This is a genomic window from Bacteroidales bacterium (assembly GCA_035299085.1).
Classification (GTDB): Bacteria; Bacteroidota; Bacteroidia; order Bacteroidales; family UBA10428; genus UBA5072.
Map to the genome: position 1 here is coordinate 57,672 of DATGXG010000027.1, position 57,671 is coordinate 115,342.

Below are 57,671 nucleotides of genomic sequence, written 5' to 3' on the forward strand. Positions count from 1 at the left end.
TGCGTGTCATTGGCGATACTGTCTTTGCACTCGGCGTGGTGGCTCTTGTATATTTTGTATTCGGCCTGGCAACCGGATGGAGCTATAAGGATCACCGGGGGGTTTCTTCAAAGCTCAGGCAATAAAACCGGCTGTGTATCTCTGAACAGATAGCACTACCTTTGTTCCCTGAACCAACTCATCAGTATATGGCATTTTTATTTTCCCCGCTCAAAATCAGGGATATTACATTAAAAAACAGGATTGTTGTTTCACCGATGTGCCAGTATTCATCAACTGACGGATTCGCTAATGACTGGCATCTTGTCCACCTGGGAAGCAGGGCCATGGGCGGAGCAGGCCTTGTAATAGCAGAAGCCACTTCGGTAAGTCCTGAAGGCCGAATTACACCCGGTGACCTGGGCATTTGGGATGACAGGCATATAGAAAACCTGGCAAGAATTACAAAGTTTATTCATGAACATGACTCTGTTTCAGGAATCCAGATTGCCCATGCAGGGCGGAAAGCTTCATGTGCGGTCCCCTGGAAAGGAGGTAAACAGCTTGCATTGGACGACGGTGGATGGGAAACACTGGCTCCGTCAAATATACCGTTCCGGCCGGAGGAAAGGACACCGTATGCCATGCAGCTGAATGATTTAAATAAACTAACAAAATCATTCGAATCGGCAGCAAAGCGGGCATTGGATGCCGGTTTCAGGGTAATTGAAATTCACAGCGCTCATGGATATCTCCTGCATGAATTTCTTTCACCATACAGCAATGTAAGAAAAGATGAATATGGAGGCGGATTTGTAAATAGGATAAGGCTGCTTTGCCAGGTTGTTTCTGCTGTAAGAAATGTATGGCCTGAAAGGTTCCCGCTTTTTGTGAGAATCTCAACAACGGAATGGAATGATGAATTGCAGTTTTCACCCGAAGAATCCGTAGAACTAGCGAAAGTGCTTAAAGATATAGGGGTGGATCTGATTGATTGCTCATCGGGCGGAAATATACCCCACGCCAAAATACCCTCTTTCCCTGGTTACCAGGTACATTTTGCTGAAATGATTAAGAAAACAGGAATCATGACCGGAGCAGTCGGACAGATTTATACAGCTCAGCTTGCCGAAGAAATAGTAAGTGAAAATAAAGCCGATCTTGTATTGATGGCAAGGGAATTATTAAGGAACCCGTATTTCGCATTAAAAACCGCACATGACACAGGAGTTGATGTAGAGTGGCCCTTGCAGTATCTGCGGGCAAAAAACTATTAAAATGAAAAAGAGACGTTGATTTGCAACGTCTCTTTGAATTGGTTAAAACAATGTTTTGGTTATCAGATAAGCTTGACATTTACGGCATTTAAACCTTTTTTTCCTTCTTCAAGGTCAAAGGTGACTTCGTCATTTTCTCTGATATTGTCTCTGAGTCCCGATACATGAACAAAATATTCACGGGATGATTTTGAATCTCTAATAAAACCAAATCCTTTTGATTCATTAAAAAACTTTACTACTCCGTTATTCATTTAATTTAATTATTTGAAATTATTATTATTTGCTGAAAACACTGTTCATCACACGTTGTCCGAAAATCCGGTGAAGATCCGGATTCTTTATAAGCGCCCTGGCAGTGCCATACATCACCACGCTCTTTAAAATCCGTTTAAAACGGTTTCCACTTTTACCGCCTGAAGCTATTTTCTTAGTGACCCGGTTAGAAATAAAACTTGATGCAATACCAACAACTGCAGGCAGAATATTGGACAGTAAACTTGGATTTTTTATAGCCTGACCCAGATTTTTTATAACATTTCCGGGCTTCAGGCTTTCAATCGTATCATTAAAACTGTCCTTAAGCATGCGCCGGTGCACAGCTTTATTAAATTCCAGTTCGCTTATAGCATCTTTCAGGTCGGCTACAGATGATATATTTCTCATACTATCAGTCCTTAAATGCCTGTTTAACAATAGCGTTTCCGATCATCTTTCTAAACCAGTTATGAGTTAGAAAGAACATGACGCCAATAACTGCATAGATACCGGCAACTATAAGAAAACCGGCCCAGTTTTTACCTAACACAGAGCCAAGCCAAAGCCCTAACGCGATGGACCCAAGTATAAGGAACATAAGAAAACCAAAAACAGCAGTGGCCCGTGAAATAATAATGGATACTTTATCCGCTGCTTTATCAACTGCTTTCAGTTTTAACAGCTCAACACTGGTTTTGATGTAATCCTCAGTACTGTCCAGTAACGATTTTATAGAGCTTTCCCTGACTTCCATGATCTTATTGGATTGCTTAAATATCAGAAACTTTGGATGCCTTTGATTTCAGGTAATCGGCTTCCTGTTTCACTGAATCAAACTTTTCACCAACGCCTCTTACAAAGTCGTCATACTTATTTTTTACATCATCGACAAAGTCTTTGCTTTTCTTTGAAATCTTCTTCCTGGTATCAACTCCTTTTTCCGGTGCAAATAACACCCCTAACAAGGCTCCAGCGGCAATACCTGCCAGTAACCCTACAAAAACATTTCCTGATTTCATACTATTTTAAGTTAAGTGTTTAGTATGTAAAACACTATACTGCAGGAAAAGTTGAATGAGCAATCGCTAAATTGCTCATTTTACTCATAATTAGCTTATCGGAATTCTAAAAACTGCTGTTTACGGGAAACACAAAACCAGTAAACAATACTGATCAGGAACAAAGCGACTTTACATACTCCAGTCCCATCTCTCTCAGTTTATATTTCTGAATTTTGCCACTGGCCGTTTTAGGGTAATCGTCAACAAAAATAACATGCCTTGGTATTTTATAGCGGCTCACCTTTCCCCTGCAGAATTCCTGTACTTCTTCCTGGGTAAGGGTATGTCCGGATTTTAAAATAATAAAAGCCCCTACAATTTCCCCATATTTCTCATCAGGTATGCCCGCAACTTCAACCATTTGTATCTGGGGCATTTTATAAAGGTAGTTTTCAATTTCACGGGGATAAATATTTTCTCCGCCACGGATGATCATATCCTTAATACGTCCTGTGATTTTGAAAAAACCATCCCGGGTTTTAACAGCCAGGTCACCGGAATGCAGCCATCCATCTTTATCAATTGCCTTTGCTGTTGCTTCGGGGTTATTATAATAACCCTTCATTACATTGTATCCCCTGCAGCAGATTTCACCCTGCACTTCAGGAGGACATTCTTCACCCGTTTCAGGATCCACAATTTTCACCTCTACCCCTGGATAATTCACTCCCACAGTAGTAGCTCTTACTTCGGGAGGATCTGTTGTGCGCGTGGCTGTCATGCCCGGTGATGATTCAGTAAGACCATAAACTATGATCAGATCTTTGCAGTTCATGCGGGTCATCACCTGGTTCATCGCTTCTATGGGACAGAGGGAACCGGCCATAATGCCTGTACGCAGACTTGACAGATCAAACATATCAAACATGGGATGATTCAGCTCGGCAATGAACATTGTGGGCACACCGTACAGGGCCGTACACTTTTCTTTCTGTACAGACGCCAGGACCATCAGAGGATCGAATTCCTCCACAAATACCATGGTGGCACCATGGGTGACTATCGCGCACATTGCCAGAACACAGCCAAAACAATGAAACAGGGGTACGCATACGAGCAACCTGTCCTTTTGGGTGTAATTCATACAATCGCCCGTGCTCTGTCCGCAGTTAATGATGTTATGATGGCTGAGCATGACACCTTTCGGAAAGCCTGTGGTTCCCGACGTATATTGCATGTTCACCACATCATGGCAGGAAATATTCATCCGGAGTTTCACCAGGTCATCGTCAGGAAGATAGGAACCGAGAAGAATCAACTCCAGGGTATTATACATTCCTTTGTGTTTTTGGGGGCCTATAAATACAACGTTCTTTAAAACCGGGAATTTCTCACTTTTAAGCTGTCCCCTTGCAGTTGTTTTTAATTCAGGTACCAACTCGAATACCATATTGACGTAATCACTGTCCCTGAAACCATCAATAATGCACAATGTATGCAAATCAGCATTACGGATCAGGAATTCAAGTTCAGTGAGCTTATAACTTGTGTTCACAGTGACCAGTATAGCTCCTATTTTGGCTGTAGCATACATAAAGGTCGACCAGTCAGGCACATTGGTGGCCCATATGCCTACTTTATCCCCCGGCTTTACTCCGATTGAAAGCAAACCCTTAGCGAGCTTGTTTACCCTGTCATTAAACTGTGAATAGGTAAAACGCAGGTTTCTGTCGGGATAAACTATAAATTCCTGGTCGGGTGTCTCGGTTGCCCATTTTTCAAGGATACCACCCAAAGTGTATTCAACTAATGCCATAAATTGAAAGTTTTAAACAGGTACATAAACCACACCGATAATCTGTGCTTTTGATTCACGGGTTGTTACAAGATGGGGTACAATTGAATCGAGATAAATACTATCACCTTTTTGCAGTTCAAAAACATCTGTTCCGTAAGCCACGGTGATCGTGCCTTCAGTGACAAAAATAAATTCTTCTCCTTCATGAGAGGATTTGGACAACTGCTTATTCTGACCCGGTTCAATGTCCACAATAAAAGGTTCCATATGTCTGCCGGCCTTATCCGGGGCAAGTGAATGAAATACCAGGTGCTCCCTGTTTTTATCTTCGCTTGTTGAAAAACTCTGCGCCTTACTTCTTTCTACCCGCCTGACTATAGCAGGACCGTCTTTTGTAGCGTCATCAAGCAAGGTCCCTAACCTGATGCCCAATGCCCGCGAAATCCGTATCAGCACACCCAGTGAAGGTATCGACGTGCCGGATTCGATAAGTGTAAGCTGGCTTTCTGAAAGTCCGGACCTGTCAGCCAGTTCTGTGATATCCATTTTCTTTACATTCCGCAGCATTTCAATCTTGCTGCCGATATTGTTTTCAGATTTCATGACTTTTATCATTATGTGAAGCACGAAAATAAGAAAATATGCATTCGCATCTGCTGTTTAAAATAATAAATTAGCAGTTTATTAACCAATACAACAAAAAACATGATGATCGTTATTCTTATAATTCTGGTCGTGGTTGTGCTGCTGATAATCGGTTTATATAACAGACTGGTTAAGCTCAGGAATAACCGCGAAAATGCATTTGCAGATATCGATGTACAGTTAAAGCAGCGTCTTGACCTTATTCCACAACTCGTTGAAGCGGTCAAAGCATATATGAAACACGAAAGCACCGTATTGACCGATATTACGAATGCCCGTACAAGTGCTTTACAGGCAAGGACAATTAATGAAAAGGTAGCTGCTGAAAACCAGCTTACTTCTGCTCTCCAGGGTTTGAATGTGGCTGTGGAAGCTTATCCCGACCTGAAAGCCAGTCAGAATTTTATCCAGTTGCAGGAAGAAATAGCGGATATTGAAAACAAGCTTGCGGCTGCAAGGCGCTTCTTCAATTCAGCTACAAAAGAACTTAATAATGCCGTTCAGACTTTCCCCTCAAACATCCTTGCAGGCATGTTCGGTTTTAGTAAGGAACCCATGTTCGACCTGGGAATGTCAAGAGAAAAGGCTGAAGAAACGCCGAAATTAAATTTCTGATTTTTGTATGAAATATGTTGGCCTTCAAAGCCAGATCTGGAGAAACAACCTTAAATCGGTATTTTTACTGATCCTTTTTCCGGCAGTTATTTATATATTATTATGGCTGTTTCTATACTTTATTTCGGAACAGCAACTGCCCTATCGTTTTTATGAGACAAACAGGTCCTTCCTGATTGCATTTCCCTGGATATCTTTTGCAGTGTTCATCTGGTTTGTTATCGCATGGTTTTCACATACGGCTATGATCAGGAAAGCAACCGGTTCAGTGTCTCTTGAAAGAACTCAAAACAAAAGAGTATATAACCTTGTTGAAAATCTATGTATTGCCAATGGTATGGCAATACCTAAAATCAACCTTATTGAGGATGATTCACTGAATGCTTTCGCAAGCGGAATCAATCAATCGACTTTTACAATATCTCTCTCACGCGGTATTATTAATAAACTTGATGACGCTGAACTCGAAGCCGTAATTGCTCATGAGCTTACACATATCCGTAACCGCGATGTCAGGCTTTTGATTGTATCCATTGTCTTTGTCGGAATTTTTGCGTTCCTTACTGAAACGTTATTCCGTGTGATTCGCTTTGGCGGAGGAGGAAAAGGTAAAAAAGACGGAGGGTATATAATCCTGATTGCACTTGTGCTCGCTGCCATTGGCTATTTGTTGTCTTCAATTTTCAGGTTCAGCCTTTCTAAAGGAAGAGAATATCTTGCTGATTCGGGATCGGCGGCGATGACAAAAAATCCGCTGGCCCTTGCATCGGCCCTTGAGAAAATATCGACCGATTCGCGTATTGAAGCAGTGGAACGAAAGGATGTAGCCCAGCTTTTTATTGACAATCCGGGAGAAAAGAAGAAAAATAAACTGAGTTCTTCAGTTGCTCTTATTTTTGCAACACATCCGCCGATTGAAAAAAGAATCGAGTTATTAAGGCAATATTAAATACGTCCGTATATTGCAGAAAGATGGTGCAATTTCTCAATCAGCTTATTGGTCAGAACATCCGGTTTCATTCTCCATTTCCAGTTTCCTCTTGCTTTCCCGGGAGTATTTAACCGTGATGTGCCATCCAGTTCAAGCAAATCCTGCATGGGAATTATTGCGGTTTTCGCTACTGACGCAAATGCCATTTGTATAAGATCAGAACAAACCGATTTCTGTGTTACTTTTCTTCCAGAATATGCAGACAGGCGATTCCTGATTTCCCTGCTGCTATCGCTGAACCATCCTTTTATTGTATTATTATCATGAGTGCCTGTGTAGACAATACATTCCGGTTTATATTGGTGAGGAATGTGATCGGATACAACCATCTTTTCGTCAAATGCAAATTGTAAAACACGCATTCCCGGAAGGTTAAACCGGTCACGCAGCTGAATTACATCATCGTCGATGTCACCCAAATCTTCAGCGATAAAAGGCATTCCCGGAAAAGATGCCTTCATTTCACTGAAAAAATCTTCTGCAGGACCTTTAACCCATTTGCCCCTGACGGCGGTCTTTTCACCTGCAGGTACCTTCCAGAATGAGGAAAATCCCCTGAAATGATCAAGACGAATTATGGAACAAAACTCAAGATTTCTTTCGATACGCTTTTTCCACCACTCAAAATGCTTCGCCTTCATTTTTTTCCAGTTATAAACCGGCATATTCCAGAGTTGCCCTGTCTTGCTGAAAAAATCAGGAGGCACACCAGCCATAGATATCATATTGCCATCCATATCAATATCAAACAGGTCTCTGTGTGCCCAAACATCGGCGCTGTTAAAACTTACATAAAATGAAATATCACCAATCAGCCTGGTATCAAAACTTTCCGCGTACATTGCAAGCGCTTTGAACTGATTGTCAAAGATGTATTGCGAGAACTTAAGCAGATCGATTTCCTCATTATGATCAACAGAAAAGGCTTTAAGAGCAGCGGTTTCCCTGTTCCTTAATTTTTCAGGCCAATTAACCCAGGGTTCCCCTTTAAAATGGTCTGACAACGCAGTAAAGAGGACGAAGTCATTCAACCAGTAACTGTTTTTTTCACAAAATGAGGTGAATTCTTTCCTGGATGCAGGATTATCTTGCGTGTTATAAACCCGGAAGGCATCCGAAAGTACTGATTTTATAGTGAGATATGCTTTCTCAAAATCAACTTTACCTGTTGATGTTGCAGTTTTTGGAATATTTTTCAGTCCAAACCGGTTAACGACCGAATCAGGGTCAATTAAATGAATGCCTCCGGCAAATGCCGAGGATGAACTATACGGAGAGCCAGACCTGTCGACCGGGTTAAACGGCAGGATCTGCCAATATTGAAGCCCACTTTTAACCAGAAAATCGATAAAACGGTGGGCTTCTGTGCCGAGATTGCCCGAGCCATAGCCGCCGGCAAGAGATGTTAAATGTAACAAAACACCGCCTGCCCTGCCGTTTGATCGTTGTATGCCTTTAAAAACCAGGGGTACAGGTATTGTATATATCTGATCGATCCATAATTCGTTATAAAAATAATATTTTCTATCGTTCCACAACAGAACCCAATCGACCGGCGCATTTTCCGGCAACTGAATTGCCGTGTCATTCCATGAAAAGGGCTTCCTGTTCCTGATACTATCATTCTCTGCAAGATGAAGAGGTATAATTACAAGAAACCAGGTGTTCTTAGTTTTTCTGACAAAAGCCATCCAGTTATCCCTGTATTCTCCTGTAACCCGCAAAGGGATATAATCAGCGAATACAAAGCTATCCCTTTCGAGGAATCTCATTTTAAAAAGACAATGAGATAACCATAGCTTTATCTTCCCGTCAGATGCATGATCATAAAGGTTTTCAAGAAAATCAATTCCGCTTTTTCCCTTTATGCGCTTTATTTCCCTTAACGATTCGTGCCTTTCGGAGTAATCCAGCTGCCTGCGATTGTCGGGGTCGACAAAGGAAAGATCCCAGAACTCAGTGCCCTGGTAGAAATCAGGAATACCCGGACATGTAAATTTCAAAACCAGTTGGGACAATGAATTTATGATTCCGAATTCACGGATAATCCGAAAAAAAGGGTTAACTATTTTTTTTAAATACGATTTATCATTAAGCAAAGCGGTTACAAAATTCTTCACTGCATTTTCATAGGCCGGATCTGGCTTATTCCAAGACGAATGAACTTTTGCCTCCCTTAGAACTTTTTCCATATATTCACAGAAGCGCAGTGCATAATTTTCATCCGGCTCACAACTCACAGGCATTGATCCCAGTAGTGCCTGGTATATGAAATATTCTTCGTTATTATCAGGAACATAATCGTTTTCGACCCATCCTTTTTTGCTTTCATTCCACGATACGGATGAACGGATAAAAGAAAACCATTCATCCGGAATATCACTTATTACAAATAACCGTGCCCTTGAATCTTCGCCTCTTTTGGTATCATGGGTGGCAGTAGTGTTAAGCGAAGCAGGCCATTCCCTTCTCCTTTTCTCCATATAAGAATGAAAGGATGAAATTTTTATGCCTTCAGAATCGGGATAGTCCCCCACTTCATTATGTGCTAAAAAACACGACCAGGAATACATTGTAGTATCTTCTAGTCCTTTTGCCATCAAGGGACCTGTATATTGCATAAGTCGCATAAAAAACTCCGATACCCTGTTTTTTAACTCATCAGGAGGATCAAAAAAAAGATTCTGAAGAACGCGAAGGGTGTTTTTTAAATAGGGTTTCATTTCTGATGCAACTGCAATTATATCTGCCATAGTGTCTTTATCAGAACCATTAAGCGGTAATGATGTACTGTATAACTTATAAACGGGGCATAATACAAGCAAAAGACCGATTGCCTCCCTGATTTTTTCAGGGGTTATTTCGTGATTATAAGTAACCAGGCCCGGATCATCAACCATCCGGCATATATTGGCCAGGTCTCCTGCAAAACTTTCATTCAGAACAAGATTCTTATTATTTAAGATTACCGATTCAACAGGTATTTCATTTCCATCACTTGTGATTTCCTTATAGAAACCTTTCAGCATGGGCATTGAATGGAGATTTGTGAAAATGTTATTAAGGATGGCAAGAAATTCATAACCCGTAGTGCCCTGGACAGGCCAATGCTCCGGAAGGTCTTCATGGCTTTGCAGAATTTTCTCAGCCACCATAAAAATTTCGCTACCCAGATGTAATCTTAAACTGTTAAAATAGGTTTCCGGAAGTTTCAATCCATCTACATGATCAATGCGGAGGCCGGTAAAATAATTTTCTTCGGCTAACTTAAAAATCAGTTTATGATAATCCCTGAAAACATTATAGTTCTCCATTTTCAGACTAATCAGTCCGTTAATTGTAAAAAACCTCCTGTAATTAATTTGTTCTGAAGTATCGTACCAGGGCGACAACACATAAAATTGTTCTGAAAGAAACGTAAACATTGCGGACGGATCACTGTTCAAACCTGCAACCCATTTTCCCGGTTCAACGGATGAATACAAATCACGAAGAAACTGAAGAGACTGAATGTTTACAGGGAAGATATTCTCATAATATGAAATGATCAATTCTCCGTGTTCATCTGCTGCTATTTTTATTTCCCCTTCATTTATGCAAGCTTCCAAAGGTTTTCCTAAAAACGGAACCATAATTTTCCCCTTGAAACCTGGATGATCCCAGTCGATGTCAAACCATGAGGCATAGGAAGAATCCCTTCCTTTTTTAAGGACATCCATCAACCATTCATTGCCCGTGTGAAAAGCCATATGATTAGGCACTATGTCCTGTATCCAGTCAATCTTATTTTTTTTAAGAAATGAAATCCTGGTTATGAGCTCATCCAGGGAGCCAATCTCAGGATTTATTTTATTCGGATCAATTACATCATAGCCGTGGTTGCTTCCCGGCACGGAAGAAAAAACCGGACTTGCATACACTGCCCCGATGCCCAGTTCAATAAGGTAATCCGTAATTTTCTTTAACCCGGAAAATCTAAAACCGCTGTTAAACTGAATTCTGTACGTTGAGGCCGGTAGTTGCATGTAACATGTTTTATGGACTATAGATTATTAGCATTGTATGGGGAGGTACATCAATATTGGGTTCACTCACATCCACAGGTTTCCCCGGTCCTCCCCATTCCGGATCGGAAGAATTCAGAAGCAATTGCCAGCGGATGTGTGTTTCACATGTAATTACCGGTATTTCGCGATCTTCGAAATTCAAAATGGCTACAAGCAGTTCATTTCCTTTTTCGCGTGTAAGCTGTATGATTTTCTGACCGTCGAATTTCTTGGCGCTGAAGTGTTTACGTTCGCTGTTCTTCCATATTGACATCGATTTCCGGAGATCAATCAATTCCCGGTAGAACTCCATCATCTGTTGCTGACTTACAGTGCGATCATTCCACGTTAATTTCGATTGCATGAACGTATTCTCAGATTGCGGATCAGGCACTTCTTCAGCATTGAAAAAGGCAGAAAACTCTTTTTTCCGTCCCTCCCTTACCATTTCGATCAATTCTTTTCCGGAATGGTCTATAAAATAAAGAAACGGATGAATTTCGGCGAATTCTTCACCCATAAACAAAAGAGGAGTAAACGGACTAAACATTACCGCTCCCGCGATAACCTTGAGCATTTCAAAATCAACAAGAGATGAAAGGCGCTCCCCTTTCATCCTGTTTCCAACCTGGTCGTGATTCTGGCTGAAGACAACAAATTGGTATCCTGCAAAACCGGCTGTAGGTGTTCCGAAATCTTTCTTCCGGTGTTCAGACCAATTTCCGGTATATACAAATGCCTCATTAAACGACTTAACCAGGTGACCTGTCGTTCCAAAATCTGAATAGTAACCTGCTTTTTCCCCCGTTGCAAGCGAATGCAGGGCATGGTGAAACTCATCGCACCAGGTGGCATTCAATCCGTAGCCTCCTGAATTTAATGAAGATATGTAATGTGTGTCATTTAAATCGCATTCGCCGATAATGAAATGGTTTATATGACTTGTCTGGTTGAGTATGGCAACCTGTTCAGTAATTGCTTTAATGATGTTGGAAGGACTGAAATCCTTTACGGCATGAACAGCATCCAGGCGGATTCCGTCAACATGAAAATCCCTGAGCCACATCAGAATATTTTCTATGTAAAACAACCTGACACCATCGCACCATGCATCATCAAAATTTATTGCTTTTCCCCAGGGTGTAAGATATTTATCGGTGAAAAAAGGTCCGAACAAGGGTATGTAATTCCCTTCGGGACCGAGATGATTAATAACCACATCAAGAATTACGGCAATGCTGTGATGATGGCTGGCATCAATAAGCCGCTGCAGGCCTGCAGGACCTCCATAAGAGTTATGAACAGCAAAAGGAAAAACACCGTCGTATCCCCAATTCCGTTTTCCGGGGAATTGTGCGACCGGCATCAGTTCAATTGCATTAATTCCTAATTCGCCTAAATATTCGAGGCGGGATATTATGGAATCAAATGTTCCTTCTTCGGTAAAAGTCCCGGTATGTAATTCATAAATGATAAGATCGCTGACTGAAAGTCCTTTCCATTCACCATCACTCCATTTAAATTTTGCCGGGTCAAAGGCCATGGATGGCCCTTCAACCCCGTCGGGCTGATAAAGAGACGCCGGGTCAGCTGTAGTTTTACCGTTTATTACCAGGGAATACGCATCTCCGTCCGATATTTCTATACCATGGACTTCCTTAAATCCCTTATCCGTGGCACAAAGAGGGTAATTTCCGGATACGGTTTCCAATAGGATAGTATTTGCATACGGTGCCCAGATTCTGTAACTGGCTTGATTATAATCTGTAAAATGCAATCCGATTTTTCTCTGATCAGACATTTATTTTTTTATCCAATAACATGATTACAATTGATCTTCCATTAACAGCAATGATTTCGCCGGGCATTAGCGGCAGGTCTCTTTCCTGGGGATTGAAAAAACCGGTTGCGGTATCCAGGATTTTAAGCCACCGGGTTCCCCAGTTTTTTTCAGGAATAGTGAAAAGTACCTCCATTTCGGCTGAATTAAACATGATAAGGAACGAATCATCAATAATTCTTTCGCCTGTTTCAGTGAATGTATCCAATCCGTCACCAGACAGGTATATCGTAAGGGATTTTGCGAAACTTGTATTCCAGTGTTCATCGGACATTGTGTTTCCCTCGGGTAAAAACCACTCGATATCAGTAACATCTTTGCCCTTGATTGGTTTGTACTGAAACCATTTCTTCCGGCAAAATACCGGGTGCTGAAGACGGAAATGGATGAGGCCGGATACAAATTTCTGAAGCTCCTGATCTGCCCCTGACCAGTTAATCCAGGTAAGTTCGCTGTCGTGACAATAAGCATTATTATTACCGTTTTGTGTACGGCCCGATTCATCGCCTGCAACTAGCATAGGTACACCCTGCGACAAAAAAAGCGTTGTAAGAAAATTCCTGACCTGCTGTTTTCGTATGGCATTGATGGCAGGATCATCAGTAGGGCCTTCTGTTCCGTAATTAAACGACCTGTTGTTGTTTTCCCCGTCATTGTTATTCTCACCGTTGTCTTCGTTATGCTTTCCATTGTATGACACAAGGTCAGCAAGAGTGAATCCGTCATGGGCGGTTATGAAATTTACACTGGCAGTGGGTGTTCTTCCATTATTCAGGTACAGATCAGAGCTGCCTGTAAAGCGGTTGGCGAATTCGGCAAGCATTTCATCCTCCCCTTTCCAGAAATCGCGCAGGCAGTCGCGGTATTTCGCATTCCATTCGAGCCATCCGGCAGGAAAATTTCCTACATGGAAGCCGTTTTCTCCCACGTCCCATGGTTCTGCAATTAATTTTACCTGCGAAAGCACCGGATCCTGGTGGAGGATATCGAAAAAAGAACCCCACTTATCCACATCGTCGAATTCACGGGCTAGAACAGTTGCAAGGTCAAACCTGAATCCATCCACATGCATTTCAAGAACCCAGTAACGAAGGCTGTCCATTATAAGCCTCAGAATCGTAGGGTGTACCGAATTCATTGTGTTTCCGGTACCGGTATAATCCACATAAAACCGCTTATCCTTTTCATCAAGCCGGTAATAGGAATGGTTGTCGATTCCCCTGAAGCATAAAGTGGGACCAAGGTGATTTCCTTCTGCAGTGTGATTGTACACCACATCGAGAATGACCTCTATTCCGGCTTCATGAAGCGTCCTCACCATTTCCTTAAATTCAACCACCTGGTCGCCCAGGTTTATTGTGCTTGAATACCGGAGATCCGGGGCAAAATAACCAATGCTGTTATATCCCCAGTAGTTCGTTCGTCCTGATTCCCATAAATGCCTGTCAATTATAAACTGGTGCACAGGCATCAGTTCAACGGCATTAATTCCAAGGGATTTCAGGTATTTAATTGATGTACTGTGAGCTATCCCTGCATACTTTCCCCGCAATTTTTCCGGTATATCCGGCATGAGCTGAGAGTATCCCTTAACATGTAATTCATAAATCACTGTTTTTTCGAGCGGAATCCGCAATAAATGATCATTTCGCCAGTCAAAGGTATGGTCAATTACCACAGATTTGGGAATATACGGTGCACTGTCAGAATCACTGAAAGACATATCTTTAAATGTACTTTTCAAGTTATATCCATATAGTGCGTCGTTCCATCTGATAAGATTATCAATTGCCCTTGTATAGGGATCGATCAGCAGCTTATTGGGGTTAAACCGGTGTCCTTTTTCAGGATCATAAGGCCCGTATACCCTGTAACCGTAAAGCTGACCGGGTTTGATTCCGGGTAAATATGCATGCCAGTTATTATGGGTGCATTCTCTTACATTGATCCGGGTTTCTTCACCTGTGGATGAAAAAAGACATAGTTCAACACCGGTAGCATTTTCGGAGAAAAGTGAAAAATTGACGCCTCTGCCGTCATAGTTGGCCCCAAGCGGGTAAGGCCTGCCCGGCCAGACAGGTATAGTTTCACTCATTCATGTTTGTTTATAAGTGCAGTGATTAGTGATTAGTGATTTGTGATTAGTGATTAGTGATTTGTGATTAGTGACTAGCAGTATACCAGTTACCAGTCACCAGTCACCAGTTACCAGTCACCAGTCACCAGTTACCAGTCACCAGTTACCAGTCACCAGTCACCAGTCACCAGTTACCAGTCACCAGTCACCAGTCACATTTTTAAGTAAACAAACAGAATGAGTGAGAGTTCGATGCTGGATACTGGATGCTGGATGTTTGCATGTACCGTTAACTGATCACTGATAACCGATTACTAAAAACGGATTACTGATCCCTGATCCCTACTTAACCTTATCAAACCTCATATTATTAATCCGGCTTGAAGACACATTCAATCCTATAATCGCACTTTTATCATCTCGTGTAAATTCAACTTTATTGAAGAACCATTCCCAAGTCGATAATACATCCTTTTTAACAATATCCAGGGTGAAATCCTCCTCGCGCGGATGACTGACTACAAGTTGCTTATTGTGCACAGTAAGGGTATAGGTTGTGTTTAATTCAGGACTGTAATAATCGCCGGCATATTCATCCAGATTGATTTGAGACGGATCAAAATTAACCACTCTTGTAGCGGTTATTTTCTGTCCATTCAGCACTACATTGATGCTGTTAAAACGACCATTATTATCAGGAATGAATGTCAGTGTTGCATTCATTGCAGGTAATGAAAAATCCGCGACTGACGTCCGGGTTAGGAGTTGTTTTCCTATCTCGGGGTTTGTAGCATATAACTTGCTGTTTTCTGTTACAATCTGAAACGTGTAACCTGGTCTCAGAAGATAATCTCCGCAATAGGCGCTGAGTATTTTTTCGTCTCCCCTGTATTCTTTTTCACTTACAAGAATAGGAATAGCGTCATCAGAAATTTCGGAGGTGAATTGATCTTTAAGATAAATATCCGTTATCTTTTCAGCCATGCCGGCCGGATCAAAATATCCGTTATTGCTGAGTACAATAACTGAAAAATGCTGATCAGGAAACCTGCATATATAAGCCCTGTACCCTGCATCTGCGCCGCCATGACAAATATATGTAAGGCCCTTGTATTTCAGGATGTCCTGGCCCATTGCATAAGTTATCGCTTTCCCGTTATTCAGGGCTCCGCAGGTATTCATTTTCTCAATGATTTGTTTGCTTCCGACAACGGGATTCTCGAAATTAGAAACCCATTTGGAAAGATCTTCTACTGTGGTCAACAGACTTGTTGCCCCATAAGTGCCATAATTAAGCAAGCTCTTCTTAAAATTCTTACCATCGGGATAATAAGAGTAGGCGCGGTTTTTACAAACACTTTCCTGGTTTTCATTAAAGAAAGTATTGGTCATCCCAAGCGGTTTGAAAATTCTCTCTGATGTGAATTCAGCAAATGTTTTACCTGAAACCCTGGCTACCACTTCGGCCAGTAAAGTGTATCCTGAATTCGAGTATACATGCTCCTCTCCCGGCATGAAATCGAGGTTTTTCTGCATGCATACCAATTTCAATATTTGCTTCTGGGTAATCACATCATCCAATCTCCAGCCTGCAAGAGTGAGAAGTGTCCATTGATCCCTGATTCCGCTTGTATGCCAGGCAAGATTGTTTAAAGTAATTTTGTGACCATAATCCGGAAGTTCCGGGATGTACTTTCTGACATCATCTTCCATTGAAAGTTTACCATCTGCCTCAAGGAGCAATACGGCAAAAGCAGTGAATTGCTTCGAATCAGAAGCAATATGGAAAACCGTTGAAGGAGTGATAGGAATATCATATTCGAGGTTGGCTGAACCATATCCCTTACTAAATACAATTTTGCCATTTTGAACAACAGCTACTGCGGCGCCGGGTGTTTGAATGTTATTCCACTCATCAAACAATTTGTCAACCTGCTCACCGGGAGTTTGTGCTTTTATAGAAAATGCAAAAATACTGATTGCCAGAAAAGGCATTAATGATTTGGGTATTGTTTTCATGTTGATATTTTGATAATTAGATGCAACAGAAAACAAAATTCCATAAAAAAACCAGGACACCCTCCGAGGGTACCCCTACCCTCGGAGGGTGAGGATAGATTACTCCTTACCCTCTTCTTTCATCTGGATTTTTCCGAGCGAGGCAAGTCCGCCAAGGACTCCCAGGTTCATAGAATCAAGAGCGGTACTTGGCACTATGATCATGGAGCTTTTCTCTTTCAGGCCTTCGCCTATCAGGTTCATGGCCCGCAACTGAAGAGCTACAGGGTTGTTCATGTATTCCTGGCTGGCCTTGGCAAATTTCTCGGCAATTTCTGTTTCGGCAGTTCCCAGGATTACACGTGCACGTCTTTCCCGCTCGGCCTGTGCCTGTTTACTCATGGCATCAGCCAGTGCCTGCGGAATTGTGATATCCTTTATCCCAACATTCTGGCAGGTAATTCCCCAAGGGTTTGAAATTTCATCCAGGTAAATCTGCAGATCATGTGCAATCCGCTCCCTGTCCTGCAGTAGTTCTGCAAGCTCATGTCTGCCTATAATATCCCTTAAACCGGTTTGAGCCACATATTCAATCGCGTCGTTATAGTCCTGCACTTCAAGGGCAGCCTTTTCAACATCCCACACTGTCCAGTACAACACAGCCACAACGTTTACAGGCACTGTGTCTTTTGTGAGTGTTTGCTCGGCTTTAAAATCGGTTACCCTGATTCGCTGGTCGACATAATTCATTATTTTTTCAAAAATCGGGATTATAAGGAATATGCCCGGTCCCTTTAAGCCCCTGTATTTACCCATTCTGAGCACAACTGCCTTCTCCCATTGATCCGCAATCTGTATGGATGAAGAAACCAGGATCGAAACCAGGATCAATGAAGCCAGCCAGGGCTCAGTGATCATTTTTAAATAGAAAAGAGCAAGGCATCCTGCAATCAGAATGATGAGGAAAGTCAATGAAACAGAATTGAAATAGCTTTTCGAAATAATTTTAGTTTTCATGTTCTTTATGATTTGAAAGTTCAGATATGAGTTCATCAATGGTAAATCCGTAGTTCAGGGCAATCGTGATAAATTCCCGGCAAATCTCATGAAGCTTGTTGTGTTTTTCTTTGCTGGTTATCCCTATATCACTGCGGTTAATAAAGGTTCCAGTTCCCTGGTGCGTTTCAAGGATGTTCTGTATTTCGAGTTCCTTATAGGCCTTAGCCACTGTGTTAAGGTTGACTTTAAGCTCAACCGCCAATGCCCTCACAGTGGGTAACTGTTCTCCTACCTTTAATTTACCGGTAGCAATACCGAACTTGATCTGATCGATTATCTGCCGGTAAAAAGGTGCTCCTGTTTTAGGATCCAATGCAAATTTGATCATGGTTAAAGTAATATTTTATTATTGTATTATATAACTAGTACAAATATACTATAGGAATTTTAATTGTCAAATAATTATTAACCTTTTTTCTGATTTTTTTTACCCAGTATTTCCTATTGCATTGGCAATGGCATTGATGCTCTTCAGTATTTCAAGAAGTACGGCTTCGCCTTTCTCCTTCTCACCTGCCAATTTCAATGATCTCCATTTTCTGAGCAGCATAACCTGGTAACGGTGCAGGTACACCAGTGGTTCCGAGCGGAACAGTGTTGAATAATAATGATTGGTACGCCTGACCTCAAGGGGTCGTTGAATGATCATACCCATCATTTCCCTTAATTTGAAAAGTTCATCTGTAATCATTGTCAGAATCACTGTCCGGCAATTCTCATTCTCTACAAGTGAAGAATACAATGCCATTATCTCTTCATCGGTGGCGGCCAGACTGGTGTCAATATTAGTAAACATGTACCTTACAAGGACATCGTGCACTACGAATTCCCTAAGTTGACTGAATTGATCAGGCATCTCTGATTTCAGTTTCTCAAGGGCGGTTCCTATGCCATACCAGCTAGTAATGTGAAACCTTGACTGGCTCCAGCTGAAAACCCATGGTATAGCCCTTAAATCAGCAAGCGTATGTGTACCCGAGCGATGACTGGGCCTGCTCCCTATCCTGCTGGATTCTATGGCATCAATCGGAGTTGCATGCGTAAAAAATTCCATAAAACTCGGGTGTGATATAAGTTCATGGTAATGTTGTGAACTTACATCGGAAAGGAACTGAAGTATTTTTGCTCCCGGATGAGGTTCAGGATTTTGACGTGCCTGAAGCAGGGTGTTGGTCACAGTCCCGGCCACCAGCAACTCCAGGTTATAAGCAGCATTTAAAAGATTGGCATATTTCTTTTCGATAATCTCACCCTGCTCAGTGATACGGATCTGTCCTGTCAGACTTCCCGGCGGCAGCGCTCTCAGAAACCAGTGGGTAGGACCGGCTCCCCTGCTAATGGTTCCACCCTTACCGTGAAAGAACCGGATGTTAATATTGTGTTTTCTTCCTACTGCCGCAATTTTTTGCTGTGCCGTATAAAGGTTCCACATACTGGTCATCAATCCACCGTCTTTATTACTGTCACTATAGCCGATCATTACATCCTGTCGCATATTGCAACGATTACTTACTTCCATCTGTTTCTGAAGCGAATGTCTGACAATTGGAACAGACAGGTATTCATCGAGGATTGAATCACTTCTGACAAGGTCATCGATAGTTTCAAAAAGCGGCACAACATGAAGCAACATGAAATGTCCTTCATCTGACTTTTGCCACAATCCGGTTTCCCGGGCAAACAGATAAGGTATCAATAAATCACCCACATTACGGGTCATACTGATAATTATATTCCCGAGCGATGAGGATGTATACTTTTCAGTATGACGTTTAAGCACCCTGAATGTATTAATAACCGATGAGGCCTCATCAGGAAGATCCCAGGATGAATTTGAAAATGGCCGAGATGATTTCAATTCCTGTAACAGGAAATCAAGTTTCCTTTCATAATCAGATTCACTGAATTTCAAGTCCAATGCTGCCGCTTCGATCAGCTGTTCCATGGCCAAATCATGAATACGCGAATTCTGGCGTATATCCAGTCGGGCCAGGTGAAAACCGATGCTCTGAACCAGCCGGATCAGATCACGAACCTCTGACCATGCAATTGCAGAAGCACTGTGAACGGAAAGATCTTCCTGCAGCATCTCAAGGTCGGATATCAGCTGCCCTGAATGCCTGTATGAACCGGGTAAATCAAGCAGTTCAACAACTTTTTCACGACTGAAATCTACAGGAAGCCGAAGTATAAGGAGGTTTACGTAAAGCCGGTATGCTTCATTCCTGTACCTCGATTTAAGAAGTGGGGCATTTTCCCGGGCTTCATCAAGGTATTCGCTTATTTTTGATCTGATTTTTTCAGATACCTTTTCGGGTGAAATGTAAAAACTCAGATTTTTTGACAAAACTGAAAGTTTGGCTTTAATTATTTCAAATGCATTCATTCTCAGGGTGATCAATGTTTCTTCAGTGATTTCGGGAGTCACCAGCGGATGCCCGTCCCTGTCTCCCCCAACCCAATCACCAAATGTGATCCTGGGCAACAGGTTGGTATGGTTGATTGATTTCATATCAAAACCAACTGATTCCCACGATTGAATCAATTTATGGTCAATAATGGGTATGACTTCAGGAAACACATTTTTAAGATAATGAAGAACATTTTCGAGTTCTGACCTGACATCAGGTTTTTCAAGAAAGATTTCACCAATCAGCCAAAGCTTATGCAGTATCAATTTTATATTCTGCCGTATCTCATCCTGTTCATTCCTGGTATAGGTAGAATTTTCACGTTTCACTACAAGCAAATACAGGTTACGGAATTGTTCAAGCACCTCAGGGCGTTTGGCTTCCGTGGGATGCGCCGTAAGCACGGCTTCTACCTGTGAATCGTTAAATACGGCAAGAATTTCTTTTTCTGAAAAACCTGCATCCTTAAGAATTTTGAGATTATTACCCCAGGAACCATTAATACTTGAAAAATCATCAGACTCTTTTTTACGCCTGTTCTGCACTGCACCGTTAACCTCAACAATATTCAGAAGCTGGAAACTGATTGAATAAACCTGAAGGTGCTTTTGAGTATAATGTGTTTCAGATGCATAATTGCCGGTCAGCCATGGTATCGATTCAGCAAGCGAATGTTCATTCTGTTCTTCCAATACCTCCTTAAAGCACCGCAGTAAATATTCGAGATCCGCGTATGGCTTCCCTAGTTTTTCCTGTATTAATTTAAGATTATTCATACAGCCATCTATGTAAATTGTTGTTACTTTTGCATCCTTCAATCATATAACAAACTTCATGGCCAAAAGAGTAAAAGGCGAATCCATTGATAAGGAACATAAAGAATCTATATTCTCACTGCTCAAACCTTATCGCAAAATGGTTATCCTGCTTATCTTTTTTGCGTTACTGGGTAATACTTTCAATCTATTCATTCCAAAAATCATCTCTTCAGCTATCGATTCTTTTTCGGCACATTCGATCGATTTTAACCGCACGATGATTTACTTTATTATAGCAACTGTATTCATCTTTTTGTTCAGTTACTTTCAGAGTTTAATGCAAACCTATGTTTCTGAAAAAGCTGCGAGAGATATCCGTACTCAGATCACAGATAAGATATCCAAACAAAGTTATTCTTTTATTATTGAAGCGAATCCCTCCAAAATTCTGACTAATCTCACAGCAGATGTCGATTCAATAAAACTATTCATATCACAGGCAGTGGTGTCGATGTTTTCATCCGCTTTTATTATTATCGGTGCCAGTGTACTGCTAATTTCGATTAACTGGCAACTTGCTCTATGTGTAATGGCTATTATCCCTCTTATCGGCGGTGCCTTTTACCTTGTCCTCCGTAAAATCAGGGTGCTCTTCAAGAAAAGCAGGGAGGTGATCGACTGGCTGAACAAGGTTATCAATGAAAGTATCCTGGGAGCCGCCATTATAAGGGTTCTGAATTCCCAGCAGGCTGAAAACAGCAAGTTCATTGCTGCAAGTGGTGCTTCCCGCGACCTTGGATTCTTGATTCTGAATTTGTTTGCCAGCCTCATTCCTGTTATTTCCTTTGTAAGTAACATGGCGCTGCTTACCATTCTGGTGCTGGGCGGGCATTTTGTAATCACAGAAAAGATGACGATCGGTGAATTTGCCGCTTTCAACAGCTATATAGCCATTCTGATATTCCCTATTATCATAATAGGCTTTATGAGTAATATAATTGCACAGGCATCAGCTTCATACCAGCGGATACAGCAAATACTGATGGCCCCCGAACCAGAAGACAGGGGAAATCTTGAAGGTTTTTCGAAGGGAAATATATTGATAAAAAATGTCAGTGTTAATTATGGCGAAAAGCCTGCATTGAAGGACATTTCAATAAACATCCCTGTAGGTTCCAAAACTGCAATTATAGGGCCTACCGCTGCCGGAAAGACACAGCTTCTTTATTTACTTACGGGTTTAATAAAGCCTGACAGTGGATCCATTGAAATTGACGGCCAATTGATTGACAATTATAAGAGTGATTTTTTTCATAAACAGATCGGATTTGTATTCCAGGACAGCGTGATCTTTAATCTGAGCCTGCTTGAAAATATTGCATTTAATGACGCAGTCACAAAAGAGGCGTTGGATAAAGCCATTGAAACAGCTGAATTAAAGAGCTATATCAGTACTCTGCCCGAAGGGATGGAGACGCTCATATCAGAGCGCGGTACTTCACTTTCAGGCGGACAGAAACAACGGATTATGCTTGCCCGTGCACTTGCTCTTGAACCATCTGTTTTATTGCTTGATGATTTCACTGCCAGGGTGGACAGAAGAACCGAGAAGAAAATTATGGAAAACCTGCTCAGAAACTACCCCGGCATAACGCTGATTTCTGTAACCCAGAAGATTTCGGCCGTTGAAGATTACGACCAGATCATCCTTCTTATGGAAAGTGAAATCATTGCAAGAGGAACCCATGATGAATTGATGCGATCCAGTCCGGAATATGTTCAGATTTATAATTCGCAGAGAAGCACAAGCCATTATGACGTACAATCTTAATATAGGAACAACAGAGCCGGGAAAGAGGACTAAGACTCTTACTGCGCTCAAGAAGCTTGCTGTTATTCTGGCAAATGAGAAGAAGAACCTTGCCCTTGCACTTTTTATTGTCCTTATCAATGCTTCACTATCCCTTTTGGGACCTTTTATCATCGGTCATACTATTGACAAGTATGTGGTAACACGACAGTATGCAGGCGTTCTTAAATTTGGCTCCCTGCTTTTGGGCATTTATCTGGCTTCTCTTGTTACAGGTTATCTTCAGGCTAAATTAATGGGAGGCATCGGCCAACGGTTGCTTTTTAATTTGAGAAATGACCTGTTCCATAAATTGCAGGAACTTCCCATCGAGTTTTTCTATGCAAACAAGGCAGGAGACTTGATTTCACGAATCAACAACGACACCGATAAACTGAACCAGTTTTTTGCCCAGTCGCTTGTTCAATTTATGGCCAGTATTTTTATAATGACGGGTGCCGGTATCTTCCTGCTAACAATTAACCCTCTGCTTGGAGGTGCGGCATTGGTGCCCGCTGTTCTGATCCTGATATTTACCCGGGTGATCACTCCCTGGGTTAAAAGCCGGAATGCAAAAAACCTCACAAGCACCGGGAATCTTAGTGCTGAAATCCAGGAAATCCTGGGCAATTTCAAAGTAGTGGTTGCCTATGACCGTCGGGATTATTTCAGGAAAAAATTTGGTGTGGCCAATGATCAGAATTACAGGACAGCCATCAGGGCCGGTATAGCCAATAACCTCTTCATGCCGGTTTACACCTTCTTTTCCAATACAGGTCAGATGGTGGTTCTCGTGTTTGGTATTTATCTTATCTCTACAGGACGTTTTACTATAGGGCTCCTTATAAGCTTTCTCAGTTATGTCAGCAGTTTTTACAACCCTTTGAGGCAGCTGGCAGCTTTATGGACAAACTTTCAGATTGCACTGGCCGGATGGGACAGAATATCAGTTATTCTGAAACTTGAAAACAACCTTGTTATAAAAGAATCGACTCAGCAGAACTGTGATCCGGCATATGTTGTATTTCGACATGTTTCGTTCAGTTACCCGAACGGTAAGGAAGTGCTGCATAATGTGAACTTTGAATTTGAAAGAAGCAAAACATATGCTCTCGTTGGACCTACCGGTGGAGGAAAAACAACGACTGCATCGCTGATTGCCAGGCTTTATGATCCTTCGAAAGGAAAAATATTGCTTGACGGGAAAGACCTGAAATCTTACACTCCTGCTGAAAGGACCCGGAAAATTGGTTTCATTTTACAGGAACCCATTTTATTTACAGGTACTGTTAGAGAAAACCTTGTATACGGTCATGATTTTCTTTCATCTGCTTCACAAGAAACTTTGCTGGATGAAATCAGGCAGGCCGGTTTGGAAGAATTGCTTCAGCGATTTGAAAAGGGCCTCGACACCCAGATTCAAACAGGCGGAGATTCGATAAGCCTGGGACAAAAACAATTGATTGCCTTTATGAGGGCTGTTCTGCGTAAACCGGAACTTCTTATCCTGGATGAAGCCACTGCAAATATTGACACCATTACCGAACAGCAGCTTGAATCAATTCTTAAAAAGCTTCCGGAATCTACCACACGCATTATCATTGCCCACAGGCTTAACACGATTGAAAATGCGGATGAGATCTACTTTGTGAACGGCACAAGGATTGTAAAGGCAGGATCGATGGAAAATGCGGTTCAATTGCTGATGGAGGATAAACATATAAGTTAATTGTAATATCTTTATGTCAGCGGTTGCTGAAACCGGAAAAAATTAAAACCTGACCTATGCCGCTGATGATTGTTGCCCTCGGGATCATTCTGCTTATCATCCTGATCACCGCTGTTAAGCTTGATACCTTTATTTCATTCATTCTGGTATCCCTGCTTGTTGGAATTGCCGAAGGGATGAACCTGCCTGACCTGATCAAATCGGTTGAAAAAGGAATCGGTGATACGCTCGGGTCACTCATAATGATCCTCGGATTCGGAGCCATGCTTGGAAAGCTTGTAGCTGAAAGCGGGGCGGCGCAACGTATTTCATCGCGGCTCATAAGTCTTTTCGGATTGCGCTATATCCAATGGGCGCTTGTGATCACCGGATTTATTGTAGGTGTTCCCATGTTTTATAATGTGGGATTTGTGATTATGGTTCCTCTTATTTTCACTGTTGCCGCATCTACAGGATTGCCGCTATTGTATGTCGGAATCCCGATGCTGGCCTCGTTATCGGTTACCCATGGTTTCCTTCCGCCACACCCCTCCCCGTCTGCCATTGCCGTAATGTTCAAGGCCGATGTAGGGAAAACCCTTTTATATGGAATCGTTATCGCCATACCGGTTATTATCCTGGCAGGGCCCTTTTTTGCCAGAACTGTAAAAAACCTTCCTGCAAGTCCTCTTAAAGAATTTGTGAATCCGAAGGTATTATCGGATGAAGAAATGCCTTCCCTTTTCATAAGTGTATTCACTGCCATTCTTCCTGTTCTGCTTATTTTAATCGCCACAATAGCAGGATTTACTTATTTAAAGGATACACTGGCCGGCCACATTATTAATTTCGCTGGTTCTCCTCCCATTGCTCTTCTGATTTCGGTGCTGGTTGCCATTTTCACGCTCGGACTTAGCCGGGGTTCTTCGATGAAGGAAGTCAATAACCTGATTGGTCGCTCGGTTTCAGCCATTACAATGGTTTTGCTTATTATCGCAGGCGCCGGAATTTTTAAACAGGTTCTGACAGACAGCGGTGTGAGCGGGTATATTGCCGAAATGATGAGCCGATCAGGCATGTCACCCCTGTTACTTGGCTGGCTCATTGCAGCAGTAATAAGGGTAAGTGTAGGATCCGCAACAGTAGCCGGATTGACAGCCGCCGGTATCATATTACCCCTTGTAACAGCAGGAGGTGTAAACGCTGAATTGATGGTACTATCCATAGGGGCCGGAAGCCTTATGCTTTCACATGTTAATGATGTAGGTTTCTGGATGTACAAGGAATATTTTAACTTATCTGTGAAGAATACTTTTCTGAGCTGGACTGTTATGGAAACTATTGTAGGTGTTTCCGGACTGATCGGGGTATTAATTCTGAACCAAATAATTTAAACCATGAATACTAATGTAGAAGCCAGACTTGAAGAACTGAAAATTGTTTTGCCTCCCGCTCCTAAACCGGTGGGTGTTTATAAACCTGTCCTGATCATTGATAAAATGCTTTATGTTTCCGGGCAAGGCCCGATGCGCAATGACGGAAGTCTTATTACCGGAAGACTCGGAGACACCATGACCCTTGAAGAAGGTAAGCTCGCCGCCAGGCAGGTAGGACTTACCATGCTGTCGACAATAAAAACCAAAATCGGTGACCTGAATAAAATAAAAAGGATTGTTAAGGTTATCGGTATGGTAAACAGCACACCCGATTTCGGCCAGCATCCGGCAGTTATAAATGGGTTCTCGGAGTTAATGGCCGAAGTTTTTGGTGAAGATGAAGGGATTGGAGTGAGGAGTGCCGTTGGTATGTTTCTTCCCATGAATATTGCCGTTGAAGTGGAGGCTTCATTTGAACTTTACTGATCGGTTTATGCAGAATTGGTACGAGTTATATGATCTGAGCATGATACAAACCCCTGCCCTGCTCATCTATCCTGACCGGATAGAGGAGAACATCCGGCGCATGATCAGAATAGCAGGATCACCTGAAAGGTTACGGCCCCATGTAAAGACACATAAGATGGCTGAGGTTATAAAACTTCAGATCCGTCATGGCATTACAAAATTCAAATGCTCAACCATTGCTGAAGCTGAAATGACCGCACAGGCCGGTGGTAAAGATATTCTTCTTGCCTTTCAGCCGGTCGGGATCCAAATGATCCGGTATTTTGATCTGATTGCTCATTTTCAACAGGCTACTTTTTCAACAATAGCCGATAATCTTCTTGTTATTAACCGGTTGAATGAAACAGCGGGCAGTAAGAACATCAAGATTAATGTCTGGATAGATATCAATAATGGCATGAACAGGACAGGTATTGAACCTTTGCTTGCAGCAGACCTTTACATGAAAGCCTCTGAAATGCCGAATCTTAATGTGGCCGGCCTTCATGTTTACGACGGGCACATTCATGAGCACGAAGTTCTTAAAAGAACGGATATTTGTAACACTGCTTTCAGGGATGTGAGCCGCCTGGTATCAGGCATCGTTGCATCGGGCCTGAGCGAACCGGCAATCGTTGCAGGCGGAACTCCTACCTTCCCGGTTCATGCTAAACGAAACAAGACGGAATTGAGCCCGGGGACCTGCCTGCTATGGGATTATGGTTACTCGGTGAATTTCAGCGATCTTGATTTCCTTCATGCCGCTGTAATTGTTACAAGCGTTATCAGTAAGCCTTCGGAAAATCTTCTGTGCCTTGACCTGGGCCATAAGGCCATATCCGCTGAAATGCCTCATCCACGACTTAAACTGATGAACATTGAAGTAAAGAATTACGTGAATCACAGCGAGGAGCACCTGGTTATTGAAACTCCCAGGGCTGATTTTTTCAGTCCGGGCGACAAATTCTACGCCATACCCTGGCATATATGCCCCACGGTTCCAAGATACCCGTTTGCCCTGACAGTAAAAGACGGCAAAGTTTCAGGGGAATGGAAGATTGATGCACGTGACAGAAAAATAACAATATAACTCTGCAGAAATGACGGATCTGATCATTGACGGGCACCTTGATCTTTCGATGAATGCACTCGAATGGAATCGCGATTTTACACTGGGTATTGAAGCGATCCGGCAGAGAGAAAAAGGAATGACTGACAAACCGGATCGAGGCCGGGGAACCGTAAGCTTCTCTGAAATGAGGAAAGGTAACGTCGGCTTGTGTTTTGCCACCCAGATTGCACGCTATGTAAAACCAGGCAGCCGGTTGCCCGGCTGGCATTCACCGGCCCAGGCCTGGGCAATGACGCAGGGCCAGCTGGCCTGGTACAGGTGCATGGAAGAGGCCGGTCACATGGTTCAGATCACCGGCAGAGATTCTCTTGAAAAACATCTCAGCAAATGGGAACAAGACAAAGAAAATACCCCGATAGGTTATCTACTGAGCCTTGAGGGAGCCGATTCTATAGTAAATCTGAAATACCTTGAAATAGCCTGGAATTATGGTTTACGGGCGATCGGTCCTGCTCACTATGGCCCGGGAACTTATGCCGGTGGAACAGATACCACAGGAGGACTGCCTGCTGCAGGTAAAGACCTTCTTAAAGAAATGGACCGGCTGGGAATGATCCTGGATATCTCTCACCTTAATGATGAATGTTTTTTTGAAGCGCTGAATATCTACAAAGGTCCGGTTTGGGCCAGTCATAATAACTGCAGGGAGTTTGTACCGCACAACAGGCAGTTATCCGACGACCAGATTAAGGAATTAATAAGGCGTGATGCGGTGATCGGCATAGCCCTTGATGCCTGGATGATGGTTCGCGATTGGAAAAGAGGTGAATCCACACCTGAAAATACAGGGGTAAGCCTCAGACATGCGATTCGTAATATTCAGCACATTTGTGAACTGGCCGGAAATTCAAATCATGCAGCGATCGGCTCCGACCTGGATGGTGCATTCGGAAAGGAACAGAGTCCTGTTGAAATTGATACCATAGCCGATCTCCAAAAAATTACCGGGTTGCTCCAATCTGAAGGATTCAGGCAACCCGATATTGAAAAGATTATGCATGGAAACTGGATCAGGACTCTTAGAAAAAGCCTGAAATAATATCACTGCGAATTGCCGTCCCAGCCTGCTATTCGTGCCAGCAAATACCACATGGCATAGGCCTTACGATTTGCTGTAATGTGCTGGGTATTATGTTCACCGTATGTCACCTGACCACCAGGACCCGATTTATTGAAAAAGTAACCATTCCCTTCTGTATTCTCATCCTGCCAATCCTGGTAGAAGTTTCCGCCGTATAAAACGGAATTTCCGTTATCATCGGCATCATTCCAGTATGTTCCATCCATATCATGAGTGTCGATACCAAAATAATCAAGACACAGGTATCCATGGGCATTACAATAACCTATGATAGTATCTGCCTGGCTTTTTGGTTGCCTTTCACCTGGATTTGAATTCCCTTCGGCATGCCCCGTCATAAAAATAAACGTAACCGGGTTTGCTCGTTGTCCTTCACCGGTTCCGATTTTGCTTCCTCCCTGTGCATATTCGCTGATGAGTTGCTGCATACCCGGAAGATAATTTTCAGTTACATAATGACCTGATATGCTGCACCATGACCACATAATAACATTGATCTCAGCATTGTCAGGATCATCAAGATAATTCCGAGTTGTCTGGATGAAAGCGGTCTCATCCCTGCTCAGATCGGCAGCGTCGACTCCTTCTTCGGCATATGATGAAAGAGCATAATCACGGAAATCAAGTTTACCCGGTTGGTTTTCTGCAATTCCGAATAACACATCATCTCCGGCCTTATAATCCTGTAATCCATATAAACCGTAAGATACATGTGTGCCATGTGATGTATGCTGGTAGGCAACATGCAGGTTATTGCGGGCAGCTGTAATATATTCCTCAGGAATGGAGCGGAGCATGTCCTCAGTGGCCACCTGGTAGCTCGCTACTGTTACACCTGCGAAATGTTCGTCTCCGGGATCCTTGTTTGGGCCATCATCCTTCTCACAAGACAAAAGAATGGATGATAAAATCAGAATGGTGAACAAATAAATGATTTTCATAACGGTGTTTTGTTTAATGTTTTAACAAAACGTTTATACGATATATCTTATTGTCAAGTTACTATATATCAACAAAAAACCCTCATAAACAATGCTTATGAGGGCTTATTAAAATAGAATATATAATATTATTTCAATCCTCTTCTTTTAAGTAACGGTTCAACGGAAGGATCTGCGCCTCTGAATTTTTTATACTGAATCATACCTTCATCATCACCGGATTCGGCAAGGCAGTATTTTCTGAATTTTACTGCCAGTTCATGGTTATAAATATCACCTGATTCCTTGAATGCACTGAAGGCATCGGCATCCAGAACTGCTGCCCAGATGTACACATAATATCCTGCAGCATAACCACCGTCAAAAATATGGGCAAAATACGTGCTACGATACCTGGGAAGGATTTCCGGGATCAATCCTACTTTATTCATGGCTTCTTTCTCAAAATCACGAACGCTGCCTTTGAGAGAATCGCCTATTGTATGATAATCCATGTCAAGAAGTGATGCAGCAAGGTATTCCACGGTTTCAAATCCCTGGTTGAAAAGAGAGCTTTTCTGAATCTTGGCAATTAATTCCTCGGGAATAGGTGCACCTGTTTCAAAATGCTTTGCATATGACCTCAGCACTTCAGGTTCACCGGCCCAGTTTTCCATAATTTGCGAGGGTAATTCAACATAGTCGCTCGGAACACTTCCCGCCGTCCTGTAAAAACTTCCCTGTGTAAACAATCCATGCAGGCTATGACCGAATTCATGGAATAGTGTGGTTACCTCATCCCACGTGAGCAATGATGGTGAACTACCTGATGGTTTTGTAAAATTGCATACAACTGAAACCACCGGATCTATCCTTTGTCCGTTTTCGGTAATTGCCGAGCGGAAATCAGTACACCAGGCGCCTGCTCCCTTACCGGGCCTTGGATAATAATCAAGATAAAGAATTCCGAGAGGTTTGCCATCCGCTTCCTTTACTTCAAAAGTTTCAACATCTTTTTCGTAAACCGGCAGGTCAGTTCTTTGTGTAAAGGTAATTCCATACAGTTTATTAGCCACCATAAACATTCCATCCCTTACACCGCTGAGCTTAAAGTACGGCCGGAGCTGACTGTCGTCAAGATCATATTTTTCTTTCCTTACTTTCTCAGCATAATACCACCAGTCCCATGGTTGAAGTTTAAAATTACCTCCTTCGCGGTCAATTAATTTCTGCATTTCTGCCACTTCTTTTTTTGAATTCGGTAATGCCGGTTTCCATAATTTCATGAGAAAATCATAAACATTGCCGGGTGTTCTGGCCATATTCTCTTCAATCACATAATCGGCGAATGTCGGGAAACCAAGGATATTAGCCTTCTTTACCCTCAGATCAACGATTTTTTTGACAATTTCGTTATTATCATTGGCATTGCCATTATCTCCACGCATGAAATAACCCCTGTATAATTTCTCGCGTAAGTCTCTTTTATTCGAATATTGAAGGAAAGGAATCCAGCTTGGTTTATCAAGTGTGAATATCCATCCGTTTACACCGGCATTTTTGGCAGCTGCAGCTGCGGATTCCCTTACTCCTGCGGGAAGCCCGTTGAGATCAGCTGAATCTTCAATGATAAGTTTAAAGTTCTTATTTGTTTCTGCGAGCAGGTTTTCGCCAAACTGCAGTGAAAGCATAGACAATTCGGCATTTAGTTTTCGCAGTTCCTCTTTTTTATCTGCAGGTAAATTGGCGCCTCTTTTTTCGAAATCATGATAATATTTTTCGGTCACCCTGATTTGCTGTGAATCAAGACCAGATTCGTTTCTTTTTTCATAAACCGCTTTGATACGCTGGAAAAGTTTTTCATTCAGATAGATGTCATCCCTGTGTTTTGACATCATCGGATCAATATGCCTGGCGATTGCCTGCATCTGATCATTTGTATTGGCGCTGTTAATGTTGTAAAAAACTTTCGAAACCCTGGTCAGAAGTTTGCCGGACCTGTCGTAAGCGAGAATTGTATTATTGAAATCAGGAGCGGAAGCATTATTCACAATTTTATCAATGTCTTCATTTTCCTGTTTAATGCCTTCTTCGAAACCAGGCACATAATCTGTGGTGTCAATCTTATCAAATGGCGGAACCTGGAAAGGAGTCTGGTATTCCGTCAGAAATGGATTTTCGTGCATAGTCTTCTTTTTACATCCTGAAAGCAGGATCAGCAATGAGGCTGCAAAGATAAATGGAATGCTTTTCATATTGTAATTACTTTTTGAATGTTAGGGTGAGAACAATTCGCAAAATAAGATGAAAAGCATCTAAAAAATATGACTTATGGCATTATACCAGTTTATGTGGTTGTTCCTCTTTTACGGCATATGGAGCAGGAGGAGCTTCCCCATAGTGTTCCGTGTTGTAAACCTTTGTAAAAACACTTCCGAAAAATACAATCATGGACGAATAGGAAGTCCACAGCAGGATCAGCACAATGGATCCCGCAGCCCCATAGCCTGATGCCGGATTTGCCTTACCGAAATAGAGACCAAGTGCAGTTTTTCCGAGCGTAAATAATAGAGAAGTAACGAAGGCGCCTACCCAGATTGTCCTCCACTTGATTTTTGCATCCGGAAGAAATTTAAACATCAGTGCAAATAAAACGGTAATCACAGCCAGGGAGAAGATAAAATTGAGTACAGCGAAAATTACAAGTAATGAATCACTCAAATGCTGCCTTACCCAATCGCTCAGGGCTGAAAGTACAGATGATACCACCAGTGAAATTAGCAGCAGGAAAGCGATTGACAATACAAGGCCAAATGAAAAAAAACGGACTCTCAGGTAGGTAAGAATTCCCGATTTCTTTGTGTCTGCCTTAACATTCCAGATATTATTCAGTGATTTTTGAAGTGCTGAAAAAACGGCTGTTGCACCCACAAGGATTGAGATAATTCCGATAATCGTTGCCCAGATAGAATCTTTGCTCTGCGAAGCACTGGCCATCATCTGCTGCACCTGTTTGGCAGTATCCTCGCCCATGGCGCCTGATATTTGTTTCTGCACCTGGCCGGTAACTGCCTCATGTCCGAAAAAGTATCCGGCCACTGTAACAACAACAACCAGCAGACCCGGCAATGCAAAAATCGCATAATATGCAATTACAGCTCCTTCACGAAACGGATCAAGATCCATCCATGTCTTAAACGTCTTTTTAAATATTGCGCCTAAACCTTTAAATATCGACATAACTTTATAGTTTCTCTCCTTTAACGCCATCAGCAGGCATACTTTTACCAAAATACGGATTATGGTTATCGCCATTCTCACTGATCCAGAATGCGCCTTTGCCGTCATTAAACATCGGGCAATTCAATTTATACAAACTATCAGAATATTTGTCCGATTTAAACAGGTCATAAATATCCCTGCTCAGAAAATCGAAATGTTCCCGCTGGTGCGCTATGTTCCCTTTGCTTTTTCCAATATGCTCCGCATGCTCTGAAGCATCATCAAGGATTTCGCCATTTGATTTATCAGAGGATTTTGCTTTATATTCCATAAGAACACTTTGTAGCTTATCACCGGCCTTTGCGGCGCCTGCATCGTTGTCCTCACCTAATGAATTTTTCAGAAGCAAATAATTCTCTGCAATAACATCTAATGAAACCACACCCATGGTTGTATTCCTCAATGAGTCAGGTGTCTTCACGGTATCCTGGTTGTCGGGATGATTTTCCGGGCTTTGTTTATTCATATTGCATGAAGTGAATAGCTGCGCCAGCAGGAAAACCGGAACAATGTAGTTTTTCATGACCAGAAGTATTTGGTTTACAGATAATACAAATAAACATCTAAATTGTTCGGATTGGCAGGCGTGTCCGCATACCCATTTTACGGTATGCGAAATACCGCTTTGATGTGATTTCATATAACCGGTATAGCCTGTATTTTTGCATTGAATACATGTAATTTTAACACAAAGAGAGATGGTACTTAATAAAACTTATGCAATCTGTCCTGTATCGGCAACAACGATCAATGAAAAAACGGCAAGGCTGAACGGAGGTTTTACCCTGCTGTTACTTATCATATTCGCAATGACTCAAAACCTCATCCCGGTTGTCTTCCTGGCTTCCGACTTTTTACTGAGATCATTGCAGCTTTCCAGATACAGTCTTCTGACCTATTTATCCAAAGGAATATCACGCCTTTTACTGCTCGATAAAAAAATGATCAATGCGGGTCCGAAAATATTTGCTGCACGGGTAGGACTGATATTTAGCATAGGCATACTGATAGCCGGGATAGCCGGGTTACCATCACTTTCTTTAAGCCTTGCCGCAATCCTTGGATTGTTTTCATTCCTTGAATCCGCTTTGGGCATTTGTGTTGCCTGTATGATTTATCCCTGGCTATACAGGATCCTGTATAAAATCAATTACACGGTTTAATTAAGAAGCAAACCGGTATCCAATCCCTGATTCGGTGATAAGTAAAACCGGATGTGACGGATCATCTTCGATTTTCTTTCTTAATTGAGCCACAAATACCCGCAGATATTGTGTTTGCTCAAGATAAGTATGACCCCATATTTCCCTTAGGATATACTGATGTGTAAGGACCCTACCTGCATTCCGGGCTAAAAGACATAATAAATTAAATTCTGTATTTGTCAGCTTTAAATTGATGCCTTTCTTTTTTACAACAAAGTCCGGAATATTTATTTCAAGATTTCCAAAAGAGAAATTCTCTGCACGCTCCTCTGAATTTTTTTGCCGTAATGCAGAACGGATCCTTGCAAGTAATTCCCTGCTTCGGAAGGGCTTTGTCAGATAATCATTTGCACCATGATCAAGAGCGTTCACCACATCCTCTTCAGCGTTCCTGACAGATAAAATGATTATTGGTCTATTATACCATGTTCTGAGTTTTTTTAGAATTTCAAGACCATCTGAATCAGGAAGTCCGAGATCAAGGAGAATGGCTGAGGGCTGATAATTGGCAGCAGCTATTAACCCTTCCCTGCCATCACCGGCCTTAAATATCTTATATCCGTTTGAAGACAATGTAATATCCAGGAGATGTCTGATTTGGATTTCATCATCGATTATGAGGAGCGAGTTTTCCATCAGATATATGTCTTTTAAAGATCATTCACCTTTTTCATTCAAGGTCAATTCCGAGGCCTTTACGGGCATAACAATTGTAAATACAGCCCCCCCGTTTTGCCGGTTTGAGGCTTTAACGGTTCCGTTATGCGCTTCCACAAATCCTTTTACTATTGATAGTCCAAGTCCGGTTCCGCCGGCTTTTGCATTCTTTCCCCGGTAAAACTTATCGAATAACGACTGTACATCATCATTTAAAAATCCATTGCCTCTGTCCATGACCTGTATGGTAAGGTAACCATTGTCATAAAAAAACTTCAACCGGATATTTGTATCGGGTGGAGAATTCTGAATGGAATTAAGAATCAGATTGTATAATACCTGTTCAATTAAACCGAAATCTATATAAACAAGTGGAGTATTCTCAGGTATCACTACATAAAAATGATAATTCGACAATTCCTTTTTCAAAGAAGAAGTCACCTTTACCGCAAGGTCATGGACATCACACCAGTCCAGCCGTACTGTAATTCTTCCGGATTCAAGCCGGGACATATTGAGCAGGTTTTCAATCAAACGATTCAACCTGAGCGATGCGGTATTTATTTCATTCAGCAGTTTTATCTGTGTTTCTCTTGGGTAGGTATCTGTAAGCAGTTCATCCGATGCACCCAGAATAGTGGCAACTGGTATTCGCAATTCATGCGAAATACTGCTGAAGAGTGTTTTATACAGTTTATCCGATTCATTTAAAACAAATGCTTTTTTTGCTGCCTCTCTAAGAAACTCCCTTTCAAATTTCCCTGATATTTGGGAAATTACTCCTTCCCAAAATAGTTTTTCCCCCTGTGTGAAAGCGACATGAAGTTTTATCGCTATAACGCCTATAATTCCACTGGTACCCCTGAGCGGATAAAATGTAAATTCTGTTGATGGCAAAGTATCAGTGAACTTTCCCGCAACCAATGAATGCTTGAAAACCCATGAAGCAATAGTCTTGTCATTTTCAGTAAGAGAAACTTCACCCGGATTGAGAGAACCGGAAGAAAGCTGATTAAATTCATCCTTAAGCAAGATTATACAATCGAGTTTAAAATAGCTTTGGATGGACTGTACAGCAATATTTAAAACTTCATCTATTCCTGTGGCGCTTCCCAGTTCCCTGGTTAATTGGTAAAGAGCATGGGTTCTTTCCTCCCTGATTCTGACTTTCTTTTCCTGTAAACGGACCCTGGAAGTTAGAATTCCATTTAACAGGGCTATGATAAAGAACATAATAAGCATAAGGACATCCACCGGTTTATCAATATGCAGCGTAAACGGAGGCGGAATAAAAAGAAAATCCCAAATAGCGGCACTAAGTGTGGCTGCCAGCAGAATGGGTCCAACACCGTAAAAAACAGCCAGCAGCGAAACCAGAAAAAGCAATATAAATGAAACAACCTGGTATCCTAAAAAATCTTTCACCAGATAGCATATTGCTGAAGCTGTTATAACTATTGCCAGTGTTATAAAATACTGGTTAACACTGGGCGTAAAGGCAGGAAGTGTGAGACGATCTTTAAATTTGTCCTTTGATGCCCGGTCAGATCCAAGAATATACACATCTATATTACCACTGTATTTAATCAGCTTATTAACAAAACTTCCCAGACGGAACATGGAATACACATTACGGACACGAGGTTTGCCCACAATGATATGAGTAATATTTTCTTTGATAGAAAAATCCACAATTGCTTTAACCCTGTCGTAATTGGTAATAATCCGGAAGTTTATTCCCAATTGCCGGGCCAGATTAATATTTTTATCAAGTTGTTCACGCTCTTTATCGGTTAGTTGATGAGAAGTTTCAACATAAACGGCCTGTATGCCGGCTCCCATTGAGTAAGATAAATTCTTGGCCCATCTTAACAACCGGGTTGACTGAATATTAAAATCGACTGCAACAAGCAAACTCATTCTGGATTTCCACGGGCCCCGGATCCGTTTTTCATGCATATAATCGTGAAGCTGCTTATCTACACGATCTGCGACCAGCCGGAGTGCCATTTCCCTGAGTGCCGTAATATTGCCCTTCCTGAAAAAATTGGTTATTGCTTCTTTTGATCTTTCGTATGTATATACTTTCCCTTCATTTAATCTTTGTATGAGTTCATCAGGGGTGAGATCCACTAATTCTACTTCATCGGCATTTTCAAAGACTTCATCCGGAAGTGTTTCTCTCACTATGATTCCGGTTATTTGTGCCACTGTATCTGACCGGCTTTCCAAATGCTGCACATTCAGCGTTGTGTAAACGCTGATACCTGATTCGAGAAGCTCCTGAACATCCTGAAAACGTTTTGAATGCCGGCTTCCCGGGGCATTGGAATGAGCAAGTTCATCAACTATGGCTATCTGAGGACTACGGGCAATGATACTGTCGGTGTCCATTTCCTCAAGAGTGGCATCTTTATACGTATATAATTTTCTGGGAATCTGTTCAAAGCCATCGAGTAATTCCTCTGTCTCTTTTCTTTTATGTGTTTCAATATACCCGATAACGATGTCAAGGCCTTTAAACTTTTCAGCATGGGCTGCCTGAAGCATTGTATAGGTTTTGCCCACTCCGGCGCACATACCGAAAAAAATTTTTAACTTTCCTCGTTTGTTCCGGTCCTCTTCTTCTTTTATTTGTGCAAGCAGCTCATCCGGATCAGGCCGTAATTCTTCTGGAACCATAATTTCTATCTGATACTGTCAATTGATAAATTTAGTTCAAATACATTTATTCTGGGTTCACCAAATACTAAATATTGAGGTTTCTTTGATAGACCGGATATTATTTGCATCATTTGTTTTTTTTGTCTGTTGGTATATGATCGTGAAAAAGCAACCCGATCAGCCTGGGCTAATGCGGCCTTAGGAGATATTTCAGGATCAAGACCGCTTGCTGAAGCAAAGATCATTTCAGCAGGAATATCAATATTTCCAACCTGATTCGTCGCATTTAACCAGAGAGCACGTCGTTCGCTTACAAGATTCTTCAGTTTATCACTTGAAGGCCCAAAGTTTGATCCGGATGATGGCAAGGGATTGTACTTAATTGCCGATGGTCGTGACCAGAAATATATACTGCTGTCAAACTGTTGTCCGATCAATTCAGAACCAATAAGTGTATTTCCTTTAAAAATAAGACTTCCGTTAGCTTTATGATGAAATAACAGTTGAGAAATACCTGTCATTGTTAACGGATATACAACTCCCGTCAGTAAGATCATAAATAGTAAAACCTTTATAGAAACAATTGTTGTCTTCATTTGCTGAATATTAGAATCAAACCAGGTGTAGATTTACAATAAGCATATCAATCAATTTTATTCCGATAAAAGGGATGATAACACCTCCTACTCCATAGATAATAATATTCAAAGCCAGAACCCGGGTTGCAGATATGGGTCTGTACTTAACTCCTTTAAGTGCAAGCGGAATAAGAGCGACAATTACCAGCGCATTGAATATGACGGCACTCAGAACGGCACTTTCCGGTGTACTGAGTTTCATAATATTCAGTGAACTCAAAGGAGAAATGCCCCGGGCAGTAACATAAATGGAAGTAGTAATAGCAGGTATAATTGCAAAATATTTAGCTACATCGTTCGCAATGCTGAAAGTAGTCAGGGCACCCCTTGTCATAAGCAATTGCTTTCCGGTCTCCACTACTTCAATTAACTTAGTAGGATTGCTGTCCAGATCTACCATATTGCCTGCTTCACGGGCAGCCTGGGTTCCGGTATTCATTGCCAGTCCTACATCAGCCTGTGCCAGGGCAGGTGCGTCATTAGTACCATCTCCGATCATCCCCACAAGGTGACCATTGTTCTGCTCTTCTCTGATTCGGTTAAGTTTATCCTCTGGTTTTGCTTCAGCCATGAAATCATCAACTCCTGCTTCAGCAGCGATTGCGGCAGCAGTTTTGGGATTATCCCCGGTTATCATAACCGTACGGATGCCCATTTTTCTGAGCTGTCCAAAGCGTTGCCTGATACCTCCTTTCACGACATCCTTTAAATGTATTACGCCAAGAATTCTGTCGTTTTCTACCACAACCAGAGGAGTTGCGCCCTGCCCTGCCAGTTTGTCTACTATATCCTCTACGGCCTGAGGACAAAACCCATTATGACTTTCAGCAAATTTTTTAATAGTGTCCGCTGCTCCTTTTCGAATACTCCGTATCTCACCGTTTTTATTTATATCTACCCCACTCATGCGTGATTGTGCAGTAAAGGGAATGAATTTTGCCGAATCAGGATTCAGCTCTCTGCCACGAATATTGAACTTTTCCTTGGCAAGTACTACAATGGATCGACCTTCGGGAGTTTCATCAGCAAGGGATGCCAGTTGTGCGGCATCTGCAAGTCGTTCAACATTTATGCCATCTGCAGGTATAAATTCAGTTGCCATGCGGTTTCCAAGGGTGATTGTACCGGTCTTATCAAGCAATAACACATCGGTATCACCTGCAGCCTCAATAGCTTTTCCACTCATAGCTATAACATTCTTTCTCAATAATCTGTCCATTCCGCTAATACCAATAGCACTAAGTAATCCCCCGATTGTTGTAGGTATGAGGCATACCAGCAATGAAATAAGAACAGGAAGTGTAAGGTTTTCCTGATTGACTGAATCTGATGCTTTAAGACTGTATCCATAGAAAGCAGGCATGGCAACAACCACCAACAAAAAAACGAGTGTTAAACCGGATAATAAAATAGTAAGCGCAATTTCATTTGGTGTCTTCTGTCGTTTCGCCCCCTCAACAAGTGCAATCATCCGGTCAATAAAAGAATTTCCGGGTTCTGAAATTACTTTGATTTTAATCTGGTCGCTTATAACCCGCGTTCCTCCTGTAACCGCACACCTGTCACCTCCGCTTTCCCGTATGACTGGTGCAGATTCTCCCGTAATAGCCGATTCATCCACACTCGCTATTCCTTCAATTACATCTCCGTCGGCTGGAATTATATCTCCTGCAGTACATAATACAATATCTCCTTTTTTAAGATCAGTAGCCTGAATTAACTCTTCTCGCTTGTTCACTAATCGCCTGGCCCGTGTTTGAACTTTGCTTTTCCTCAGACTTTCAGCCTGTGCCTTCCCCCTTCCCTCTGCAATAGCTTCAGCAAAATTTGCAAAGAGAACTGTGAACCATAACCAAAGCATAATCTGGAAATTGAATGATGAAAACAATCCCAGGATCAAATCCCTGAAAAAAATAAAGGTTGTGATTGCTGCACCAACTGCAACAATGAATATAACAGGATTTTTTGCAAGCGTTACAGGATTCAGTTTCAACAGTGAATTTCTTACTGATTTCACTATTATTTTACCTGTAAAAAGTTTTATTTCAGTTTTATTTTCCATATACAAATTAAAAAGTCACGCCGGAATTCATAAGAAGATGCTCGGCAATAGGACCTAATGCCAGCGGAGGAAAGAATGTAAGACCACCAACAATGAGAATAATGCCGATCAGGAGCGCTGCAAATAGCCAGTTGTCAGTGCGAAAAGTACCTGTTGAGACGGGTGTAATCTTCTTCTTTGTCATACTGCCTGCTATTGCCAGAACCGGTACTATTATTCCATATCTTCCGATGAGCATACCGAAAGCAAGCATCAGATTATAAAAAACAGTATTAGTATTAAGTCCGGCAAATGCGCTGCCATTGTTACCAGCAGCCGAACTAAAAGCATATAGAATTTCTGATAATCCGTGGGGGCCTGCGTTATTTAAACCGGCTATTCCAGGCTTCACTGTAACCGCAATGGCCGAAAAGAGTTTAATCACAATATTGGGAGCCAGTACAGCCAGGATAGCCATTTTCATTTCAAAAGCTTCAATCTTTTTCCCAAGATATTCCGGTGTTCGTCCTACCATTAATCCGGCGATAAATACGGTGAGCAAAATAAAAATGATCATACCATACAGACCTGAACCCACCCCGCCAAATATTACCTCGCCGAGCATTATGTTAAATATAGCCACCAGGCCCGAAACCGGAGAAATACTATCATGCATTGAATTAACAGAACCGTTGGATGTAGCCGTTGTGGTCACTGACCATAAAATACTGTTAAATATCCCGAACCGGGTTTCTTTTCCTTCCATCGATCCGGCAACATTCATAGCATGGTTAAATGCGTATTCCGCCCTTAATGAAATGGCCACACCCACGGAAAACAACAGCAGCATGACAATAAAAATAGTCCAGGCCTGTCTCTTCGATTTCATATAGTGAGCATAGGTAAATACAAGACTGGCAGACACAATAATTATTGAAAAAAGCTCAAGAAAATTGCTGAAGGGAGTAGGATTTTCGAATGGATGTGCGCTGTTAGTACTAAAAAAACCTCCGCCATTGGTGCCGATTTGTTTGATGGCTATCTGTGATGCAGCAGGCCCCATAGGGATAACCTGAGAAGCCCCTTCAAGAGTTCTGGCTTCAGCATATCCTGAAAAATTCTGAATGACACCCTGACCCACAAGTAAAACGGTCAATATCATTGACAGAGGAAGAAGCACGTATAATACAGTGCGGTTAATATCCACCCAAAAATTACCAAGATTCCCCTCCGTTTTTGATGTAAGTCCCCTCATAAGAGCTAAAAGAACAGCAATTCCTGTGGCAGCACTTACAAAATTCTGAACCGTCACGCCTAACATTTGTACCAGATAACTGATCGTTATCTCACCGCCGTAGGACTGCCAATTCGTATTGGTAGTAAAACTGACAGAGGTATTAAAAGCTAAGTGCCACGGCACGTTAGTAAGATTTGCAGGATTCAGAGGTAAAAATTTCTGGAGAATTTGAATGAGAAAAAGAAAAGTGAGGCCTGCTGCATTGAATAGCAGCACAGAAAACAAATATTCCTTCCATCCCATTTCAACTTTCTTATCGATACCCAAAAACCGGTAGCTGAAATTTTCCACACGGCCTAAAATTCGTTTCATAAAATGATGATCGCCGGTAAATACCTTAAACATGTATCGGCCAAAAATGGGAGAAAGTAAAATTAAAGCCATGAAAAAAACGATCAACTCAATTACATTATTCATAACAGCTTAATTATTTTATTAAAATTTTTCGGGTTTAACGATAGTATATATGAGATAGCATAGCAGTAGAATAGCAATTACCCCCCCAAAAAGATACCCGGTTCCGTTAACTCTTGTATTAATAAAAAGCATAAGGAACGGAGAATTCATTAAAACAGGTTTTTGCTTCATAAATTTTTGAGTTAGATATTATTTAGTCATCCAGATTTTTTTTGCTGTATTCTGTTTCTTCCAACGTGTTTCTGCCCTCTTCATATACCCTGTCAATATGCAGGGTTTTACTAATTGCAGCACTGCCCAGAAATACCAATGCCAACTTGAAGAAAAAACTAAGCAGGAATTTCAATGTAATACCAAATACTATCAATAAATACAACATAGTAACGTTTTGATTATCTGAGAAGTTAGATATAATCATCACACACACTTTCTGAAACAAAAATAGATTCACCGGCATAGTCAAAATATCTGGTGTTAGCTAAAGAGTATAAAGATTTTATAAAGATTTTGGTGCCAACCCTTAAAAAAAGGGTCTTAGATGGAATGTAAAAAGTAAAATCCTATAATTTTGCACCGGTCCATTAAATAAGCCTAAAAAATTGTCAGAAAGAAGTCATCAGGGTGTTAAGTTTGGCGCGGCAGGATTATTGGTCACTTTAGGTATTGTCTTTGGCGACATTGGCACATCCCCGTTATATGTGATGAAGGCTATTCTGCGGGAAGATTATCCTATACAACCTGAATTTATAATAGGTGTTTTGTCCTGTGTTATCTGGACACTTACCATTCAGACAACACTAAAATACGTCATTATTACTCTCAGGGCAGATAATAAAGGTGAAGGAGGCATTTTTTCATTATTTGCACTACTGAGAAAAAACAAGAAGAAGATTTACATTTTTGCGATTGTCGGCGGAAGTACTCTTCTGGCTGACGGAATTATTACTCCTTCTATCACTGTTGTATCATCGGTTGAGGGGCTCAAACTGATCAACCCGACCATACAGGTCATTCCCATAGTTATTATCATTTTGACCCTCCTGTTCACTGTACAACAGTTCGGAACGGAGTTCATCGGAAAATTCTTTGGCCCCATTATGCTCATATGGTTCCTTATGCTGGGCACATTGGGCATCCTTGAAGTTCATGAGCAACTTGCTGTATTTAAAGCCTTTAATCCCTGGTACGCCATTCACCTGCTGGTTAAATACCCCGGAAGCATTATTTTGCTTGGTGCGGTTTTCCTTTGCACAACAGGTGCTGAAGCACTTTACACCGATCTTGGACACTGCGGAATTAAAAATATCCGGATTTCATGGGTGTTTGTTAAAGCCATGCTGATACTGAACTACCTGGGCCAGGGGGCCTGGGTTCTTACTCATGGAAGAGATACAAGTGTTTTGGCAAATCCTTTTTATTCCATTATGCCCCGGCAGTTTCTGCCCTTCGGAATAGTCATTGCCACTGCAGCAGCCATTATTGCCAGCCAGGCCTTGATCAGCGGATCATTCACACTTATAAGCGAAGCCATTTCGCTCAATTTCTGGCCAAGAATTAAGATTAAGTACCCTACTCTACAGAAGGGCCAGATGTACATTTCAAGTATTAACTGGATATTATGGGCCTGTTGCCTGGGTGTTGTTTTGATTTTCAGGGAATCGGATAATATGGAAGCAGCTTATGGTCTTTCTATTACAATCACCATGCTGATCACTACCATCCTGATGACTTCTTACCTTTCAATGAAAAGAGTTCCCTTGCCGGTAATAGCCGTCTTTTTCAGTATATACGCGGTAATTGAAGGATCTTTCCTTTATGCGAACCTTTTTAAATTTATGCACGGAGGTTGGTTTACCATTCTTTTTGCCGGCATTCTTGTTTTTATCATGCTTGCATGGTATGACGGACGAAGGATCACAAACCGGTATCTCAGGTTTTTACCCATTGACCAATACATCAGTTCAATTAAAGATCTGCGGAATGACACAAGTGTTCCAAAAACTTCGTCAAACCTTGTATACCTTACAAAAGCCAACAGGGCATCCGATATTGAATCCAAAATTCTGCTTTCGATTTTATATAAGCAACCGAAACGGGCAGATCATTACTGGTTCATCCATGTGGATATTGTTGACGAACCACGAACCATGGAATATAAGATCCAGCATATCATACCCGGCATACTGACGCGAATTGATTTTTACCTTGGTTTCAGAGTGGAACGCAGAATCTATTCCATGTTCCGGCACATTACAAATGAAATGGGAAAAAGGGGTGAAATAGACCTGTTCAGCGGCTACCCGTCCCTAAGGAAACATAATGTTCTCACCGATTTCAGGTTTATGTTTATCGACAGGCTTAACCTGTCGGATGTTCAATTCAAATTTTACGAGCGGTTAATTATGACTGTGTATTTATTCCTTATCAGGCACAGCCAGACTGATGTAAAGGCACTTGGTTTTGATGCCAGCACGGCGGTTGTTGAACAAATGTCGCTTGGTTTCGAGGGGCTTCAAAACTTCAGGTTAGTAGAAAGATAACTTATAACTTTTCGATTTAGGTCTTGTTATCCTAAACAGATAATCTAATTTTAGATCAGTATTTAACCTGATATGAAGCATCTGAAGACTATTCTTATTTATGTTTTATTCATTGGTTTTTTTACTTTATTAATTTTTATTTTCTTAAAAGGCGGGAAAAAACTCGAATCTCAGGATGCAGTAAAGTCGGTTCAAACCGGCTGGAATTTCTTCGATTCGTTCCTGTCTAACCTGGCTCATCCGCTTTCTGTTCTGTTGCTTCAGATAGCTTCTATTATATTGGTTGCCCGGTTGCTGAGCTGGATTTGTAAAAAACTTGATCAACCTGCGGTAATAGGTGAAATTGCTGCCGGCATAGTACTTGGCCCTTCTTTATTGGGTTTATATTTCCCCGGAATTTTTAATACACTTTTTCCTGAATCATCGTTTAGTAACCTTCAATTTCTTAGTCAGATAGGACTTATTCTTTTCATGTTCGTAATTGGAATGGAGCTGGACTTGAAAGTCCTTAAGAACCAGGCCAATGAGGCCGTAGTAGTGAGTCATGTAAGCATAATTTTTCCTTTTACTCTGGGCATCGGCCTTGCGTATTTTCTCTACAACACTTTTGCGCCAATCGGAGTACCGTTTTTATCTTTCGGTTTATTCCTTGGTATTTCAATGAGTATTACTGCCTTTCCTGTATTAGCCCGAATTGTCCAGGAAAAGGGTATTCATAAAACTCCTGTGGGTACAATTGCCATCACTTGCGCTGCTGTTGATGATATTACGGCATGGTCTTTACTGGCCATGGTTATTGCCATTGTAAAGGCCGGTTCATTTCTGAGTTCTCTCACTACAATTGCAATGGCCATAGTGTATGTGGTTTTCATACTCAAACTTGTAAAACCTTTTCTTAAACGAATCGGTGATCTGCATGCATCAAGGGATAACCTGAGCAAACCTATAGTAGCCATCTTTTTCCTTGTTCTCATCGGATCGGCATACCTGACTGAAATTATCGGGATTCACGCCTTGTTTGGTGCCTTTATGGCCGGTGTAATTATGCCTGACAATCAGAAGTTCAAGCAGATATTGATTGATAAAATTGAGGATGTCGCACTTGTGCTGCTGTTGCCCCTGTTTTTTGTGTACACGGGTCTCCGCACTCAAATAGGGCTACTCAACGACTTCCGGTTATGGATAATGTGCGGTCTCATTGTTTCTGTCGCTGTGATTGGAAAATTTGGCGGAAGTACAATTGCTGCCCGGATTATGGGACAACGATGGAAAGAAAGCCTTACTATCGGTGCACTTATGAATACACGCGGTCTGGTTGAACTGGTGGCACTCAATATCGGATATGACCTGGGTGTTTTGAATGCCGAAATGTTCACCATGCTGGTTATCATGGCTTTGATCACAACAGTAATGACAGCTCCTTCACTTGCTCTTATCGAAAAAATAGCCAGGAAGAAACCTACGGAAATATCTCAGGGTGGAGAGAAAAAAGAGGAAACATACCGCATCCTGATCTCATTTGGCAATCCTGAAATGGGCCGCGTACTTCTACAATTGATTTACAGGCTTTTCGGCAGTTACAAGAAACAGAATATTACTGCATTGCATCTTTTTACAGGCAGCCTTTTCACCCGATTTAAACTTGATGAATATGAAAAGGACAGTTTTGGTCCCATCATAAATGAATCCAAAAAACTGAACTTACCTGTTCAATCAATCTTTAAAGTATCTGAATCAATCAATGATGATATCGTTGAAGAAGCTGAAAAATCGTATGATATTCTCATGATCGGTATGGGCCAATCGATATACGAAGGTTCACTTCTCGGCAGATTCTTCGGATTTTTTCTGAGATTAAAAAGCTTAAGATGGAATGCCCGCGATCATTTTCTTCTGGATGAAAGAACTAATGATATTATAACCAGGCTCAAAATACCCGTCGGAATCCTTGTAAACAAAGGGCTAATCGATATTAAAACCGTTTTACTGATCAAAACAGGTTACCAGGATGACCCTGTTTCAGAATATTTCCAACGATTCGTTGACATCAACCTTATTATTAAAATTGTTGATTTCACTTTTGCAGAACAACGTAACCGTCTCCCGGCTTCTGACCTGAATGTTATCAGTCCGGAAGGATGGAAAGAATACGGAGACATCATTGGTCATTTATCGCCTGCATCAGTTCTGATATTACATGCCAGCCTGAAGAAATAAGGCACATTGTGTGTGTCTTAACCGGCCAGGTATTTTTTCATCTCTTCAAAAAGTATTCTTTTGTCCACCGGTTTTGAAATGATGCTGTCGCATCCTGCTTCATGCGCTTTAGTCTTATCTGATGATAATGCATAGGCAGTTAATGCAAGAACCGGTAAATCAGGCCTTGACAATTTAATTGCTTTTGTGGCCATATATCCATCCATCACAGGCATATTAAGATCCATGAGAATCAGGTTAACATGGTCATCCAGATTTTCAATTACTTCCTTGCCGTTTTTTGCTTCAATAATTGTCACAAAAGTACCGGAAAGATAATTTTTTACAAGTTCCATGCTCATAGGATCATCCTCAGCAAGGATGATTTTCATTCCGTGAAAACCAGGTGTATGGATGATATTATCATGATCCTGATCCGTTGAAAATCCTACAGCTGAGATCATTGCAGGAATCCTGAAATTAAACCGGCTTCCCTCACCCGGTATCGATTCAACACTGAGTGATCCATTCATAACTTCAGCTATTTTGAGTGAAATAGCCAAACCAATTCCGACACCTCCATATTCCCGTGTGTGGGTATCATCCGCCTGCCTGAAAAACTCAAAAATAATTTTATGTTTGTTTTCGGGTATGCCAATACCCGTATCTTCAACATAAAAAGTCAACCATCCTTCTTTTTCGGTCAGCAATCCGAATTCTATTTTACCGGAATGCGTAAACTTTACGGCATTTTTAAAAAGATTAACCAGTACCTGGTTTATCTTATTCGTATCAGTGGTTATGGTTTGAAGCAAAAGATCTTTGTCTGCATTAAAGATCAATTCTATCTGCTCTCTTTTTCCGGATATTTCAAGGATTTCATTCAGTATGGATTTGTTACTGATAAAGAGATCCAGGCATTTAATTGTTTGCAGCCTGAGTTTGATATCTGATTGTTCAGCTACGGCAAGCTCAAAAATACTTTCAATGATTTCAAGAAGGTTCAGGCTGCTTCTGTGGATTATTTCAGCGTAATCCGGAACATTTTCAACCATTGTTCCTGACCTGATGAGATCGCTGAAACCAATGATATGATTCAGCGGAGTGCGCAATTCATGGTTCATGGTAGCCAGGAAAGCAGATTTTAACCGGTTACTTTCCTCAGCCTTTTCCTTTGCAAGAAACAATTCGTCAGCCGATTTTTTCTGATCTGTAATATCCTGTTTTACGGCAATAAAATGACTTATATGATCTTTTTCATCCCTTACTGGTGTAATGGTAAGAAACTCATTATAAAGGGAGCCGTCCTTCCGACGGTTAATAATTTCTCCATACCACACCTGACCCTCTTGTATGGTTTTCCACATTTTCTGATAGTACTCCCTATTTTGCATACCTGAATAAACCAGTTCCCTTGGGCTTTTGCCTATGGCCTCATCAAGCGCATAACCCGTCAGGTAGGAAAAAGCCTGGTTAGCCCAGATTATCCTGGCTTCATTATCAGTAATTACAATGGAATTAGCCGCACTTTCAAGTGCTTTACTGAGCAATCGCAGGCTATCTTCGGCCAGCTTCTTTTTGGCCCTTGAGCGTGATGACGAAATACCAAAAGCAAGATCATCCGACAATTCAGCAAGAATTTTATACTCCTTATCATTAAAGGCATCCACATCAGCAGAATATATTACAAGTACGCCTAAAACCTCATCCAGGTTAATCAATGGCAGGCTAATCAATGACCTGTAACCATAGTCCTTTCCATGGGTGAAAAACGATCCGAATTCCTTGTCATTCAGAGTATCATTTATTATTACAGGAGTTTTAGTACGCATTGATCTTTGAAACGGGTTAACATCCGTTTCTTTTTCGATTTGTATTGATTCGGATTTGATCTGTTCCCCGATATGAATGACAGAATGAATTTTATTATTATTGCCGGGTTCAGTCAGGCCTACCCATGTATGGATATAACCACCGGTTTCAACTATATTCCTGCAAATCGAAGATAAAAGAATATTTTCGTCAGAAGTATGGATCAATACCTGGTTGGAGTTGCTCAGCATCCTTAATGACCGGTTCATTTGGGTCAGAAGCTCATTCGATTGCTGTAATTCATGTTCAACCCTTCTTTTCTCGGTAATATCTTCAAACGTTCCAAGTACACCGATGATTTCACCTTCAGGACTTTTTAAAGGTATTTTACTGGTTCTCACCCAGGTGTTACGTCCATCAGCAGTAAGCTGGGTTTCTTCATAATTAAGTTTAGGGACGCCGGTTTTCATTACAAACTGGTCATCCGAACGATAACTTTCTGCTTCTGTTAATTTCCAGGGCAGATCAAAATCCGTTTTGCCGCAGATTTCAGTGGAAGACAAACCGGCATTTTCGGCAAATAAATAATTGCATCCGAGGTACACACTGTTTCTGTCCTTCCAGAAAACAAAAGCAGGCATATTATTCAGCACAAGCTTCAGCATTTGCGAAGATTCCCATAAAGCCTGTTCAGTGCGTTTCAATTCGCTGATCCCGTCCTGAAGTTTTTCATTCATTGAGAACAATTCGGCAGTGCGCTGCGATACTTTTAATTCCAGTTCTTCACGGGCATGATTCAGTTCTTCAAACAGCCGGGCCTTCTCAATAGCAATTGCCGCCTGGCTGGCCAGCATTTTCATAAGATGTAGATGTTGGGGGCCAAACGCGTCCGGATTCGTTTTACTATGAATATCCAGTGTGCCGATAATTCTGCCGTCAATAATCAAGGGTACACTGGCGCATGCAAGAAGTCCCTCATCCCCTGCGGTCGGATTACTGAACCGTTCATCATGCATAAGATCATTTGCGATTATTGGTTCACCGGATTGAACTACGCGACCGGCAATGCTTTCACCGACCCTGTCCCTTGTTCCGTTAACCACGTTATCACTCAGTCCGTAAGCTCCTTTAATGGTGAGATATTCTCCCTTTTCATCCAGCAGAAGTATGACTCCAGTATCCGTACCAAGCAAACGTGCCGTATTGAAAGTGATGGAATCCAACACATCCTTCAAATGCAGAGGTGCCGTTATAACCTGGCCAATTTTATTGAGTGCGGCAAGCTGATGATTGGCCAGGCTTAGTTCGGCAGTCCGTTGTCCTACTTTTATCTCAAGTTCATCATGTGCCTGTTTAACGGCCTTTTCAGCTTCTTTTCTTGCAGAAATATCGATGAATGTGACGATAACCTGGATTATTTTATTCTGCCTGTTAAATACAGGATCGGCATTTACAAGGACCCATACCACATCGTTATTCTTTTGCCGATTGATACCTGCCACCGCATTTCTGAGAGCTTTTCCCGATGAAATTACCTGGCAAACCGGGTATTCAGCCGGAGGCATTACGGTTCCGTTTTCCCTGATGAAATCCCAGCTTAAGTCATGGATGGTTTTATCAAGCATCTGCTCGTGAGAGAGTCCAAGTAGTTCATCGGCCATTGAATTCGATATTTCAATCGATGTATCTCCCCTGTGGACTATAACGCCAGCTGTAATTTTCTCAACAAGTGTCCTGTATTTTATCTCGCTTTCTCTGAGTATTTCTTCCGCTCTGACCCTGCTTGAAATATCGCTGGCAATGGTTGATGCTCCCATAATGGTGCCGTTCAAATCATACATCGGTGAAATAGTGAGTGAAACGTCAATTCTTTGCCCGTCTTTCCTGGTTCTCACGGTTGTATAATGATCAATATGTTCGCCCTTTTTTATCCTGGATAACAGGTTAGGAATTTCCTCTTTTATCTCAGCCGGCATAAGGATTTCGATTGATTTGCCTATAATCTCGTCTTCCCTGTATCCATATATTTCCTCAGCACCTTTGTTCCAACTGGTTATAATACCGTCCAGGGTTTTACTGAATATGGCATCATCTGATGATTCCACTATGGCAGCCAGTTGCCTTATCCTTTGTTCCGATTTCCTCCTGGCGGTTATATCTCTTGTAACAGTAAGTATACCCGTAGCTTTCAATGAAAGATCACGAATAAATGAAAAAACGATTTCGACCCAGATTGTTGATCCGTCTTTACAGTTCTCTTCAAGAATTAACTCAGATGTGCGTTTCGGATCAGCCCCTGGTTCCGCTTCAAGATCTATCTGTTCCTTATACAGCTTCCTGATCTGAACCAGTGAAGAAGGAGTAAAGATTTCATCAACAGTTTGTTTTAGCGCCTCTTCAACTGTATAACCACGGAGATTGAAAACAGACGGACTGATATAAATAAGATTCAGATTCAGATCAAGAACTGTGATTGTATCTACAGTGTTTTCTGTTATAATCCTGTAGCGTTCTTCGCTCTCTCGCAGGGCCGTTTCCGAATCATGTTGTTTTGTCAGATCCTGGGCAATGACAATAACACCAGATATTTCACCGGATTTTGATAAAACCGGACTGTGAGATATCCTGAAATACCGCCGATCAAGATTTTTTTCGCCTGAAAACGATTCAACTGAGAAACATTCACCGCTTAATGCCCTGTCGATGTTAGATTTTGCAGTAAACCAATCAGCAGGCGACATGATTTGTGAAAGGAGATAACCAATCTGTGGCTCTTTCGCGTATAACTTTTGCATTATAGCGACATGTTTCTTATTGAAACCGGTATACCTGTAATCCCTGTCAATTGAAAAGAAAATGGAATCGGTGTTGGCAACCATATATGAAAGCGAAGTAAACAGATCAATTTCAGTATGAAATGAATTATTGTTCTTTTTCATTTTAGAATCTTTATAAATCAGTAGTTGAAAAAGGAATTACAATATTCGGAGACGGTATAACTATTTCGTTATTACCAGTTAGGATTGGTTGAATAAATGAATAACAAGTATTAATTTACAAAAAAAATCTGACTTAGACCCTAATTTTGTGATTATTGTACTTAAACTGTTAAATTTAATGTCCAAATTACTTAATATTTTGCAATAATATGGATTCTGTCCTATATATTGATGATGACCTTGTAAACCTGAAAGTGTTTTATGAATCGTTAAAAGAATACTTTGATATTATTGTTCTGTCATCCACGTCAGAAGCAGAAGAGGTACTTGAAAACACACCTGTAAAGGTCATTGTTTCCGATCAGTTCATGCCTGATGAAACCGGTATTGATTTTATTAAAAGAATTAACTCCTCATACCCTGATATCAAGAAAATCATTCTTACGGCTTATGCCAGCCAGGATAATGCGCTTGAAGCCATAAATGACGCCTGTGTTTATAAATACCTGACTAAACCATGGAAACGGGATGCTGTGAAAGAATGGCTGGATATGGCCATTAAGGAATACGATTATGAAACGGAAAAGAAACAGTTATTGTCTGAACTAAAAACGAAAAATGAACAGTTGCTTGATGCCTATAGAAATCTGGAAATAAGCGAAAAGAAGTTCAGGACAATTTTTGCTCAAAGCAGCGACAGTAGTTTTATACTGGATACAAATAAGAATATTATTGAAGTAAATAAAGCATTTCTCAAACTGATAAATTATGAAGGTAATGTATCAGACATCCGGAAAATAAATGAAATTGCCCGTCAGAATTATTCTGTTATTATCGAAAAAGCGGTTGAAGTTGTCCATGATAAAAACAGTAATCTATCCGATATTACAGTCACTTTGCATTCGGATCAGAGCAAAACGCTTGAAATTCGCAGTAATGAAATCAACTATAACAATGACATCTATATTCTTGCTGTAATCCATGATATCAGTGAAAGAAGGCAATTTGAAAAAAAAATTATCGAAACAATAATTACCACACAGGAAGAAGACCGCAGCCGGTATGCCCAGGAATTGCACGACGGATTGGGACCATTATTGTCGACTTTAAAAATGCACATACAATGGATTGCAAACCCGGATAACACAATTAATAAGGATAAAATCATACAGCATGCCATTCATTCCATCGACAGTGCAATAAATAGCACGAAGGAAATTGCTAATAATTTAAGTCCTCATGTTTTACAGCGATTCGGCCTCGTTAATGCGGTGAAAAGCCACACAGACCATCTGAAAGGAACATCATCTGTAGTTTACGAAATATCCTCTAACCTTCGGGAATGTCTTGACATCAACCTGGAACTGATCCTTTACCGGATAATCCTGGAGTGTATAAATAATTCACTCAAACATGCAATACCAAAAAAAATTGTTGTTAGATTTATAAAACAAATTCAGTTGTTAACCATTGAAATCATTGATGATGGAAAAGGTTTTGACGTAAATCGCATATTCCTGAAATCAAAAGGAATGGGTTTATTTAATATCAAAAACAGGATAAGACATATCGGTGGTGAACTAACCATAAATTCGGAAGAAAATAAAGGAACTCATATCTCAATCAACATCCCATTAACTTAAAAACGAACAACATGATAAAAGTATTCATTGTCGATGACCATGACATTTTTAGGGATGGAATAAAGCTTCTTCTCTCAAGCGACAAAACGGCAGAAATAGTTGGTGAAGCGCGTAATGGACAGGAGTTTCTTGATCAAATCAGTTCAGTAAGCACCGATGTTGTACTTATGGATATTTCAATGCCCATAATGGATGGCATCGAAGCCACAAGGAAAGTACGCCAGATATACCCGGATATGAAAATCCTTGCCCTTTCGATGTACGGGGAAGAAAAATACTATTACCAGATGATTCAGAGCGGTGTAAAAGGTTTTATACTCAAATCAGCCGGGATTAGTGAACTGCTCAAGGGCATTAATGAAGTTGCATCCGGTCACTGTTTCTTTTCCGCAGAACTTGTTGAAAAAGTCATTGCCAGTTTATCGGCTCCCGTCACACATACTTCTGAAAATTCAGACGGACTCACCAAAAGAGAAATCGAAGTCCTCGCACGAATCGCTTTAGGCGAAACAAATGAAAAAATTGCAGAAAAACTGCATGTCAGCACTACCACTGTAAGAACTCACAGGGCTAACCTTTTGAATAAAACAGGTTGTGGAAATACCGCCAGCCTGGTAATGTATGCCATAAAGCACAAGTATATCGAAATCTGAAGAAACGATCGCACGTTTCTTCAATTTCCTCATCCTTTTGTATGACCTGAAAAATCATACAAACTCACTATGTAAAATCATCACGGGGTTGATCTCCCGGAGAGCCGCCTGAACGTAAACTGTTCTGTAGTTTAATTATAAATCTATGGACGCAGATCTAAATAAATTCAGGGATGATTTTATTGATGAAGTAAACGGGTTACTGGATCAGCTTGAAAAAGATCTTCTGGACCTTGAAAATAGCCCTTCTGACAGGGAACTTATTGAGTCAGCCTTCAGGGTTATGCACACTATCAAGGGCGCAAGCAATATGTTCGGATTTCAGGTTATTGGTGATTTTTCCCATAAAATGGAAAGCCTTTATCAGAAGGTGAAAGAGGGAAAGCTGATTTTTAACAAAACCATTTTCGACATTACATTCGAATCGGTTGATCATCTCCGGAAACTGCTTAATAATAAGGAATATTATGACGGTTGGGATGATAAACATAAAAACCTGCTTTCGTCAATTAACAGTATGGCAAATGATGAAAGTCAACAACATGGTGAAATCCCAAATGCCGTACCTGAAAAGTCCTCAGAGGCATGCTGCAACTGGCATATTCTTTTATGCACATCTGAAGCCATCATGTTGCAGGGAGTTAAACTTGTCAATATTTTTCGTGAACTGAGTACACTGGGTAAGTGCGAAATCTCCAAGATCGATTGCATGAGCACCTCTGATTCAGATACCTGGAGCATATTTCTGCAGACAATGGCGACCGAAAAGGATATACGGGAAGTTTTTCTTTTTGTCGAGGAAGACTGTACCATTGTTAACCTGAATCAGAGCGGACCTCCAAGATTAAAAATTGCAGATGGCCATCCTGACGGAAGCGATTTGTCAATAGAAGAATTTATTGAGAGCAGCCTGAAAACTCAAAAGCAGGCAAGTACACCGGATCCGGAAATACAATCGGGAAAATCAGCCACAAGAACCAAGAAGCGTATTTCAGTGGATGCATCTAAACTTGACCAGCTCATGTTTCTTGTAAGTGAACTAATTACGGTTAATTCGCAGATTAATCTGACTGCAAAGGAGAATAAATTTAATATCCTGGGGCCTCACCTTGAAAAACTGGATAATCTGTCAAAACAGTTCAGAAACAATGCACTTGAAATAAGACTGGTGCCTCTGGGTGATACCGTTTTAAGATTTCAACGGCTCATACGGGATCTTTCAAAACAACTCAATAAGCAGATCAATTTTGTCACACACGGAACGAATACAGAACTTGATAAAAATACAATTGATCAGCTTACTGAACCGCTGATGCATCTGATCAGGAATTGTATCGATCATGGAATTGAATATCCTGATGTCAGACTGTCCAAAGGCAAATCAAGCCAGGGTACGATCACTTTGTCCGCCTATAATTCAGGAAATTATGTATATATCACCCTCTCCGATGACGGATGCGGCATTGATGTTGAAAAAGTCAGAAATAAAGCTGTTGACCTGGGCCATCTTAAACCAGGCGACAAACCGGGCAAAAAGGAACTGTTTGATTTCATTTTTATGCCTGGCTTTTCCACCGCACAGAATCTCACTGAAGTTTCGGGCCGGGGTGTAGGTATGGATGTGGTGAAAAATAAAATAGCGGATTTGCGGGGAGAAGTATTCATTGATTCTGAGGAAGGCAAAGGAACCACCTTTACACTGAAATTGCAGCAATCTATGTCAATTATCGATTCGCTGCTGTTTGAGGTTGGTGAAACGTATTTCACTGTTCCTATTTCTGAAATTGCAATTTGCACACAGACCGAGTCTTCTGAACTCAGCAGGCAAAAACACACCTCTACCCTAGCGCATAATGATCATTTGATTCCTTTTGTTGATCTGAGATACCTGTTCAACATTTCAGGAGACTATTGTAAAAATCTGAAAACAATAATCATTCAAAATACAGAAAGGGAGATCGCTCTAATCTGCGACCGAATCATCGGTGAACACCAGGCTGTTTTAAAACCGCTTGGCAGAACGCTCAGGAAGCAGGAATACATAACTGCTGCCAGCCAGATGGGCGACGGACAGATTGCCTTTATGATTGATACAAGCGCACTTTTCAAAACTCATAAAATTTAACACCTGCAATGGCTTTTACTTTCTTTTTCAGGGATGAACAAATCCTGACAACTACCGTGAAGCAACTGGTTCCCATGGTAATCGGGCGAAGAAATGTGCATATACTCAATGCCGGGTGTGCGATGGGTATGGAAACTTATACGCTTGCCATACTGCTGGCAGAAGCTATGGGAAAATTCGCCCTCCGGAATATTAAAATTCATGCCGTTGATATTGATGAGGAAAATGTGGATTTTGGAAAGACCGTCAGGGAAGGAATCTATCACCGGGATTTCTTACAACGCATTCCGGTAGAACTATTTATGAAGTACTTTCAGCCCACACGACAGGAGAATTATTATGCAGTACACCCGGATCTCAGGAGCCTGGTGACCTTTCAAAAGTATGATCTGCTCTCCTTAAAACCACTCCGGACGGATTACAGTCTTGTCATCTGCAAAAATGTTTTGCTCCACTTCAATTATAACCAACGCATTGAAGTTTTGAATATGTTCTGGGAACTTATGCTGAAAGATGGCTTGCTGGCTATGGAAAACACACAGCAAATACCGGATGAAATAAAACACAAATTCAGAAAACTGATTGATTACGGCCAGTTACATCAGAAGATTTCACAAAACTGATTCAATATCATTAAATCATAAACAAATGAAACGAACCTACCTGTCCTTTATTGTCGGCGATGAATTATACGCCGTAAATGTTTCAAAAGTACTTGAAGTGCTCGAAAAACAAAGTATTTACAGGGTTCCCAATGCCCCTGTATATATAAAAGGGATTATAAATTTCAGGGGTGATGTAGTACCTGTCTTTGAAACCCGCGATAAGTTCAATTTGCCCCTGAGGGATGAAAACACCTCTTATGTTATCATAGTGCTTGATTTATCAGGTGAAAATGAAAAGTTCAGAATAGGCGCTGTGGTCGACAAGGTAAAGGATGTTCTTGAAATAGATGATGACCAGATTAAGGCAGTGCCTGTCATGAGCAAGGAATATAAATCAGAATTTCTGCACGGCATCTGTAAACTTCAGGAAAAGTTTATCCTGCTCCTTGATGTAGAAAAGGTATTCACAGGTGAAGAACTGCAACAATTATCAGAAGTCAATTCATTTAAAGAATAATATTAAAAACGCCAATCATGCTTAACAAATTCAAAATCCGGACAAAACTTCTTCTAAGTTTTACCCTTGTAGCCCTGATAGCCGGCATTGTCGGTATAGTCGGTTACAGAGGAATGCAGAATGTAATGACTTCCGAAAAGGAGGTCGCAAACGTAAGATTACCGAGTGTTAAAGGGCTTTACGATATGTATGTCGGTCATAAAGCCATGCTTGAAGGCGAAGTTACCTTGCTTAACCGCAGGTTGCTCAACACTGAATTCAGGACAGCCACCTACGTTAGCCTGGACACCGCATGGAACCTGGCTGAAAGTGGTTATAATCTCTACGCTCCTCTGCCACAAACTGAGGAAGAAGCGAAACTATGGCAGAAATTCCTTCCTGTTTGGCAAACCTGGAAGGAAGATCATAAAAAGGTTCTCGATATTTCAAGAGAAAAGGATAAAATGTTAGCCAGGGGATTAGCTGTGGAAAGCAAAGAAGTAACAGCCATTGATGCTGATATGCTTTCCGCTGTACAGTCTTCTTTGAACTCTGGCAAACAAGCTGTTAATTACCTTGATGCAATCATCAACCTGAATATGAACGTAGGAAATGAGTTCAACGCCCTTGCAATTGAACACGCTTCCAACTCATCTATGCTTCTTGTGATTTTTCTTGTTTCCGCTGTTATAATAAGCCTTTTACTTGGTTTTTACATATCCGGAAATATACAGGGAATCATCAGAAAAGTGGTTTCACAGACGAAATCCCTTGTTAATTCAGCTCTTGAAGGAAAGCTGGCAGTAAGAGCCAATGCCGAGGATACAAACGAAGAGTTCAGGGAAATTGTTGTGGGAATAAACAATACACTTGATGCTATTATCGGCCCCCTGAATGTGGCAGCCGAATATGTTGACCGCATTTCAAAAGGCAATTTACCACCGAAAATCACTGATAGTTACCACGGTGATTTTAACGAGATAAAAAATAACCTGAATGCCTGTATCGACGCAATTAACCTTCTTATTACAGATGCAGTGATGCTTTCTGAAGCAGCAGTTGAGGGAAAATTATATTTCAGGGTAAATGCCGCAGAGCACCAGGGCGACTTTTCCAGGATTATCAATGGTGTAAA

The 57,671-nt window shown here is 41.3% G+C and carries 43 protein-coding genes (2 of these 43 cut by a window edge); 19 read left to right on the top strand and 24 right to left on the bottom strand.

All coding sequences use genetic code 11. The annotated features are described in order from the left end of the window. Positions 1-125: the 3' end of a nitric-oxide reductase large subunit gene (locus tag VK179_08935; GenBank protein HLO58851.1), read on the top strand. Its footprint begins 2,143 nt before the window's first position; only the last 125 of its 2,268 coding nucleotides appear in the window; the start codon falls outside the window, past its left edge; the stop codon is at positions 123-125. A gap of 63 nt (positions 126-188) precedes the next feature. Next, entirely contained in the window at positions 189-1,256 is a 1,068-nt protein-coding gene (locus VK179_08940; protein ID HLO58852.1) for an NADH:flavin oxidoreductase/NADH oxidase, read from the top strand. Between the two features lie 62 nt (positions 1,257-1,318). Here the strand turns inward: VK179_08940 and VK179_08945 are convergent, their stop codons facing one another. The 6 genes from VK179_08945 to VK179_08970 form a co-directional block, all read right to left on the bottom strand. Beyond that, entirely contained in the window at positions 1,319-1,510 is a 192-nt protein-coding gene (locus VK179_08945; GenBank protein ID HLO58853.1) for a cold shock domain-containing protein, read from the bottom strand. Positions 1,511-1,535: 25 nt separating this feature from the next. Then, complete coding sequence (locus tag VK179_08950) at positions 1,536-1,922, bottom strand: hypothetical protein (GenBank protein ID HLO58854.1); 387 nt, start codon at positions 1,920-1,922, stop codon at positions 1,536-1,538. A gap of 4 nt (positions 1,923-1,926) precedes the next feature. Further along, complete coding sequence (locus VK179_08955; protein ID HLO58855.1) at positions 1,927-2,268, bottom strand: phage holin family protein; 342 nt, start codon at positions 2,266-2,268, stop codon at positions 1,927-1,929. A 16-nt stretch (positions 2,269-2,284) separates the two neighbouring features. Next, a complete protein-coding gene (locus tag VK179_08960) occupies positions 2,285-2,533 on the bottom strand; it encodes a YtxH domain-containing protein (protein ID HLO58856.1) in 249 nt (82 codons plus the stop codon). A 154-nt stretch (positions 2,534-2,687) separates the two neighbouring features. Then, complete coding sequence (locus tag VK179_08965; GenBank protein ID HLO58857.1) at positions 2,688-4,331, bottom strand: AMP-binding protein; 1,644 nt, start codon at positions 4,329-4,331, stop codon at positions 2,688-2,690. Between the two features lie 12 nt (positions 4,332-4,343). Then, positions 4,344-4,916 (bottom strand): XRE family transcriptional regulator, encoded by a 573-nt coding sequence (locus tag VK179_08970; protein HLO58858.1) that lies wholly within the window; start codon positions 4,914-4,916, stop codon positions 4,344-4,346. Positions 4,917-5,018: 102 nt separating this feature from the next. On the opposite strand from VK179_08970, the gene VK179_08975 reads away from it, so the two are divergent. Together VK179_08975 and VK179_08980 are read left to right on the top strand one after the other, a co-directional pair. Next, positions 5,019-5,573, top strand: coding sequence for a LemA family protein (locus tag VK179_08975; GenBank protein ID HLO58859.1), 555 nt, complete (start codon positions 5,019-5,021; stop codon positions 5,571-5,573). 7 nt (positions 5,574-5,580) lie between these two features. After that, complete coding sequence (locus VK179_08980; protein ID HLO58860.1) at positions 5,581-6,522, top strand: M48 family metallopeptidase; 942 nt, start codon at positions 5,581-5,583, stop codon at positions 6,520-6,522. On the opposite strand, the gene treY is transcribed toward VK179_08980, so the two are convergent. From treY to VK179_09015, 7 genes are all read right to left on the bottom strand, one after another. Beyond that, positions 6,519-10,589 (bottom strand): malto-oligosyltrehalose synthase, encoded by a 4,071-nt coding sequence (treY, locus tag VK179_08985; protein ID HLO58861.1) that lies wholly within the window; start codon positions 10,587-10,589, stop codon positions 6,519-6,521. The two genes, VK179_08980 and treY, sit on opposite strands and share 4 nt — an antisense overlap. A gap of 10 nt (positions 10,590-10,599) precedes the next feature. Continuing rightward, a complete protein-coding gene (gene treZ, locus VK179_08990) occupies positions 10,600-12,411 on the bottom strand; it encodes a malto-oligosyltrehalose trehalohydrolase (protein ID HLO58862.1) in 1,812 nt (603 codons plus the stop codon). Beyond that, complete coding sequence (gene glgX / locus VK179_08995; protein HLO58863.1) at positions 12,404-14,545, bottom strand: glycogen debranching protein GlgX; 2,142 nt, start codon at positions 14,543-14,545, stop codon at positions 12,404-12,406. Before glgX ends, treZ begins: the two co-directional genes overlap by 8 nt. A 324-nt stretch (positions 14,546-14,869) precedes the next feature. Then, positions 14,870-16,546 carry a serine hydrolase domain-containing protein gene (locus tag VK179_09000; GenBank protein ID HLO58864.1) on the bottom strand — a complete coding sequence of 559 codons (1,677 nt, stop codon included), beginning with the start codon at positions 16,544-16,546 and terminating at the stop codon, positions 14,870-14,872. 99 nt (positions 16,547-16,645) lie between these two features. Continuing rightward, complete coding sequence (locus VK179_09005) at positions 16,646-17,542, bottom strand: slipin family protein (GenBank protein HLO58865.1); 897 nt, start codon at positions 17,540-17,542, stop codon at positions 16,646-16,648. After that, on the bottom strand, positions 17,532-17,912 hold the full coding sequence (locus tag VK179_09010; protein HLO58866.1) for a GntR family transcriptional regulator: 381 nt from the start codon (positions 17,910-17,912) through the stop codon (positions 17,532-17,534). The genes VK179_09005 and VK179_09010 overlap by 11 nt, the downstream gene beginning before the upstream one ends. A gap of 99 nt (positions 17,913-18,011) precedes the next feature. Beyond that, positions 18,012-20,771 carry a phosphoenolpyruvate carboxylase gene (locus VK179_09015; protein ID HLO58867.1) on the bottom strand — a complete coding sequence of 920 codons (2,760 nt, stop codon included), beginning with the start codon at positions 20,769-20,771 and terminating at the stop codon, positions 18,012-18,014. A 58-nt stretch (positions 20,772-20,829) separates the two neighbouring features. Here VK179_09015 and VK179_09020 point away from each other — a divergent pair, with 58 nt between their 5' ends. Genes VK179_09020 through VK179_09045 form a run of 6 tightly spaced genes read left to right on the top strand, consistent with a single transcriptional unit; the run spans position 20,830 to position 28,364 of the window. Further along, positions 20,830-22,584, top strand: a complete 1,755-nt coding sequence (locus tag VK179_09020; protein HLO58868.1) for an ABC transporter ATP-binding protein — start codon at positions 20,830-20,832, stop codon at positions 22,582-22,584. Next, a complete protein-coding gene (locus VK179_09025) occupies positions 22,568-24,331 on the top strand; it encodes an ABC transporter ATP-binding protein (GenBank protein HLO58869.1) in 1,764 nt (587 codons plus the stop codon). The genes VK179_09020 and VK179_09025 overlap by 17 nt, the downstream gene beginning before the upstream one ends. A gap of 56 nt (positions 24,332-24,387) precedes the next feature. Continuing rightward, positions 24,388-25,704 (top strand): gluconate:H+ symporter, encoded by a 1,317-nt coding sequence (locus VK179_09030; GenBank protein ID HLO58870.1) that lies wholly within the window; start codon positions 24,388-24,390, stop codon positions 25,702-25,704. A 3-nt stretch (positions 25,705-25,707) separates the two neighbouring features. Beyond that, positions 25,708-26,172, top strand: a complete 465-nt coding sequence (locus VK179_09035; GenBank protein HLO58871.1) for a RidA family protein — start codon at positions 25,708-25,710, stop codon at positions 26,170-26,172. Between the two features lie 7 nt (positions 26,173-26,179). Continuing rightward, positions 26,180-27,283, top strand: coding sequence for a D-TA family PLP-dependent enzyme (locus tag VK179_09040; GenBank protein ID HLO58872.1), 1,104 nt, complete (start codon positions 26,180-26,182; stop codon positions 27,281-27,283). 10 nt (positions 27,284-27,293) lie between these two features. Continuing rightward, complete coding sequence (locus VK179_09045) at positions 27,294-28,364, top strand: membrane dipeptidase (protein HLO58873.1); 1,071 nt, start codon at positions 27,294-27,296, stop codon at positions 28,362-28,364. A gap of 2 nt (positions 28,365-28,366) precedes the next feature. Here VK179_09045 and VK179_09050 read toward each other — a convergent pair whose 3' ends face one another. From VK179_09050 to VK179_09065, 4 genes are all read right to left on the bottom strand, one after another. Then, complete coding sequence (locus VK179_09050) at positions 28,367-29,347, bottom strand: hypothetical protein (GenBank protein HLO58874.1); 981 nt, start codon at positions 29,345-29,347, stop codon at positions 28,367-28,369. Between the two features lie 128 nt (positions 29,348-29,475). Beyond that, a complete protein-coding gene (locus VK179_09055; GenBank protein ID HLO58875.1) occupies positions 29,476-31,581 on the bottom strand; it encodes a M3 family metallopeptidase in 2,106 nt (701 codons plus the stop codon). Between the two features lie 82 nt (positions 31,582-31,663). Beyond that, positions 31,664-32,566: a YihY/virulence factor BrkB family protein gene (locus tag VK179_09060; GenBank protein HLO58876.1), complete on the bottom strand. Its 903-nt coding sequence runs from the start codon at positions 32,564-32,566 to the stop codon at positions 31,664-31,666. 4 nt (positions 32,567-32,570) lie between these two features. Next, on the bottom strand, positions 32,571-33,131 hold the full coding sequence (locus tag VK179_09065; GenBank protein HLO58877.1) for a DUF3347 domain-containing protein: 561 nt from the start codon (positions 33,129-33,131) through the stop codon (positions 32,571-32,573). 175 nt (positions 33,132-33,306) lie between these two features. On the opposite strand from VK179_09065, the gene VK179_09070 reads away from it, so the two are divergent. Continuing rightward, positions 33,307-33,771, top strand: a complete 465-nt coding sequence (locus VK179_09070; protein ID HLO58878.1) for a DUF4395 domain-containing protein — start codon at positions 33,307-33,309, stop codon at positions 33,769-33,771. Here the strand turns inward: VK179_09070 and VK179_09075 are convergent, their stop codons facing one another. The 6 genes from VK179_09075 to VK179_09100 form a co-directional block, all read right to left on the bottom strand. Next, positions 33,772-34,449 carry a response regulator transcription factor gene (locus VK179_09075; GenBank protein ID HLO58879.1) on the bottom strand — a complete coding sequence of 226 codons (678 nt, stop codon included), beginning with the start codon at positions 34,447-34,449 and terminating at the stop codon, positions 33,772-33,774. 21 nt (positions 34,450-34,470) lie between these two features. Next, positions 34,471-37,152 (bottom strand): sensor histidine kinase KdpD, encoded by a 2,682-nt coding sequence (locus VK179_09080; GenBank protein HLO58880.1) that lies wholly within the window; start codon positions 37,150-37,152, stop codon positions 34,471-34,473. Positions 37,153-37,157: 5 nt separating this feature from the next. Beyond that, positions 37,158-37,730 (bottom strand): potassium-transporting ATPase subunit KdpC, encoded by a 573-nt coding sequence (kdpC, locus tag VK179_09085; protein ID HLO58881.1) that lies wholly within the window; start codon positions 37,728-37,730, stop codon positions 37,158-37,160. 16 nt (positions 37,731-37,746) lie between these two features. Then, entirely contained in the window at positions 37,747-39,834 is a 2,088-nt protein-coding gene (kdpB, locus tag VK179_09090) for a potassium-transporting ATPase subunit KdpB (protein HLO58882.1), read from the bottom strand. 7 nt (positions 39,835-39,841) lie between these two features. Continuing rightward, positions 39,842-41,527 (bottom strand): potassium-transporting ATPase subunit KdpA, encoded by a 1,686-nt coding sequence (gene kdpA, locus VK179_09095; protein HLO58883.1) that lies wholly within the window; start codon positions 41,525-41,527, stop codon positions 39,842-39,844. 193 nt (positions 41,528-41,720) lie between these two features. Further along, entirely contained in the window at positions 41,721-41,906 is a 186-nt protein-coding gene (locus VK179_09100) for a hypothetical protein (GenBank protein ID HLO58884.1), read from the bottom strand. A gap of 220 nt (positions 41,907-42,126) precedes the next feature. On the opposite strand from VK179_09100, the gene VK179_09105 reads away from it, so the two are divergent. Next, on the top strand, positions 42,127-44,067 hold the full coding sequence (locus tag VK179_09105; protein HLO58885.1) for a KUP/HAK/KT family potassium transporter: 1,941 nt from the start codon (positions 42,127-42,129) through the stop codon (positions 44,065-44,067). A 72-nt stretch (positions 44,068-44,139) separates the two neighbouring features. Continuing rightward, positions 44,140-46,284, top strand: coding sequence for a cation:proton antiporter (locus VK179_09110; GenBank protein ID HLO58886.1), 2,145 nt, complete (start codon positions 44,140-44,142; stop codon positions 46,282-46,284). Positions 46,285-46,301: 17 nt separating this feature from the next. On the opposite strand, the gene VK179_09115 is transcribed toward VK179_09110, so the two are convergent. Continuing rightward, positions 46,302-51,014, bottom strand: coding sequence for a PAS domain S-box protein (locus VK179_09115; protein ID HLO58887.1), 4,713 nt, complete (start codon positions 51,012-51,014; stop codon positions 46,302-46,304). Between the two features lie 209 nt (positions 51,015-51,223). Here VK179_09115 and VK179_09120 point away from each other — a divergent pair, with 209 nt between their 5' ends. The 6 genes from VK179_09120 to VK179_09145 all read left to right on the top strand — a co-directional run. Beyond that, the gene (locus VK179_09120; GenBank protein ID HLO58888.1) at positions 51,224-52,657 is read left to right on the top strand and encodes a response regulator; all 1,434 of its coding nucleotides are present in this window, start codon (positions 51,224-51,226) and stop codon (positions 52,655-52,657) included. Between the two features lie 11 nt (positions 52,658-52,668). After that, a complete protein-coding gene (locus VK179_09125) occupies positions 52,669-53,310 on the top strand; it encodes a response regulator transcription factor (protein HLO58889.1) in 642 nt (213 codons plus the stop codon). A gap of 145 nt (positions 53,311-53,455) precedes the next feature. Further along, positions 53,456-55,435, top strand: coding sequence for a chemotaxis protein CheA (locus VK179_09130; protein HLO58890.1), 1,980 nt, complete (start codon positions 53,456-53,458; stop codon positions 55,433-55,435). An 8-nt stretch (positions 55,436-55,443) separates the two neighbouring features. Beyond that, positions 55,444-56,058 carry a CheR family methyltransferase gene (locus tag VK179_09135; protein ID HLO58891.1) on the top strand — a complete coding sequence of 205 codons (615 nt, stop codon included), beginning with the start codon at positions 55,444-55,446 and terminating at the stop codon, positions 56,056-56,058. Positions 56,059-56,083: 25 nt separating this feature from the next. Then, on the top strand, positions 56,084-56,557 hold the full coding sequence (locus tag VK179_09140; protein ID HLO58892.1) for a chemotaxis protein CheW: 474 nt from the start codon (positions 56,084-56,086) through the stop codon (positions 56,555-56,557). Positions 56,558-56,574: 17 nt separating this feature from the next. Beyond that, positions 56,575-57,671 carry the start of a methyl-accepting chemotaxis protein gene (locus VK179_09145; protein HLO58893.1) on the top strand. The gene runs 1,816 nt beyond the window's last position, so the window shows 1,097 of its 2,913 coding nt (coding positions 1-1,097); its start codon is at positions 56,575-56,577; its stop codon lies beyond the right edge, outside the window.

Coding starts and splice junctions, on each gene's coding strand:
- VK179_09140 (HLO58892.1), top strand. CDS start 56,084: ATGAAACGAACCTACCTGTCCTTTATTGTCGGCGATGAATTATACGCC.
- VK179_09100 (HLO58884.1), bottom strand. CDS start 41,906: ATGTTGTATTTATTGATAGTATTTGGTATTACATTGAAATTCCTGCTT.
- VK179_09035 (HLO58871.1), top strand. CDS start 25,708: ATGAATACTAATGTAGAAGCCAGACTTGAAGAACTGAAAATTGTTTTG.
- VK179_09125 (HLO58889.1), top strand. CDS start 52,669: ATGATAAAAGTATTCATTGTCGATGACCATGACATTTTTAGGGATGGA.
- VK179_09080 (HLO58880.1), bottom strand. CDS start 37,152: ATGGTTCCAGAAGAATTACGGCCTGATCCGGATGAGCTGCTTGCACAA.
- VK179_09120 (HLO58888.1), top strand. CDS start 51,224: ATGGATTCTGTCCTATATATTGATGATGACCTTGTAAACCTGAAAGTG.
- VK179_09115 (HLO58887.1), bottom strand. CDS start 51,014: ATGAAAAAGAACAATAATTCATTTCATACTGAAATTGATCTGTTTACT.
- kdpA (HLO58883.1), bottom strand. CDS start 41,527: ATGAATAATGTAATTGAGTTGATCGTTTTTTTCATGGCTTTAATTTTA.
- VK179_08945 (HLO58853.1), bottom strand. CDS start 1,510: ATGAATAACGGAGTAGTAAAGTTTTTTAATGAATCAAAAGGATTTGGT.
- VK179_09135 (HLO58891.1), top strand. CDS start 55,444: ATGGCTTTTACTTTCTTTTTCAGGGATGAACAAATCCTGACAACTACC.
- VK179_09020 (HLO58868.1), top strand. CDS start 20,830: ATGGCCAAAAGAGTAAAAGGCGAATCCATTGATAAGGAACATAAAGAA.
- VK179_08940 (HLO58852.1), top strand. CDS start 189: ATGGCATTTTTATTTTCCCCGCTCAAAATCAGGGATATTACATTAAAA.
- VK179_09065 (HLO58877.1), bottom strand. CDS start 33,131: ATGAAAAACTACATTGTTCCGGTTTTCCTGCTGGCGCAGCTATTCACT.
- VK179_09050 (HLO58874.1), bottom strand. CDS start 29,347: ATGAAAATCATTTATTTGTTCACCATTCTGATTTTATCATCCATTCTT.
- VK179_09000 (HLO58864.1), bottom strand. CDS start 16,546: ATGAAAACAATACCCAAATCATTAATGCCTTTTCTGGCAATCAGTATT.
- VK179_09030 (HLO58870.1), top strand. CDS start 24,388: ATGCCGCTGATGATTGTTGCCCTCGGGATCATTCTGCTTATCATCCTG.
- VK179_08975 (HLO58859.1), top strand. CDS start 5,019: ATGATGATCGTTATTCTTATAATTCTGGTCGTGGTTGTGCTGCTGATA.
- VK179_08960 (HLO58856.1), bottom strand. CDS start 2,533: ATGAAATCAGGAAATGTTTTTGTAGGGTTACTGGCAGGTATTGCCGCT.
- VK179_09025 (HLO58869.1), top strand. CDS start 22,568: ATGACGTACAATCTTAATATAGGAACAACAGAGCCGGGAAAGAGGACT.
- VK179_09055 (HLO58875.1), bottom strand. CDS start 31,581: ATGAAAAGCATTCCATTTATCTTTGCAGCCTCATTGCTGATCCTGCTT.
- VK179_09045 (HLO58873.1), top strand. CDS start 27,294: ATGACGGATCTGATCATTGACGGGCACCTTGATCTTTCGATGAATGCA.
- VK179_08970 (HLO58858.1), bottom strand. CDS start 4,916: ATGAAATCTGAAAACAATATCGGCAGCAAGATTGAAATGCTGCGGAAT.
- VK179_09040 (HLO58872.1), top strand. CDS start 26,180: ATGCAGAATTGGTACGAGTTATATGATCTGAGCATGATACAAACCCCT.
- kdpB (HLO58882.1), bottom strand. CDS start 39,834: ATGGAAAATAAAACTGAAATAAAACTTTTTACAGGTAAAATAATAGTG.
- VK179_08950 (HLO58854.1), bottom strand. CDS start 1,922: ATGAGAAATATATCATCTGTAGCCGACCTGAAAGATGCTATAAGCGAA.
- VK179_08955 (HLO58855.1), bottom strand. CDS start 2,268: ATGGAAGTCAGGGAAAGCTCTATAAAATCGTTACTGGACAGTACTGAG.
- treY (HLO58861.1), bottom strand. CDS start 10,589: ATGCAACTACCGGCCTCAACGTACAGAATTCAGTTTAACAGCGGTTTT.
- VK179_08965 (HLO58857.1), bottom strand. CDS start 4,331: ATGGCATTAGTTGAATACACTTTGGGTGGTATCCTTGAAAAATGGGCA.
- VK179_09070 (HLO58878.1), top strand. CDS start 33,307: ATGGTACTTAATAAAACTTATGCAATCTGTCCTGTATCGGCAACAACG.
- treZ (HLO58862.1), bottom strand. CDS start 12,411: ATGTCTGATCAGAGAAAAATCGGATTGCATTTTACAGATTATAATCAA.
- VK179_09060 (HLO58876.1), bottom strand. CDS start 32,566: ATGTCGATATTTAAAGGTTTAGGCGCAATATTTAAAAAGACGTTTAAG.
- VK179_09075 (HLO58879.1), bottom strand. CDS start 34,449: ATGGAAAACTCGCTCCTCATAATCGATGATGAAATCCAAATCAGACAT.
- kdpC (HLO58881.1), bottom strand. CDS start 37,730: ATGAAGACAACAATTGTTTCTATAAAGGTTTTACTATTTATGATCTTA.
- VK179_08980 (HLO58860.1), top strand. CDS start 5,581: ATGAAATATGTTGGCCTTCAAAGCCAGATCTGGAGAAACAACCTTAAA.
- VK179_09015 (HLO58867.1), bottom strand. CDS start 20,771: ATGAATAATCTTAAATTAATACAGGAAAAACTAGGGAAGCCATACGCG.
- glgX (HLO58863.1), bottom strand. CDS start 14,545: ATGAGTGAAACTATACCTGTCTGGCCGGGCAGGCCTTACCCGCTTGGG.
- VK179_09130 (HLO58890.1), top strand. CDS start 53,456: ATGGACGCAGATCTAAATAAATTCAGGGATGATTTTATTGATGAAGTA.
- VK179_09010 (HLO58866.1), bottom strand. CDS start 17,912: ATGATCAAATTTGCATTGGATCCTAAAACAGGAGCACCTTTTTACCGG.
- VK179_09005 (HLO58865.1), bottom strand. CDS start 17,542: ATGAAAACTAAAATTATTTCGAAAAGCTATTTCAATTCTGTTTCATTG.
- VK179_09110 (HLO58886.1), top strand. CDS start 44,140: ATGAAGCATCTGAAGACTATTCTTATTTATGTTTTATTCATTGGTTTT.